The organism is Chrysosporum bergii ANA360D, assembly GCF_029891735.1.
Lineage (GTDB): Bacteria > Cyanobacteriota > Cyanobacteriia > Cyanobacteriales > Nostocaceae > Umezakia > Umezakia bergii.
Map to the genome: position 1 here is coordinate 1 of NZ_JANQDH010000116.1, position 57671 is coordinate 57671.

The window sequence follows — 57671 nt, forward strand, 5'->3', positions numbered from 1 at the left end:
GTAACAGAAACCAAGTGTATTTTCAGGACTGAGATACTATGTCTTTCATGTCTTAACCCACTTGTCATTTTTGCTTAAACAGTGTATAATCTATTGGGAACATACTAGGCTGATTTGCTCTGGCTGTGGGTATCGTTGGGGAAAGATTGACTTGTCTGTTCGCTCAGTGTTGTGTTTAAATTGCAGTACTCTTGCAGACAGAGATGAGAATGCTGCTAAGAATATAGAAATGGTCGGCACGGGGCATCGGCACGACCTAAAATGGACAGGGAGTGACTGTAAGACTGTTTCGACAGCGAGTTACTGTGAACTGTCAAGAATCACCGACCTTCAAGGTCGGTGAGTATGTCAATAACTCAACTCGGTCATCATCTGCAAAAAAGCCGAGTTCTCCCAAACGGCAATATTCATCTATGGTGAAGCGTTTAGCAGTAATTAGGCTCATGATAGCTAAGGCGATAGATATTTATCAAAAAAGCGAGAGACAGGCATAAAATCCCCATCCTCGCCCGTGATCAACTAGGCTACAAGAGAAGCGATCGCTTGTTCAACTGCCGACAATGCCAAATTAGTTTCCTCTTCGCTAACAATCAACGGTGGTACAAACCTTACCACTTTGGGTCCTGCTGGTACGAGTAATAAACCCCTGTCTATGGCAGCTTTAACAATATCAGCAGCCGTTAGCTGAATATTTGCTTGTAACTCCATACCATTGATCAAACCCCAACCCCGGACTTCAGAAATATGATCAGGATATTTAGCGGCGATGGCATTTAATCCATTTCGCAACTGTATACCCCGGTCTTCGACATTCTGTAAAATGTTTTCCTTGGACAAAGTTTGACAAACTGCCAAAGCCACAGCACAGACAAAAGGATTTCCGCCAAAAGTGCTGGCGTGTTCTCCTGGTTGGAAAACATCACAGAATTTTTTACTCATCATTGCTCCAATGGGGATACCACCACCTAAACCTTTGGCACTAGTAAATATATCTGGTTCTACTCCCAGATGTTCATACCCCCATAATTTGCCACTGCGTCCCATACCAACTTGCACTTCATCGAAGATCAACAAAACCCCTGTTTCATTGCAAATTTGCCGCAGCTTTTGGAAGTAAGCCACATCACCGGGACGAACACCCCCTTCTCCTTGTAAAGGTTCAATCAGAATTGCTGCTACCCGATAATCACCCTCATCTAATTCACTAATTGCTGCTTCTATGGCGTTAATATCGTTATAAGGTACGTATTCAAAACCAGGTATTAAAGGGTCAAAGTATTTTTGATACTTGGGTTGTCCTGTAGCGGTGATTGTTGCCAAAGTCCGACCGTGGAAACTAGCTTTAGCGGTTAAGATAATGGGTTTTTCAATGTCTAAAACTGTGTGGGCATATTTCCGGGCTAATTTAATGGCTGCTTCGTTAGCTTCAGCCCCAGAGTTACAGAAAAATACACGATCAGCACAAGAATGAGCAACTATCCATTGGGCTAATTCCCCTTGTTCGGGAATATAGTACAAATTAGAAACATGATGCAGCTTTTGGATTTGCCGTGTCACTGCTTCTACCATTGCTGGGTGGGCGTGTCCTAGGGTGCAGGTGGCTATTCCGGCTACAAAGTCGAGATATTCCCGTCCTTGGGTATCCCAAACCCGACAGCCCGCGCCCCGGTCTAGGGCTAAGGGAAACCGGGCGTAAGTTGACATAACGGCTTGATTGAAGCTTTCAGCCTCAAAAGGGCTGGATGACATAGAATCTGATGTTGGGGTAATGGTAGTTTGCTCAATGAGAGTTTCTATGGTCACGACCGCGCCTCCTGATAGTGTTTGATAAGTGTTTAACTTTAATACTTGCTTACTAGTTTGCTATGGGTTATTAAAAATAACATTTTATTGATAAAGTCTGATACTTTTTTGTAAACAAACCTTAAATATCCCCATCTTAACATGGTAATGGTGAAAAAAATTTGTATTCCCCACTTGAGAAAAAATACCGACGACTGCAACAAGAACTAACCATAGGGATTATTTCCCTGGTGGGGGTTTTCCTGACTGGAACTTTGTGGTACAAGTTCATGGAAGGTTGGTCATGGGAAGAAGCTGCCTACATGACAGTTATTACTTTAACTACTGTAGGCTATGGGGAGACTAATCCTTTGAGTAGCCGGGGGCGATTGTTTACAATTGCTTTAATTATGTTAGGTGTAATCAATATTGGTTACATTGTCAACAGATTTACAGAGGCTTTGATTCAAGGCTACTTTCAAGAAGGAATTAGACTAAGGCAACAGAAAAGGTTAATGGAATCACTAACAAAACATTATATCATCTGTGGATTTAGTCGCACTGGTCGTCAAATTGCCAAGGAATTTGAGGCGGAATGCGTACCCTTTGTGGTGGTTGATTCTGACTTAGAATCTGTGGAACAAGCACAAGCACAGAACTACATAGCATACCAAGGTGATGTTACCTTAGATGACACACTATTACAAGTCGGGGTCAAGCGCGCCATTTGTATTGTTGCCGCATTGCCTTCTGATGCTGAAAATTTATATACAGTATTAACAGCAAAAACACTGAATCCAGAAATTCGCGCCATCGCTAGGGCAAGTACAGAGGAATCTGTGAAAAAATTAAAACGGGGTGGTGCTGATATTGTGGTTTCACCATATATTACCGGTGGTAAGCGCATGGCGGCCGCGGCCCTAAGACCCCAAGTCCTGGATTTTGTGGATGGTTTTATTTCCGGTAGGGACCGCCAATTTTATATGGAAGAGTTTTTACTAGACCCCATGGCCTGTCCTCTGGTTGGTAACAGTTTAAAACAAGCTAGGTTGCGATCGCAATCTGGGGCTTTAGTCATCGCCATTCGCCGCGCCGATGGCCACCTGATCGGCGGTCCCACTGGTGACACCGTGTTATTACCAGGTGATACGTTGATTTGTATGGGTACTTCTGAGCAATTGCGTAGTTTAAACCAGATTCTCATCCCTATCAATACTCCACAAAGCCAGCGACATAGAAACACCTGAACCATTTAGCAAGCTGAATGATTACTCTTGATTCCATCCATGTAGTGGTGCTATATCTTTAATCACAGTTTCCATAATAATTGGTGGGACTACTGATACTAAAACACTGGGATAAACTGCTGTGCCCCAGAGGGGATGAATTAGCACGCAACATTCATTTTTAATGACCTGATATTTGAGCAAGGCTTTGACCACTGCTGTGTCATTGTGGGGAATTGCACCAGGGTGAGAAAGCAAAGGATAGCCAGTGCGAGGATCAATCAGGTCTGTTAAATAACCGCGATCGCGTAGGTTAAAAGCTATGTCACAACCAAAGCGCATAAACTTTTCCCGCAGGCGTTCTTTTTCGATTTCTATTTCTGTGGTGCTTGTAATTAGTTGATAACGTGACTGCTGTAAAACAATCACAACCCATAAATCAGGTTGATGTTGCCAATCTGGTAATATCCGTTCGCGGTTGGCACAGATATACTGACTGGGTGAATGAATGGAAATCTGAACCGCTTGTCCTGTTTTGCCAACCAAATTAATAGGACAACTCTGCTCCGAAGTGTAAACTTGGGGATAGTTCACTGTGTTCATTCGGTGTTTGCAAGTTTTACATTTAATTCTTGCTAAGATGATAACTCTTAAAACTTCCTAAAAATTATAAACTTTTGATCATAGATCAGTTTATCGGCAAGTTTTTTTAGAATTACATTTCTTTAGTACAAAGTTATTAAAAACTATCAACGATTTAGAGATGTTGCATGGAACGTCTCTACAGGGGTACACCGAAGAGGTATATTTGGATTGAGTCCATGTTTAATAATTTGTGTCTGGGAGGAAACGCTATAAATTAATCCAGCTTAAGGGCATTAACTGGCACTTCATCCCAAGAGTTAACTATCCTTAATTTTGCTACCCAACCCGCAGACTTTTGACTATTGGTCAAGTTATTTTGAAAAGACTCATGACAATCTTTAGCTTGCGATTCGTCACAACAGGCGATACAAGCATAAATCATGCCAGAAGGATCAATTTGCTCATTTACCCAAATTGTCATAGTGTATATCCTTAATAAGTCAATGCCAAAGAAATGTTTGATAATTTTAGGATACCAAGACTGACGGACTTTACGCTTGGGTGAATCCTAATCTACGCTATTACTTTTCAACTGCCCATCTTCCATGTAAACAATGCGGTCAGCAATATCAAGAATACGGTTGTCGTGAGTCACCAGCAAGATGGTACAGCCTTGTTCCTTGGCTAACTTCTGCATTAATTCCACCACATCACGCCCAGATTTTTTGTCAAGTGCAGCAGTGGGTTCATCTGCTAAAACAATTTTAGGGTGGCTGACTAAAGCGCGAGCGATGGCCACTCTTTGTTTTTGCCCTCCTGATAGTTTTTCTGGATAGTAATTAACACGGTCTCCTAAACCCACAGCTTCCAACATGGCGGTGGCCTTGGCGTTGATATCCTGCTGAAAAAACTCGTCATGTAACTCTAGGGACATCCTCACATTATCTTTAGCCGTTAAAAAGGTCATTAAGTTATGTGCTTGGAAAATATAGCCAATTTGACGGCGAAGCTTAGTTAACTGTTTTTTGCTGGCTCCACAAATTTCCTGTCCTAAGATTTTTAGACTACCTTCTTGGGCGGAACGTAGTCCACCCATGAGAGTTAACAGAGTAGTTTTTCCTGATCCGGAGGGGCCAGTCATAATCACAATTTCACCAGCTTTAATTTCTAAATTTATATCAAATAAAACTTGTTTACGCAGATTCCCTTCACCAAAATAGTGATTCAGCTTATGGATAGCGATAACCATTTCTTCACTAGAGATATTGACGGAGTAATTACTCAACATGGGATTTTTTTGCATTTGTGTTGAGATGAACTTAGAAAATATCCGCCGGGTCGGCTGCGCGTAATTTGCCCATGGCGATCGCACCCGAAATACTACACATAATCACAGTTAGAATAAATACATTAATTGCCCGTTCTACCTGCATGGCTATGGGTAGCATTGTGGCGGCTAAGGTGATTTGATATAGTCCAACAGAAAGGAAAAAACTGGGTAAATAACCCAAAACAGCCAAAAATAAAGATTCTTGCAGCAACACTAGCAACAAATAGCCGTCGCCATAACCCATTGCTTTCAGTGTCGCGTATTCTGCTAGGTGTTCGGAAACATCAGAGTAAAGAATTTGGTAAACAATCACAATACCGACTATAAACCCCACTGCTGTTCCTAAACCGAAAATAAAACCAATAGCAGTGCTGTTAGCCCAGTATTCTTTTTCTACTTGGGCAAAACCTTCCACCGTCAACACCTTAACATCATTGGGTAAACCTGCGGCTAGTTGCGATCGCACTTTTTCCAGGTCTGCACCGGGTTTGAGTGTAATTAATCCTACGTCTATGTGAGGGCTGCGACGTTCTGGAAACAGTTGTAAAAAAGTAGAATCACTAGTAATCACATTACCATCAGCCGCAAAAGAAGCGCCGTTACTAAATACACCTTTAACCCTCACCACTTGATTATTCAATTCTGTTTCCAAGTTGCCTGTTTTTTCCAGAGTCTCACTTACCGCCCCGTATTCCGGGCGACCAGCTTTGTCATATAGCACATCATACAATTGTTTGAGGTGACGCTGATTTTCTATTACTTCCGGCAATTTAAAAGCCGGTTGTACTGGGTCAATACCCCAAACCAAGATAGAGCGATCAATACGTGTTTCCGGGTTGCGCCATTGTCCCATACCAATGTAAACAGAATTTACTGATTGCACCCCCTCATAACCTAATGTTTGATATAGTCGCTCTCTAGGAAAGCTCTTGGCTGAAAACAAAGCTTGAAACTGGGGATTAATCAACACCAAATCTGCCTGTAAATTGCGGTGAGCTTGAATAGCAGCATCATACAACCCCCCTTGAAAACCAAGCTGAATAAACATCAGCATATCAGCAAAAGTAATTCCCGCCACTGCAATTAATAGGCGAGTTTTTTCTTTCATTAACTGCCGCCATGCTAGGGGAGTTTTATGTAACAATTGAGAAAGCATGATGATAAATTCTAGATTTTTATAATTCAATTGCTGTTTGCACCTGTAAGTTAGTCAAACCTGCCACTTTTTTACTATCTTCAGGATCAAGACGAATCTTAACATCAATTACCCGTCGATCTAGGTTTTCTCCTGGTTGGTTGCTGAAAACATTTTGTCTATTCACCTGCAAACCAATCTGAGCAACTGTTCCTTTTAATTCCCCAGTAAATCCTTGACTGGTAATCACCACCGACTGTTTCAATTTAATTTTACTGATATCGCTTTGATATACTTCTGCCACTGCCATCATTTGCTTGGTTTGGGCTAAATCTGCAATACCATTACTGCCTATTTTTTCCCCCACTCGGTTGTGAATTTTGAGAATTTGACCCGCTATTGGTGCTTTGATGTAAGTTTCGGCCAAGTCAGTTTGCTTTTGTTTGAGTGTAGCCATAGCATTTTCTACCTCAGTCTTGACCGCTTCTATATCCACCGTCCGGACTTCCATAATACTATTGAGTATGGCTTTAGCTTCACGGATTTGTTTATTACTGGTGGACTTGATGCGGTCCAGCGCCACTTGGGCTTGGGCTAGTTCTTTCTTAGCAGTAGAGTTAATGCGTTGTAGAACCGCTTGGGCTTCTTTTACTTGTTGTTTAGCTGTGTCTAAACTCAGTCGCTTACTATCAAATAAAGAGCTAGAAATAGCACCTTGTTTTGATAGTTGCTGATAACGTTCAAATTCTACCTGAGCGTTATTCAGTTCTGCTTCTAGTTTTTTAATTGTCGCCTCTTGTGCGGTTCTATCTCCTAACCACTGGGCTTCTATGCGAGCAATGGCTTGTTGTTGAGCTATTTTATCTGCCTCTGACTCGGCTTCTAGGCGTTCAATAGTCGCTTGTTGGGCTTGAATTTCTCCAGGTTTAGCCCCCGCTTTTACTTGAGCCAGTTTCCCTTGAGCAACTTTTACTTCTTTTTCTGCTTGCAGTACAGCAGTTTCTAGGGAAGTTCGTGAGTTTAAAATTGCCACCACCCGGCCGGGTTTGACTTCATCGCCCTCCTTGACTAAAATTTCGGCAATGCGATCGCCATCTAATGGTAAAGGTGCAGACAAACTAATTACTTCTGTTTCTGGTTCTAGTCTACCTAAAGCCGTAATTCTGGTTGCAACTGGCTCAGTGTTCACCGCCTCTGAAGAAGTATTTTCACTAGCTAAACCAAAGTGAGAAACACCATAAACTGCAATTGCGCTGGTAATAGCGGTAGCAGCTAGGACTAAAACAATTAATTTTTGATTATTGCCGGCTTTTGATGTCAACATATTTTCCTCCCTTAGTAAATATTTACATAAATTTTCATTCATGGCGAGACTTTTGACTAAAAATACGGTAATATAGCCATGTACTAGCTTCTTTCACAGGAAAAAGCAGGTAAGTGAAAGGATTAATAGTGATAACAATGTTGCGGTAGTCTCGTTTTGCCCAGAATAAAATACCACCAGCTACTTGCTCCGCTGACATAACTCCATAGGGGTTAAGTTGACTTTTAAAAGGGCCGAGAATTAACTTGCGAATTACACAATTGCCATCCAACCGTTTTAAAGTGACAATATTTCCCAATGTCCGTTTACTCAATTCATAAAGAGGACTTAAAGCCGGGGAAACCTCAGCCTCAGAGGTATTCACCCAAATTTCTTTGGTGGCCTTGGCTTGGGGGCTAGTAACAGTGGCGGAAAATATATCTATCAACCGCAATGCAGAGAAAGTATTGACCTCATAGGAAGCAGCAATAGCTTGGGGGGTACGGTCATGGTAGACATTCACACCGTGATTGATAATCAAAATATCGACTTTTGCTAAAGCATTCTTTAATTCAGCTTCATTACCTAACTCCCAGGAAACCACTTTCAAATTATCCTGGGCTGGTAATTTATCTGGGTTAGTTGTTAGTGCCACCACTTTGGCATTATGCTTAAGCAGTTCAGCAGTCAGTGCTTGACCGAGAGAACCAGAAGCTCCAGTTATAGCCACAGTTTTACCTTTTAGAGATAAAGCCGTACCCAATATTTTATCCACCAAAGGAAAAACACCACTATAGTAAGCATTGACATTATCAAAATGATGTCGCCAATGATAAGTGCGATTTACCCACCACACAGATGGAATAATTTGTAGAGGTCCGGGCAAATGATTGTAATCTGTATCACTAGTACCGAAAAAATATCGTACACAAGCGCCATACAAGAAACTACAGCCATAAGCCACCCCCAACCATAACCCCATCTGGTGAAAAACCAAGGCAATGATAGTTAAAAGCGTCACCAGTAAACTCGATTCCACAATATCATGATAAAGCTGAGAATCTTGGTAAGCCTGGAGAGAGACTATAGACAAATCCCGACGATAGACCTGATGGTGCTTATTGTGCCATTTAGAGAGCCATTTCACCTCATGACACAAAACATGATAACCATCTCTCAACACCTCAGCCAGCAAGAGCGCCAAAACTCCCCAGCCAGCAAACTGCACACAGTTACTTACCCACACCCAATTAACCGAACTTAACATAGTCCTATTTTTCTACACATTATTTATCTTAATCTTTCTTTACATTTGACACAATAGATTAATTGAGGTAGGACAGCAACCGCCAATGAGCAAAAGTTAGTAGTGATGACTTTTTATCCATGAAAGCAAAACCAGGCGATGATAAGGAAGCCCCTCCTTCACTTGGTTCCCAGTCCGAGGTATCATTTAATATCGAACTTATCCATGATTATGGCGAAGCCATTTATGAATGAGAAAAAGTATTTCCCAAAAATCCATGACTTTCGCCAGATCCGAAAACCGATTTTTTAATTTTGGATACATTGGAGCTAATTCTCCAGAAAAGTCACCTAAAAACCAACTTTTTTAAATTTATTTAATAATTATCTGTTAGCAAAAATGATACAAATAGTACCAGCCTAAATATCCTAGCTATCTGTTGAGGAACCTGTCTATGAGTTTACCTTTTATTTTAGATATAACCATAGGGTTAATTTTTATCTACTTAATCTTGAGCTTGTTAGCTGCTGAGATTCAGGAAATGATTACCACAGTTTTACAATGGCGTGCAGTTCACCTCAAAAAATCCATTGAAATTCTGGTGGCTGGTGATGCGGAAAATTCAGACGAGGATACGGTGATCAGCTTTGTCAATGACTTGTATAACCATCCCCTGATTAAAAGTGTTAACCAAGAAGCAAAAGGTTTTCTAACTAATTTACCCCGCCATTTAGTTTGGTTTTTGTCATCTCTAACTGTGAAACTTTCACTATTTGGAAAAAAAAGAAATCACAGTATTTTTGGATATACACAACAAGATGATCATGCAGACTCACAAATTATCAAACACAGTGGGCCATCTTATATTCCTGCTGAGAGTTTTGCTATAACTGTCATGGAAACATTAGGTATACCAGTACTTGTTAAAAAACTTACTGAATCAAGGTTGATCAACTTTAAAGATCAGCAGTTACATCAAATACAAACTATTTTGTTAAACTTTCATAACCAGGTAAATAATATAGATGATCACATAACTAAATTTTCAGTTACTATCTACCAGGATTTTACGGAAATAATTGAGCAAAACTTTGCCAAAATTCTTGATGATTTCCAAAAAGATAAAGCTGACTTAACTACTAGCATGAATCGTATGGCACAAACTTTAGATAGATACATCGAGATTTTTCAAGAAGATATGCCAGATGATTTTTTTGCTGGTAAGGCTTTACGAAAACTCAGGTTCATGAAAGAAGATGTATTTAATAACATTGAACGAACTATTGACCTCCAGGGTTTAAAACCTAATATTCATGAAGTTGTGCAGTTAATCAATATAGGTAGTGATATTCATCAAGGATTACTCAACGAATTTCAAGACAAAAATAGTGAAGCATACAAAACATTTCAATATTTCAGTGACAAGCTGCAAGTATTCGCAAAAAAATTACCGCCATCCGTAGTAAGTAATATGGCTACATTGGCAAAGCGTGCCCAAGCAAAAGCTAAAAGTACAGAAGAAGGAATTTATATATTACAACAAGAAATAGAGCAAACCTTTGATCAATCAATGGAGAGATCTGCTGGTGTTTACAAACGAAATGCTAAAGGAGTAGCACTTTTAATTGGGTTTACCATTGCTATAATTGCCAATGCTGACGCATTTCATATTGTCAGTAGACTATCAAAAGATTCTGCTATCAGGATTGCCATTGTTAATAATGCTGGGGAGATACTTGATAGTAATAATGTGGATAAATCGCGGAAATTAGAAGTTATTAAGCAAGAAACAGACCGACTTTTAGCAGAAGTTTCCTTACCCATTGGGTGGAATGCTGTTAACTTAGAGCAGCAAATTGATTGGCATCCCAATAAAAAGTATCATTTTTATATCTGGAAATTGTTAACTATGATTTGCGGCTGGTTTGTAAGTGGTGTGGCGATTTCTATGGGTGCGCCGTTTTGGTTTGATTTACTTGGTAAATTTGTCCATGTGCGGAATGCAGGCAAACCACCTAAACCTTCTAAAAAATAAAAATTATCCGTACTTCCCAGTTTTTACCCCCGCCAATAATTTCTATTTGCTTGATAAATTCTCGAAAGTAAAACCTTCTTTCTGCTTCTGATAAGTCAAACCAAAATTGGGGAATTGAAACAGCTTGAGCCACAGAACTTAAATTGACTGGGGGGAGTGTTGCTAATTTGGCTTGGAGTTGAGAAATTTCTGTACGGAGTTTGTAGACTCTTAACTTAGCTGTTTCATCATCCAAAACCCCGCTTTCCACTAATGCCGGTAACTGTTGCAGTATTTCTTGCTGCCGAGCGATCGCTTGCTCTAAACTTTTCTTAATTGCATCCAACTGGGGAAAATCCATTTCTGCTACAGCTAGAGGTAAATCACGGCAAATAGTTTTAATGGTATTTTCTAAAACCTCCTGGTAAGGAATAGCCCGACATTTAGGATTTTTAATGCAGCTGATGGGACGTAAATAAAGATACTCTTGATCTTGGTTCCGCTTTTTGACACGGGTAACTGTTGTGTGTGACTGACACTCACCACAAACAACCAACCCAGCTAAAGAACGGGGTGCGCTAGCAGTTCGAGATGGTAAACGACTATTACGGCGTAAAATTCGGTCAATTTGGGCTGCTTCGTCTCGAGAAATGATGGGCGTATGGGTATCAGAAATAATTTCATCATTCTGATAAGCCGTATCACCCCGGTAAACGGGATTAGTTAGCCAGCGCCTTCCAGTGGTGACAGAAATTTTTTTACCATACTTTCTCGCCAAGTAACGCACCGCACCCCGCAGAGAACCATAAAGTAAGAATTGTTCAAAAAAGTCTTTGACTACAGTGGCAGTACTGCGGTCTATGGTATATTTTTCTTTACTACGACGATAACCATAGGGAGCTTTACCCGGAGGTGGTGCGCCTTGCAGACGATTATGGGCGTGTGCAAGGCGGATACTACGGCTACGGTGTTGACGTTGAATTTCCTGTAATAGTTTTAATAAATCTGAAGTATACCCCTGCTCCGTGGCAATGGTGGTGATCCCTATAGACTCAAGTTGATGCAAGCGATCGCTCACCTCTGCTAAGGAATCCCCCAACTCATCCACACGACGGATCAGCAGGTAATCTGCTGGTTGAGTTTTACAATCAGCGATTAATTTTTGTAATTCTGTTCTTTGACCCAAATCGTGATAGGTACAATCTACCCCCCAACCCCATGATTGACGAGCAAAGGAAGATTCTAATAAAAGATCACTGTAGATATAAGCAATAATTCTCATCTTTTGATGCCTCTTTTTGGGATCAATGCTTGGATCAATACTCTAGCAGCGATTTTTGCAGGTTATTACGGTCGTGTTTCGACCAGGGGAGATGTCAACCCCTAATTAAAAAAGCTGATATCTCGGTCAGGCTGCCTAAAATCAGCAAATAAACAAATTTTTGGCAACACAGGCTATATTGCAAGTAGGACATAATTAGGAAAAACACCTGTGTTTCCCCTCTATGATGAAAACCCTACACGAATTACCCCGTATCTAACTTACGGGTTAATTGGTGTAAATATTTTAGTCTTTCTTCATGAAGTAAGTCTATCCAGTGAACAACTAGAGCAATTCTTCAGTCTGTATGCTGTGATACCGCGAGAGTTAACCACTAACTTAGTCCCAGAGTGGACAACTTTATTTACATCACAGTTCTTACATGGTGGTTGGTGGCATCTGATCTCAAATATGGTATATCTCTGGGTCTTTGGTAACAATATTGAAGACCGTATGGGTCATTTTAAGTATTTGGTTTTTTATCTGGCTTGCGGTGCCTTAGCCGCTTTGTGTCAGTGGTTTATAGGCATGAATTCCGCTATACCTTCTTTAGGGGCTAGTGGTGCCATTGCTGGAGTTCTCGGTGCATATGTTATCCGTTTTCCCCAATCTAGAGTTTTAACTTTAGCCTTTTTCGGTTTTTTCGTCACCACTATCAGAGTTCCGGCAATTATTCTCATCGGCATTTTCGTGATCCAGAATGTAATCTCAGGTCTTGTTAGTCTGCAAGCAGCTGCTAATATGACCGTAGAAACAGGGGGAGTCGCTTACTGGGCGCACATTGGCGGATTTGTGTTTGGTATTATTCTTGCCCCATTATTCGGTTTGTTTCGGCGTGACTAGTAGCAGTCAGTACCCAAGAAACAGGTAGAGGAGGGAGCCAATTTACCGTCCCTTTCCTCTTCTGGTGCCTTCTTTATTTATTGTTGGTATGGACTGAAATTTCTGAAAAAATTCTGGTTTTTTCCTCATCTGTGAATGAATGAGACTGGGAAACGAGAATATCAGCACCGTTGACAATCACCCCCAATAAACCTAGTTCAGATTCAACTAATTGATCAATAGTTTCTACTAACATATTTTCTTGTGTCAGGTTGGGACGTGTCACTAATACTATGCCATCGCTATAGGGTTGAATCAACAAAGGGTCATTGGATAAACTGAGAGAACTAGTATCTAATATGACTAAATCAAAACGTTCTCGTACATCTTCCATCAGTCGGCGCATTTCGTTTGATTCCAGAATAGCCGCAGATTGGCGCAACGGACCAGGGCTAGGAATAATGTATAAATTTTCTACATCAGGAACTAAACGGATACATTCATTCAACTTGGCATAATAGCCCAAGGGTTCAAGTTTGGCATTAAGATCCGGGCTAACATTGAGGGATGAAGCATGAGAGGGCGATCGCAAATCAGTTTCAATAATCAAAGTTCTTTTACCAGCAAGAGCGGAGGCTATGCCCAAGTTATAAGCACTCACTGTTTTACCTTCTTGGCGGCTAGTACTAGTAATCAATAAAACCTTAAAATTGTTACCCCCCATCCGGCGCAAATTGCTGCGGAACTTTTCGTAAAACTCCAAATAGGCAGAATCAGGGGAAAGTATCACAGGTAAGGCCTCTCTATCCAAATCATCAACAGGCATTAAAGGCAATTCTCCCAGCAGTGACACTTCCCGTTGCTTGAGGCTGTCGCGGATATCCTCCTTGGTTTTGAAAGTTCCTTCCAGAGAACCCAACAAAAAGATCACCCCACCGCCCACCAGCAAGCCCAAGAAACCACCAACACCCAAGGTAATAGGCACACTTTGAGGTTTAGTAGCATTCTTGACAACTTGAGGAATTCTGGCAACCGTTAAACTACTAACTGTTTCTGCCTCCGCGGCTTTAGAGTCGGTCAGCTTTGCCTGCATTTGGTCATAAATCGCTTTTTTCAGGGCGACTTCCTGTTCTAAACGCGATCGCTCCAATTGCTTGTTAGGGATTTTAGAATATTCTTGGCGTAATCTTTCTTCCTCTTCAATTTGTTGAGCCAATTGTTGTTTGAGCGTTTCTCGTTGAGTTTCCAAAGCCACCATCTGATTAGCCAGCTGTTGTCGGGCTGGGTCTAAGTTACTTTGGGCCCGGATACCCGAAACATTTCCCGGTAAAGGGGCTGCGGTACCGTTACCTCCTATGACCTCCGCAGCCCGTTGTTGCAGCAATTCTTCAATCGACTGTTTCTGACGCGCCAACTGAATCATAGTTGGGTTTTCAGGTCGTAAATCTTTACTGAGTAAACTGATTTGAGATTCTACTTGATAAATTTGCGATCGCAGGTTAGAAATAATCGGGTCAGCACTCAAAGCAGAAGAAACATAGGCTTGTCCCACATTTAAACCTAACTTTGCTTGTAAACTCTGAATTTGGGCATTAATCCCGGCAATAGTGAGTTTAATTGTTCGTTGCTGATTTTGGCTATTGGTTACCGCACTCAACAAACTACCATTCTCAGCCGCCAATATTGCCGGACGCTCCCGGCGATCGTACTGTTCTAACTTCTGTTCTGCTGCCTCCAACTCCGACTTGGCCTGGGGGATACGCTCATTAATTTTTTCTATAATCGCATTTAATCGCCCAGTATTAATATCACCACTCAGCTTAATCATGGCTTGCATTAATTCTTCCAAAATCTGCTGGGCGCGTTTGGGGTCAGTATCTTGATATTTCAACTCAATAATTGAGGATACGAGTTGCCCTGTTTCATTTCTTGGCGGTAGACGCAGCCCCACATTTGTACCAATAGTTTTTGGTTTCACATTAACTTTCGCCGCCACCGGCTCAATAATTTGGTCTGACAGCAAGATTTCCCGAGTTAGTTCTTGCCCTTGTTGTTGAATTTCGCTACCAGTGGTCGAAAAGGAAACTGGTGGACGAATGTAAGTAAGTGCCGCATCTGCCACATAAGTGGGGGATGGTTCTGGCTGGGTTGCCACTATGGTTGACCCTGCAACTACTAAAGCAAAACTGCTCAATCCAACCCATTTATATTTCTCAAAAGCAATTAAATAGCGCTTAACAATTGGTGGAGCCATAATCAATAATTCAAAATTCCCAATTCAAAATAGAATGCTGTGACATCTGGGCATTTTCAACCCAATCAAAACATCACCCATATCTAAGGATAAACTTTTAATTACCAATTACAAATTACCTCCCACCGCCAAAGTTTTCCAAGAAATTGATGAAACTCTGCACATTGAAAAACGGCTGTGTAATAGTAGTGAGAAGATTAGAAATTCTCCCCACTAAATTCCGTCCCACAACAATTACATCATTATCTTGAAGCGGCACATTTTGAGAAGCATCTCCAGCCAAAGCCTTCCTTGCATTTAATCTTTGGGTAACAGCTCTACCTTGTTCGGCATCAAAGCGAACCAAGGCAATATCCTGGAGATTAGCTCTATCTAAATTGATTCCACCTAAAACATCTATAAAGTTACTTCCATTAGGTAGTGTTTGAGTCACCACCCCTGAATTAGTATAATTTAGGATTCTGACGCGAATTTGTGGTACAGCCAAGGATGAACGAGCCACTAAGTTACGGTCGTAACCGTCATCAGTACCAACCTCTTGACGTGGGACAATGATCGCATCACCATCTTGTAACCGTAAACTGGGTATTGACCCGTTATTTTGCAGTACTGCATACAAGTCAACAGTTTGTGAAATCACCGAACCATCAACCAACCTGCGACGAACTTTGACCTGTCGCAGGTCTGCCCTCTGTGTGGAACCACCAGCAATGAACAAAGCATCAGCAACACGAGGTATTGGCGAACTCAGAGGATAAATTCCTGGTCGAAACACTTCGCCGCTAATGCTGACCTGAACTGGTCGTGGTGTTGCTAATGAAACTTCCAACATCGGCTCAACCAAAACACCACTTAAACTCAAGCGGATTTTTTCTTGTGCTTCATTCAAACTCAAGCCCTGTAAAGAAACTGTTCCCACTTGAGGAACAACTATATTACCTTCTGGATCAATTTGAGCTTGAAAACTGGAGTCTGGACGCAGCCCTATTAAAGATAAAACTATTACAGGATCAATCACAAAACGATCCAATGCAACTCGGATTTTTTCTTGTGCTTCTGCCAAAGTTAAACCTTGTAACGACACCGTACCCAATAATGGCACCGTAATATTACCTTCCGGATTGATGAAGGATTGAAAGTTCAAATCAGGGAAACGCTCAACCGTAACACTAATCGTATCTCCAGTCCCTAAGCGATAGGGACCAGGTGGGCGGGGAATTGTAACGTTAATTACATCTCCTGGACCCAAAAGATAGCGGTTAACTTGGGGAGTAACCTGCTGATCAAACCCTTCCCCCCCTAATGGGGGGGAAGATTGCTGTAACAGTGGTTTTAGTTCCACAGCATCCGATGACAGACTGGGTAATTGCTCTGTCAATTTTTCGCCAGCAGATAAAGGTCTGGCCAAAACCGGCTGCATCGCAGCCATTAATAAGATAGTGATGGGAAAGCTAACAAAATATAGAGTGATAAATGATGCACGCATATTAAAAACCGAATGATATTCAAACTAATATCAAAGTCAAAGTAAATTTCACCGATTGATAATTTTACTAATCTAGATAGTGCCTCTCCAATCAACCAACTTGTGAACTATCTAGAAAAAATTGGTCATTAATGTAGCTTGTACTGTTTCACCTATAGACTGAGCTAAAGGCCAAGCAGTTTCTACTTGCCCTAAAGGTTCCATGGGAATCATTATGCTTACACTAACCCAAGGAACGCGATTTTGATGCCATTGTGCCAATTGATCTGATAAAAACCACCGCCAAGGTGATGGGTGTCCGCCATTTGGCATAGCATACCATTGCAAGACAGCAAAGGTTTCCTGTTGGGTATAGACGCGAAAGAATCTTGCATATACTTTAGTGTCACTGTTTGCTTCCGATTTTGGCTTTCCCTTGACCATAAATTCCGCCCAGCGAAATTGAGCTATATCCCAGCGCGGCCAGCGAGATTTTCCCCAGCTATTAATATCAGTCCACTCAACTTCCGGTTGATCCATCAGACCATTTTGCGGATGCAAAAGTAATATTGCCTGGTTTTGAGTACCTTGTTGCTTGAGAATCTGGAACGACCATCTACTTGTGCTGACCAATTGTTCAGCTTGTTGAACAGTTTGCCAATTAGGAAGGGTAATCCCAGTTTTACGCATCTCCCGCAATGCTGTGAGATTGGCAACATCTGGTGGCTGTTTCCACTGCCAGCTTCCTGTCATGTATCCGGGAATGCCTCGGAGTATCAATAGCATGATGAACAACAAAAGCACTGCCACATGAGCTAGTTGCTTTTGTTGAAAAAACTTAGGTAAGGGTTTCATTATTATTTTCGGCTTCTGTGGCAAAATTGTTATTCATCCAGTTAAGCAAAGGTATTAATAATAACAACATACAGGCAGAGTACAGGTCTCCACCCCAGCTGTCATGTAACCACTTAAAAGCTGCTTCCTGACCAGTACCGTGAAAAAAGCTAAGTAATGTATTACGAATGATATTAGCAATAATACTGATGACAATAGCAGAAGATAAAAACCAAGTTGTAGTGCGGCGCGAAGATAACGCACCAGTCCAATAAAGCAGCATCAAGCTGATATAGAAAGTAGTAAACAATATTTTTAGCCCAGCACAATAAGGGGCAACTTCAACAATTCGTCCATTGACGTATATATTGATTTCATCAACAATTACCTCCATGCCCAATTGATTGAGGATGAAGCCTGCTGTACCGGCAATAAAACTTTGCAGTGGCAATGTGTAGGGAACAACCAGGTAGGGTATTGCTGTTGGGGTTGATAAAAATATCAGCAGCAAAGCAAATGCTTGTAATCGGAAACCTGGGAAGCCTTTGAACCAGAAGCACAATCCTGTCAATATGGTAGGCAGGGAAATATTAACCCACTCTGGAACACCACTCAGATAAAATACCCCTCCTATTGACAGCAAAATAGCTCCTAAAGGATGAATTTTATCTTGCAGCCTATGCCACTTTTTCCGGTTTAACCAAATCAGATAAGCAGCAAATGGAAGTCCAATAATACCGTGGCTAAAATATTCGTGTTCAATACTAATGCTCTTGTTGATCCAACCGTCTAGCCAGTGCAGCAACACAGGGGCATACAGTAGCAGTAAAAAAGCTAAAATTGCCAATTTGAGCAATTTTACAGTGTTTTTTTGTTTTAGCTGTTGATGAAGTGCCATAATTCCCAGGAATTTCCAATTAACAACTGATAGATGAATTAGAGTGTGAAAAACTCCAAATTAAACACATAATAAATTTGGGGCGGCATCACTGAGAGCGGATGTAATAGCTGCTACCACCTCTTGAATTTGCTCACCCTTTAAACCGGGGTACATGGGCAAAGACAATATTTGATTTGCCAGCTTTTCTGTTTGGGGAAAATCTCCTAGTTGATAGCCTAAATTGGTGAATGCTGGTTGCAGATGGCAAGGAATTGGGTAGTGAATACCCGTTTGAATTCCTTTTGCTGTCAGTTTTTCTTGTATTTGCTGACGTTTGAGGATACAATACTCATTAACTTTAATCACATACAGATGATAAACGTGTCCGCTGTTACTTTTATTCTCCATAGAAATAACACCAGCAGATGCTAGGGGTGCAAGTTCAATATCATACTGCTGGGCAATAGTCAGGCGATGCTGATTCCATTGGGGCAAATATGGTAATTTGGCTAATAAAACTGCCGCTTGCAATGTATCCAAACGACTGTTTGTGCCTAATTCCACATGACAATATTTTTGGGATGCACCATAATTTCGTAAGCGCTTCATTTTTTCAGCTACATCCCTATCCCCCGTTAGCAGTATTCCTCCATCCCCAAAAGCCCCTAAATTTTTGCTGGGATAGAAACTAAAAGCCCCTGCTATGCCTACGGAACCAGCGCGACATCCTTCTCTTTCGGCTAAATGAGCTTGGGCTGCATCTTCAAAAATTAGCAGTTTATAAGTATCCGCCAAATCTAAAAGCTGTTGCGGTGAAACCATCTGTCCATACAAATGCACGGGGATAATGGCTTTGGTTTGTGGCGTGATTGCTTTTGCTGCTGCTTCTAAATCAATTAAAGCTGTTTGCGGATCACAGTCCACCAGAACAGGCTTGGCCCCAGCACGTAAAACCCCAATCAACGTTGCCACAAAGGTGTTAGCTGGTAAGATTACTTCATCACCACAGCCTATGTTACAGGCTTGTAAACCAAGAGCGATCGCATCTGTTCCTGATGCCACACCTACACCATATTTTGTGCCAGATGCCTCTGCAAAAGCAGTTTCAAAATCTGACAGTGCCTTCCCTAAAATAAAATCTCCCTGTACCAATACAGCCTCTACTGCCCGTTGCAACTGAGGCTGAATGGGCTGGTGTTGTAAATTCAGGTCTACAAAAGGAATCTTGCAACTCATATTTATCTTAACCATTCTCAAAAATAAATATCAAATTTTACCTATGAATACAACCCTTTATTGAGCAAATAATAGTTAATTATTGGTAAAGTATTTATTTGAACAATTCTTTTATTAACAATTGCCAAAAGTGCCTAGTTTATCAATACATATCTATCTTTAAGTATAAAAAAACATAAATAATTCCCAACATCAACCATAAAGTTTACATCTGTGGTCTGGAGATTAGAAAAAATCAGAGCAGTTTTTTTGTTTAATTTCATCTTCAGTCTTATATTACCCTGATCAAATATAAAACTAACGCCATTGACGTTCACAACTTCCAATCCAGTAGATTAAATGAGGTGTTCACCAATGACTGACACATTTTGGGTCTGAGTTTGTTGATTAGCGCCCAAATTAGGGAATGCTTAAAAATAGAAAATCATAACCCAGGCTCAGGGGTTATGTAACTTACAAAAACGAGATAGGATCAAGGTAGCAGTGGCAATGGTAGACCCTGAAGAAAAATTGTTTAGCTTCCAGGATAGTTGGGTTACTCAGAAAGTAACAGAGAAACAACGCCTAGAAGCATTGTCTGAATTAGGTTTACGACAACCAGAAACCATTCCGGTCTTTGAAGAAGCCACTCAAACTGCTGCCCACTTTTTAGAAGCGCCAATCTCCATATTGGGATTTATAGACCAAGAACGTCATTGGTTCAAATCAGCCGTGGGTTTATCTAGGCTAGGACTAATGAATCATCTGGCACAAAACCGTCAGTTATTACGTGAAGAATCCTTTTGTACCCATGTGGTAGAAAGCTATCAAGTTTATGTTATTAACGATACCCATAAAACCTCAAACTCACTACTGAGGAATAGTAAGTTGGTACAAGATTATGGTATACGTGCTTACTTAGGAGCGCCCCTAATTGATACGGGGGGAAATTGTTTGGGCGCATTGGCAGTAATGGATTTAGTGCCACGTAAATTTACAAATCGTGATATTCAATTTATACAAATAATAGCTCGTTGGTGTATGAGTGAATTTGAGTGTAAACGCATGGTGAGGCAAAAACAGCCACAAGAAAGTAAATCAGAGAAGGCTGCTACTTCATCACTCAATCATCAGGCACTAGACATTAAACTTACCCCAGCTGAGGTAGAAAAAAAATCTAGTTCTACGCAGCAAATGAAACTAGAACTTTTAGGAAAAATCACTCAAGAGTTACGTACACCATTAACTTCTGTACTTGGTATGTCCGGTATGTTGGGACGTGAGATTTATGGACCTTTGACAATGAAACAAAAAGAATATCTGGAAATTATTCAACATAGTGGTCAATACTTACTATCTTTAGTCAACGAAATTACCGAACTGGGGTCCTTGGATAAAAATGCCTCAAGGCTCAATCTATCGCCTGTAGATATTGATATGTTATGTCAAAAGGCTATTAACACTCTGAAAGAGGCAGCTAACCGCCGTGAGCAAAATATCCGCCTATCCATAGAACCAGGGTATAGCCGCATTTGGCTGTTGGATAAAGACAAAGTGCGGCAAATCTTACATAATTTAATTTTTAGTGTGATTCAACTCTCCCCTACAGGTAGTGTTGTCCGTGTTCATGTTTCTTATCAGGAAAACAAGCTGAATATTACTGTTTGGGTTTTCCATCCCTGGTTAGGAGATGGGATAACTGAGGTGGACTCCTATTTTCATCTTAGTTATTTCTCCAGAGTGGAACCCACAGCCGAAGCTTCAACCCACAGCAGTGATGGAGACAATGAGGAGGACTCACAAATGTCCGTGGTTGGGGGGGAAACAGCAGATAAATCTCGTATCAATTCTGATCACGATCTAGCTGAAGATTATAGTAACTTGACCCGTGAAAGCTTGGGTCTGCTACTTAGTTGTCAGCTGGCAGAATTTCACGGGGGACAAATTGCTATTCAAGGTTCACGGGACTCAGGACACCGCTATGTACTGTCTTTGCCATTACAGATGCCGACTTCTTCAAAAGTCATGAGTGAGTGATTAAAGTCCAAAAGCGCGGAACAACACTTGAGCAGGGTTATGATCAATTTAACTTGTGGGCGGGTGTACGAATTGATGAGAAAGTGAGTTTATGAATTTAGTCTGGCAACGATTTACTTTATCTTCTTTACCACTCAAAGAATATTTAGCAACCAGCTACTTACACCGTTTTTTGGTGGGACTATTACACCCTTGGCGGCAAAGTAGCATTTTGATGCAATGGGGAGACCCAATAGCAGTTGCTTTACTCAGCTTGGTCTATGCTCTTGCCCCTTTTGTATCCAGTGGCTTAGTAGGACTATTGTTACTAGCCTGTGTGGGATTTTGGCTGCTGTTGACTTTATCCGATGAGTCAGCACCAGCAAATAAACTGTTATTTACGCCTATTCACTTACTGGTCTTACTCTACTGGGCAATTGCCGTAATCTCCACAGCACTATCACCAGTGAAACCAGCAGCTTTTCAAGATTTGGTGGTATTAACCCTTTATCTATTACTGTTTGCCCTTTGCGCTAGGGTGTTGAGGTGGCCTCGGTTGCGATCCTGGCTGATTACCCTGTATTTACATATATCTTTGATTGTTAGTGTATACGGATTGCGGCAATGGTTTTTTGGCGCTAAAGCACTAGCAACTTGGGTAGACCCACAATCTCCCCTTGCTAGAACTACTAGGGTTTATAGTTATTTGGGTAATCCTAATTTATTGGCTGGATATCTTCTACCAGCGGTAGTTTTAAGCTTAGTAGCGATTTTTGCTTGGCAAGGCTGGATGAAAAAAGCTTTAGCCTTAACTATGTTTATTGCTAATGGTGCTTGTTTAATTCTGACTTTTAGTCGTGGTGGCTGGATTGGTCTGGTAGTCGGTGTATTAACTGCCATGGCGTTGCTCGTTTATTGGTGGAGTGTGCAAATGCCTCCTTTTTGGCGTACTTGGTCACTACCAATTATTTTGGCAACTATGACGGGCTTACTCTTGTTAGCAGTAATATTTGTGGAGCCAGTGCGCCTGAGAGTTTGGAGTATTTTTGCAGATCGCCAAGATAGCAGTAATAATTTTCGCAGAAATGTTTGGGATGCTGTTTTTGCAATGATCCGCGATCGCCCCCTGATTGGTATTGGTCCAGGTCACAATTCTTTTAATAAAATTTACCCACTCTACCAACGTCCTCGTTATACGGCTTTGAGTGCTTATTCGCTGTTTTTAGAGGTGGCTGTGGAAACTGGTTTTATTGGTCTAGCCTGTTTTCTTTGGCTGATCATTGTGACGTTCAATAGCGGATTTTCACAACTGCGACGATGGCGACAATCTAGAAACCTTGAGGGATTTTGGTTAATTGGAGCATTGGCTACTGTGGCGGGGATGCTGGCTCACGGAATTGTAGATACTATTTGGTTTCGCCCTGAAGTCAATAGCCTGTGGTGGTTGATGGTGGCTATCATTGCCAGCTACTGGACACCCATCACTTTAAACCAAACTGATAATGTTATTTGTGGTCACGAATAACCCACAGTAAGCTAAAGATAATTACAGGAAAAAACAGCAGAATTCAGGAGCTATGGCTCCTGAATGCAAAATCGACTTTTGTCATTGACATACTCACCGACCTAGAAGGACGAGCTTCTAATCCCATTCTTTTGGTCATTCTCAATTCTGTTCACTTAACGTGGCGTGGCTGATTGTCGGTTTTGAGGATAACTCAAAATTAATTTTCCATAGCTTAGTCTCTGTAGGTTGTACCTCCAGGAGTGGTTGGCTCCCGATAACGAGTAGGTTCATCGCCGCGCTTTCTACCAGCTAAACCTGCTAGACCAAATAGACCAATTAATCCTAACCAACCCCAGTCAAAATCTCGTTGTTCGTAAACAGTCGTTCTCGGTGTAGTTTCTACTCTGGGATCGGTGACTTGGGCATTGACAGGTAGAGTTAAAGGCAGCATTACCATACTCAAACTGAGAAAGCCCGCACCAACTACTTTGGTGAAATTACGTGTCATGGTGAAAATCTCTCATCCCTTCCAACGTTACCCACCACTGTATCGAGTCCTGCAGTTAAGCAAATCAATCTGGGGCTATAAACTAGGCATGATCTTAAGTCACACTGAAGATATACTTTTCATTTTGATTCCATCCAGTTTGATATAGCATTTCTTAAACACGTGAAATACAAATGTAAATGATTGTCTTGTATTGCGAGCATACTTTGACTAAGCTCAGTACAAGTCTTGACCACTAATGATGTACCTCACTTGGGCAACATTCGCTATATGCTCAGGGTTAATAATTTTTCATCGCCCGTTGCATCTCACGTTGATCTTGCCGTTTTTTCAGCGATTCCCGTTTGTCATGTATTTTTTTACCTTTGCCAAGGGCTATACTCACTTTTACCCATCCTCGTTTGAAGTACATTTTTAAAGGTACTAGTGTTAGCCCCTGCTGTTCTACTTTGCCAATTAATTTGCGAATTTCTTGGCGATGTAGCAGCAATTTTCTTGTGCGCCTTGGTTCATGATTAAAATATTGACCACTAGCGTTGTAAGGAGAGATATGCACGTTGATCAGCCATGCTTCGCCATTGCGAATCAAAGCATAACCATCTTGGAGGTTGACTTTACCCGCGCGAATGGATTTGACTTCTGTTCCTGTTAACTCTACTCCAGCTTCAAAAGTTTCTAGAATTTCATATAAATAACGGGCTTGACGGTTGTCACTAATAACTTTGTAACTTTCGCTCTTTTCACTCATTAAACTTTGCTTGCTTTAAATGTGATGCCAAAATGTTGGGAATAGCTGTGAATGTGATCTCAATATCAGCGTTATCCTATACTCTTTTAATTTAGCTTTTTTTTCAGTTATCAACTTTGAGCTTGCCAGTGGAGAACTGGGAGAAAAATTACGGACGCTCAATATTAATTTACACTATTGTGAGTGTCTTATGTAAATTTTGCGTTACAATTTGTCAATACTTACTCATGATTTTAATATTTTCTTCACAAATTAACCCTGATACAGTCATTTGCTGGTAATCCTGTCATAGTATGAAACAGATGATCTCTCATTAAGTAAGTAAACTTCCGAATCAAAAAATGCTAGGGGTCTATTTTCCATGCCCTTGACTATTCTTGTTGTGGATGACGATCTGGGCACTCGTCTATCTATTAGCGATTATCTGGAATTGTCTGGCTACTCTGTGGTTACAGCCAATGACGGTCAAGAAGCTTTGGCAATGGTAGATCACTACCATCCTGATTTGATCGTTACTGACATTATTATGCCACGAATGAATGGCTATGAACTGGTACGTCGGGTACGTCAACAACCGGGATTCCGGTTATTACCCGTAATTTTATTAACAGCACGCACCAAAACCCAGGAAAGAATTTTAGGCTATCAGTCGGGTTGCGATTTGTACTTGCCTAAGCCTTTTGAATTAGAAGAGTTAGCCGCCGCAATTCGTAATCTTCTGGAGCGATCGCACATTATTCAATCTGAGTACCGTTGTTCTCATCCAGAGAGCTTGGGCGGTTTAGTATCCAGCAAACAGGTGGAACTGCCAAATACTGTATCCCATCTGTTGGCATCCTTGACCACCAGGGAACGAGAAGTTTTAGAACTTTTGACTCATGGTTTTTCTAATGTTGATATAGGACATCAACTGCACTTAAGTCCGAGGACGGTAGAAAAGTATGTGAGCAGTCTGTTAAGAAAAACTGCCACCAGCAACCGAGCGGAGCTGGTGCGTTTTGCCATTAAGCATGGGCTGGTGGAATAGGTGCTACACTTTTAGTTTCTGAGTGGCAATGTATGCTAGTAGACCTTCACAGGCATCAACAAGTAAATCTATCACTTGATTAAAACCCTCTACTTCCCCATAATAGGGGTCTGGAACTTCCTTGAGGGTGTGCCGCGTGCAAAATTTACACATTAAGTAAACCTTGTCATGAAATTCCCCAGTGGGATCAAGAGAAAGTATGTCAACATAATTTTCTTGATCCATTGCCAAAATCATATCAAAGTCTTGAAGGTCTAATTTTTGCAACTGCCGACCCTGACCACGCAGTTTAATTCCCAACTTGGCCAGAGCAGCAGCACTCATACGTCTATCGGGTGGGCTACCAATATGATAATTAGACGTACCAGCAGACTCACAGAAAATGCGATCGCTCAACCCAGCCTGGTCAATGAGATGATTCATAATGTTTTCTGCCGATGGGGAACGGCAAATGTTCCCCAGACAGACAAACAGCAGCTTATAAGGCATAAATATCTTACTTAGTACATTAAAGCTACATCCCAGGTATTTCCAGACCACTGGTTAACTCTTCCATCTTTGCCCGCATTGTTGCTGTGGACTTGATATAGGCATCTTTCATTGCTGCTGTCACCAGGTCAGAGAGTAATTCTGCGCCTTGGTTTAAAGCATCTGGGGCAATTTCCACCCGCTTGGGTTCTTGATTACCACTGACAATTACCTTAACCAGTCCACCACCCGATTCTCCCTCGATCTCCATTTGCTCCAATTCTTCTTGAAGAAGTTTAGCGCCTTCTTGAACTTGCTGGGCCTTTTTGAAGGCATCGGCTAGTTCCTTCATTTTTCCTAGGCCAAAACCGAATCCTTGTCCTTTTCCTGTCATAACTGATGGTTCGCGTGTGCGTTGAATAACAAATCAAATTCAATTATAGATGGGGTTGGTAATTTGCCTCTTGGATGGCCAATAATTAATTCTGGGGATTGCGGATTACTCAGTCCCCATATTTTTTTCACCTTAACCAGCAGCCTGAAATTCACCCATCATTTTTACTTCTGGCTGTAAGTAAATAGACCACCGTTCTTTTACTTGCTGCTGAATATAACGAATCAGACAGAAGATGTCGTTGGCCTTGGCTCCACCTCGATTGACGATAAAATTAGCATGTAATAATGCCACTTGAGCGCCACCAATTTGGTATCCTTTTAAACCTGTTTGTTCAATTAGCCACCCGGCGGCATAAGGGGCAGGATTACGAAACACACTACCACAGCTAGGGAAATTGTAGGGCTGGGTAGCGAGTCGATGCTGTTTATGTTGCTTGGTGACAGCCAAAACTTGTGCAGGATCTATACCTGGTTGGAGTTGAAAAGTGGCTTGGGTAACAATCCGTTGGCAACCCCCATGTGTAGAGGAATCGCCACTTTGCAGTGATGAAGTCCTATAGCCATAACCTATCTGGGTAGGGGTGAGAGTTTCTAAAGTCCCATCAGGGGAAAGTACACGGGCGCTAACTAACATATCTGCAATACAGCTGTTATGCGCTCCAGCATTCATAACTACAGCACCCCCAACAGTTCCCGGTATACCCACAGCCCATTCTAATCCCTGCCAACCTAACTTTGCTGCTTCCCATGCTAATCCAGGAATTGATTCTCCCGCAGCCACAGTTAATTGACCTGTTTGGGGATCAAAGTTGTTATGGCGCAGATGACGAGTGGAAATGACTAAGCCTGGTAAACCGCGATCGCTTACTAACAGGTTAGAACCGGCTCCTAGTATTGTTACAGGTAATCCTTGTTCTTTTGCGTATTCCACACTAGCTTGTAATGCTTCCAAATTCCGAGGCGCAACGTACCATTCCGCAGATCCCCCAACCCTATAAGAGGTAAATGCAGATAGGGAAGCTTGTGACTTAATAGTACAATCAGTGTCTTTTAAGTAAATTATTTTACTAACACTTGATTTTTCTGGGTTCTGCTTCTGTGTTGTTGAAGCAAAAATTGTGCAGACATTTTCCACTGCCTGGGATATTTTCATCTTGACGTAAGCTTGTGAAATTTTGACTTTTAAATGCCGTAAAAACACGGCAAGAGAAACAGGTAAACTCCTGCTTTTTCTAGGATGTAGCTATGGCAGGTTGGCAAAGTGTAGCAATTACTTCAGGAATCACCTGATTTAAATTCCCAGCACCTAGAAATAGAGCTAAATCTCCAGGAAGCAGCTTTTGCCGTAATAAATCACTCATTAAGAGCAGATTTGGTTGATAAATCACTTGTGCTTGCAGTTTAGCTATTTCTCCTGCCAGGTCTTCACCGCTAATTTGCCCCAAATTAGCCTCTCCGGCGCTGTAAATATCCGTTATTACAACTAAATCAGCATGAGTAAATGACTGGGCAAATTCTTTTAAAAAGGTGAGTGTGCGACTGTAGCGATGGGGTTGGAAAATCGCCACCACTCTTTGCCCTGGTTTGGCTTGGAGGCGTGCAGCAGCAAGAGTAGCGCGAATTTCACTAGGGTGGTGGGCGTAATCATCAATGAAGGTAATACCACCAACTTCTCCGCGAAACTCAAAGCGTCGTCTCGCCCCTTCAAAAGTGGCAATACTCTTGGCAATTATGCCAAATTCCAAGCCCAAAGCTCGACCCACAGCCACAGCAGCTAGAGCATTGCTGAGATTATGGCGACTGAGCAACCGCAAATTTAACACTCCCAAGGCCTTACCTTTTTCCCAAACTAAGGCTGTGCTACCATCAGCACGATAGTCAATATTAGTAACAGTGTAATCTGCACCGGTCTCTGGGTGGAGACTGTAACTAATTGTTGGTTTAAATCGCTGGCGTACTGTGTCACAATCAATGCAAGCTACCAGAGTTTTACAACCATCTGCAAATTTTTGAAAGATGTTCACTACCTCTTCCAATGTTTCGTAGTGATCAGGATGGTCAAGTTCTATATTAGTAATAATGCCAATATCGGGAGCGTGTTTCACCAGAGAACCATCTGATTCATCTGCTTCAGCTACCAAATACTTGCTTTGCCCTAATCGAGCATTTCCTTGCCAAGCATCTACTTCACCACCTACCAGAATTGTGGGGTCTAAACCAGCTTCTAACAGCATATAGCCAATCATGCTACTGGTTGTAGTTTTGCCATGGGTTCCGGCCACTGCAATACTATAGTAATCTGAAATTAAGGCAGCTAGTACATCAGAACGATGTAAAATTGGACATCCTAATTCCAGAGCTGCTTTGTATTCCAAATTGTTGGCATTAATTGCTGTTGAGCAAACCACTTGAGGCAGTGTTGACCGGACAGGATTGGCTAGTATTTCTGGTGAGGTGAACAATTCACGAGAGCGAAAGAATTGTAAATTACTTGCTTCTTGTTTACCAAAAATATGTGTACCGATGGACTCCAACTTTCGCGTAATATGACTTGGGCGAAGATCAGAACCTGATACTGGCATTTGACGCTTGGCTAGAACGTATGCTAGGGCAGACATACCTATGCCACCAATTCCAATAAAATGAAATGGTCTGCCATTAAAATCTACATAATTACTCATTGATTAGTCCTCTTACACCACACCATAATCAGAAATGACACGCGTATCATAACAGGAATTTGTTTTTACCGTAACTGCGCTTGCATCTTGTTTATACTCAATGTTTGGATTATTTTCCTCTGTTGTCTTGCTGATTGAGAATGATTTTACCCTGGTTAGAGTTTTTTGCTATTTCTAAACTGTTATAAAGACTATTCTGGAAGTTTGTGCCCCATCGGGATAGAAAATGTTGTATTTGCCAATACATCTTTTCCAATTCCTAAATGCTGTTGGTAACAGTTATACATAGGTAGTGTAACTACCTGGAAACTAAATTAAGCTCAGGCAAAAATTCAGCATCATAGTATTTTTGTTTTATCCAAGCCCAATGGAAACTAAATCCAGTTTAGGCATGACTAAACGCAGCACATAGGAATCTTTGGTGACACATTTTATTCCGTTCATTGGGGACACTTACTACTAGCCCAAACAGCGTTGTCTCAAGTAGCGGGGGCAAAAATCATTTAGCTACCATCACTAAACCCTCCTCATACATAAAAAAGCGGCCTTGTTTAAGCATCGCTGGGAGATGCTGCAATTAGCTACAGTAGAAAACCCCCTTGTTTCATATAACTGGTTTCCTTAGTAAAAGCAAAACGATCTGAGACCTCCTATGCTGTCAATACATGGATATACTTGTCTAGTTGTTATGGAAATAATAACTGGTACTGAATTGTGAGTTTGGATACATCTAAAACCCTACCCCGTTAGTAGCCTGGACTGGAACTAGCACAAATGTGTGCTTGGTTAATTGCACCAGGACTGTTAGGTGATGAAACCATAACTCAAAGCGAGGTCATCTGCCAACAAGTAGACCAACTCCTAAAACAGGAGTCATTCACTTTTCACTGGCAATTATTGAATATACCCTTAGTAGGAATTTCGTCAAGTCTGATTCCTAAACTTTGCCGCGAAGCCCAGTCAATTGGCCATCTAGTTACACCATCGGTAAGATCCTACATCACCACTCACAACCTTTACTCAGGTAAACCTGAATAGTATTGATTATGTTTTTTTGCTCGATATTAGCAATCATGTTTATTAATACTCCCCCCTTTGCGATATGATTGGGGTCAAAGATATCAATTTATAGGCATAAATACAGAGGGGAAGACACTGTGATTAGAGTCGCAATCAATGGTTTTGGGCGTATTGGACGTAATTTTGCACGCTGCTGGGTAGGCAGAGAAAATAGCAAAATTGAGCTTGTGGCTGTCAATGACACATCAGATCCTAGAACTAATGCTCATCTCCTCAAGTATGACTCAATGCTGGGGAAGTTAAAGGATGTCCACATTACAGCCGATGATAACTCTATCAGCGTGAATGGTAAGACCATTAAATGTGTATCAGATCGCAACCCGGAAAACTTGCCCTGGAAAGAGTGGGGAATTGACCTCATTATCGAGGCAACAGGCGTATTCACCAGCAGAGAAGGGTCACAGAAGCATTTGAATGCTGGAGCTAAAAAAGTTCTGATCACAGCTCCTGGTAAAAACGAAGATGGTACTTTTGTCATGGGTGTGAATCATCATGACTATGATCACAACCAGCACCACATCATCAGTAACGCCAGCTGTACTACCAACTGCTTGGCTCCCATAGCCAAAGTGTTGAACGATAAATTCAAAATCATCAAAGGCACGATGACCACCACCCACAGCTACACTGGTGACCAGCGCTTGCTAGATGCTTCTCACCGAGATTTGCGCCGGGCGCGGGCAGCTGCTATTAACATTGTTCCTACTTCCACCGGTGCAGCAAAAGCAGTGGCTCTGGTGATTCCAGAACTCAAAGGTAAGTTGAATGGTGTGGCTTTGCGTGTACCTACGCCCAACGTTTCCATGGTGGATTTCGTAGTTCAGGTTGAGAACCCCACTATTACTGAAGAAGTGAATCAAGCTCTTAAAGATGCCTCTCAAACTTCATTAAAGGGCATTTTGGACTACAGCGAACTACAGTTAGTGTCTTCTGATTATCAAGGTACTGATGCTTCTTCAATTGTTGATGCCAGCTTAACTATGGTTATGGGTAATGACTTGGTGAAAGTTATGGCTTGGTATGACAATGAGTGGGGTTATAGCCAAAGAGTTCTAGATTTGGCAGAACTAGTAGCCGAAAAGTGGGTTTAGTGATTAGTAATCAATCATTTGTAAGCTATTGAGTAAAATGTTGAAATCCCCGGCTGAGACTTAAAACTTGGTCGGGGAGTTTTTTATCTTGATGGCATAGTATTACTTGGGAACCTGTGGTAATAGTTCCGACTATAGCGGCACTGTGTCCTAGTTTTGACACTTTTGACACTAAAGTATTAGCTAAAATTTCTGGTAGGCACAGTACTAATTCAAAGTCTTCACCACCGTAAAGACCATATTCCAGGGCTTGTTCTGGTGTTAGCCAGTGGTGAAATGTTGCTGGTAAGGGAATTTGCTCTGTTTCTAGGACAGCGCCAACACCACTGGCGCGGCAAATTTGCAAAATAGCATCCGCTAAACCGTCACTGCTGTCCATGCCGGCTATAAACCGATGAGGAGATAAAGGGTAAGATTGGACAATTTGCCAGAGTATGGGTAAAACATCTAATCTGGGTAGGGGGCGCTGGTGTGCTTTGATCAGGGTTTTTTGTTCTGGGTCGCTGAGGTTTTGCCTTAATTCTGGATGCAGGAGTAATTGTAAGCCGGCGTGGGATGCTCCGTGAACACCTGTAACTACGATGGCATCACCTACTTGAGCCACAGAGCGACGGATAATTCTCTGGGGCTGGACTTGACCAAAGGCAGTAATGGCCACAGTGGTGACGGGCGATCGCACGATGTCACCGCCCACAATTGAGGTATTGTATTTCTGGAGGCATTCTGTTATTCCCTGATATAAACGCTCAACCCAACTGACCATAAGTTCCCCTGGTAGTCCCAACCCGACGGTAATTCCTATGGGAACAGCCCCCATGGCCGCCAAATCGGATAAATTGGCAGATACAGCCCGCCAGCCAGCATCTTCTGGAGATGTAGTGACATCACTAAAATGCACGCCATCAACCAGTACATCTGTTGTCACTACTAAAGAATGATCAGGTGTGGTTGATAGTACTGCTGCATCATCGCCAATTATTTCCGGGGGACAGAAACGCTGTAATGTTGCTAAAATGCCTTGTTCGCCAATATCTTTAACTTTGGTCATTAGTCATTAGTCATTGGTGATTAGTCATTGGTCATTGGTCAAGAAAAGAGGAGCAGTAATTAACAACTCCTCGAATTTTCCTATTTACACTCGGTAGTTTTCTATGTTTCTTGGGGCTGAACTAAGTTTTCTATGCCCTCGATGACGGCTGCTGTTTTAATTGTGTCACCTTGTTTGAGCTGATCCAAAACTTCTCTACCATCAATGAGATAGCCAAAAACAGCATAGCGACCATCTAGCAAGTTTCGTCCCGCAGGAGTGAGTTCTGGTTCAAACAAGAAAAAGAAAAATTGAGAGGAACCTCCATTAACTTCGCTTTCAGGGCGAGCCATTGCCAAGGCACCAAAGGAAGAAAAAGGCAGAACGGGCATATCCAGATACCGCCCGGCTTGTTCCAGAGTGATGCCATAGGTGGGTTCCCTGTCCCCTTCCACTAAGATTTCTAAAGGAATGGCACGGTATTGGTTAGTGTTTGGATCAATAAAACCTACTTCCTTTCCTTGTGGGTCTCCGGTTTGCAGCACGTAAGATTCTTCAGCACGGGTAAACTCTAGTCCGTTATAAAAACCTCGTTGCACTAAATCCACAAAGTTACCTGCTGTGACAGGGGCGCTATAACCATCTACCACCACAGTCAGATTGCCTTTATTAGTTGCAAAAGCTATTGTAGCTCGACCTTTGAGTTGAGGTAGGTTACTATACTCAGCAGGTACTTCAAAGGGGTATTCTGTCACCATTGACTCTTCTAATTCGGTGACCAGATCCAGCAGTTGGTTTCTGCCTTGTAGAATTTGTTCTTTGTCTTTGAGTTTTACGATTTCTTGGAGTGAATCCACACCGGATTGCAATTCATTGATCCAGGCTTGGGCTTGAGGTTGGCGTTCTGGGGGAACGCTTGCTAGGATTTTGCTAGATTGACTGAGAATGCGTGATGCCTTTTTCAAATCGCTAGAGATAGCACGCCAGCGCCGATTAGCCCGCAGTTGGGTGGATATATCTTCTAAGCTGGCTTGCAGTTCTCTAACTGGTTTATTGTCTATGGGGAGTGCATACCTTAATAAGGCTTTGCCTTCAGTAATAGGATTTCTAGATGGCAAGGCAGCTTGACTACTAGGACTCCAAGCGGCTGTACTTATGCCTAAAAATATTGTTACTAACAATATTGTCATTAGGCTGTTCTTCAGCCAAGATTTTAATATCTTAAACATGGTGGAATAATTCAAATGCAACATCGAATTGTTGGCTAGGCTTAACCCATCAATCATCTTCCCACAGTACGAGTACTCAGTAATGGGGGATTTTACATCGGGGATGAAAAAACTAGTTCCAGTACCCTTCTAGTCCCCACTTCCCCATGACTTGACTAATTACTTGATGATTAATGACTAATTACCACTTTTGAAGGGTACAATATATGCCGATTGTCTTCCAAAACTTGAAAGCTTCATGATCTCTAGTAACGACTTTCGACCCGGCGTATCAATTGTATTAGATGGGTCAGTATGGCGAGTGATAGAATTTCTCCACGTTAAGCCAGGTAAAGGCTCTGCCTTTGTGCGGACAAAACTAAAAAACGTCCAAGGTGGCAACGTTGTAGAAAGAACCTTCCGCGCTGGGGAAACAGTACCTCAAGCAACTCTGGAAAAATTGACGATGCAGCATACCTACAAAGAGGGCGATGAGTTTGTCTTTATGGATATGGAAACTTACGACGAGGGCAGACTCTCTGCCGCCCAAATTGGCGAGCGCGTCAAATACCTAAAGGAAGGTATGGAAGTTAACGTGGTTCGTTGGGGTGAACAAGTGCTAGAAGTGGAACTACCCAACTCTGTGGTTTTGGAAGTTATCCAAACAGATCCAGGAGTCAAAGGTGATACTGCTACAGGGGGAACTAAACCGGCTGTTCTGGAAACAGGAGCAACTGTCATGGTTCCTTTGTTTGTTGCTCAAGGTGAACGTATCAAAATTGATACTCGTGAAGATAAATATTTAGGCAGGGAATAAGTTTGCTTTGTTTCCACAAAGCCAAGCGGATTTCAGTCCCTATTATGTTAGGGATTACATCCCTACCACATTTCAAATTTGATTTACGGTTAGGTCGAGGTAATAAAAACTGTGCCATTGGAATTTAACGAAATCCGCCAACTACTGGCAACTATCGCCCAAACAGACATTACAGAAGTAACTCTCAAAAGCGACGAATTTGAACTAACGGTACGTAAATCGGCTCAGGAAAAACTTACCGCACATCCTAATCAGATTATAGAGGTGGGTAAAAGTCCCGTTTTGGAAACTCCTGTCACTAAATCTGGTGTGGAGGTACCAGCACCCCCATCAGCCATTGATAAGAGATTAGTAGAAGTGGCTTCGCCCATGGTAGGGACGTTTTATAGCGCTCCTGCACCCGGTGAAGCGCCTTTTGTTAAAGTGGGCGATCGCGTCCGTGTTGGTCAAACAGTTTGTATCATTGAAGCTATGAAGCTGATGAATGAAATTGAGGCTGAAGTATCCGGACAAATCATGGAAATTCTCTTACAAAATGGTGAACCAGTGGAATATGGGCAGCCTTTGATGCGAATTAACCCGGATTAGGTATTGCTGAAGATGGCTGATTTGGTAGACAGATATTTCCCAACTTTGACTTAATAAGCTGCTACGCAGCTTATTAAGTTAGATGAAGTGAAAACAAAAACAACCGTAGTTTTAACACCTAGGGCATGGTATTAGAGGTATTAGCGCAAGGGAATTAGTTGAAGAATGGGGAAGGCGATTAAAATCGCCAACGGCTAACCCCCATGTCTGAAGGTATTAGCTCTGCTCGCCGTTGATATTTCGGTCAGTTATCAGTTATCGGTGTTGATAACTGATAACTATAACTGAATTAGAGGGGATATTTTTGCTCAAAGCTTTCACGAGTTAATGGCTGTTGCAATTCCACACCCTCACCGCCTAAAACATCCAACTGTTCTCCTTGTACCTCAATGTACACTTTAGCCTTGGGATTTATGGTTGTCGCAGTGTAAACAACTTGTCCGATGCGAGCCATCATGGAGGTAGTACCGCCGCCTGTGGTAAAGTCCTCAGATAAATTAACGTGAACCTCATCATTTTCTGTCTTCACCCCCAGTAACTTGGTTCCTGGGGGGATAGTTGTTGAGTCTGTACCTTCTGTTGGTCCGGCTAACAAAGCTTGGAAAGCTTTTTCTAAAACTTGGTTCGGTTGTGTAGCAGCTATTTTGACTGGTTGGGGAACTAAATCCACACCTTGACCCCTTGGTTTGAGCCAGTAAACATTAGGTGTTTGCTCTTGGACTGGCTGGGTAGTTGATGACTGATTGGGCTGTGTAATGGTTGGAGATGGTTTGGTGGGTGTAGGAGACTGGTTAGAAGCAAACCAAGCTACACCACCACCCACCGCTACAACTGCTGCTGACACTGCTGCAATTACACCTGAAGAAATACGCTGAGATCCTTGTTGGTCCTTCATATTTAAAACCTGATTGACTAGGAAGTGAGTTAGTGTGGCTGGTGAACAGCAGACTGGTTAAAGACGATATCGACACATGGTAAGTTGCTGAAAAACTCAAGATACTTTTATTGACGAAAAATACCAATTGCGAATATGGGCTGGGCTATTTCAGCAATTCCTCATCTTGCACCCATAGTAACTTTATTTTATCTTTATTTTAGGTGGAGTCTTATCCCCCGTCACCTCAACCTTAATCTCAATATAATTGTTTTGTAGCAACATGGATACTAACATGGACTACGGAAAGATGTTTAAGAGGGGAACACCCTCGATTAGAAAATATAATCTAAATTTCTCAAATCATATTATATTAATAATTAGTCCCTGACTTATGGTCAGGAAAACGAGAAAATCCTCAAGGTTACTGGTTGATGTGGTGGAATAAACCGGGAAATTTGTTATTGTGGGGGTTTGAGTTGGTTTAACAAGAACGACACCAGAAAGAAGCTGCTTTACAACGGTTACAAGAATTAAAAAGAAAGCTGCGGGATGCAGGATTTCAAGGTTAAAGATGTCTCATCTGCCAGATCCTCTGGCTAAGAGTTGAGTGGTGATTGAGCAGTCAACGGAATAATGAGTCAGCATAATTGATACAAGTTCTAAAAGGATAATCAGCCATAACTTCCAGCCTAGATCACCCTTCAACAACTCGATTCATCCCTAGGTGTGAATTTGTTGGACAAATTTTGACACTCCGCCAGGCTTTAGCCGTTGGTATTTCGGTCAATTAATTTAATTTAAATTCCTTTGAATCCAACTTTTGTTTCTATATTTTGTTGTATTGGTGCAGATTCTACTCCATTGGGGGTAACTTTGGGATGATGTTGTTGCCAAATACCAAATTGGCTAATAAATATACCCAATAAAATCACAATACCGCCTATATATTGAGCTTGAGTGGGAGTTTCACCCAAAATGAAATAAGCTGCTAAAATGCCGGCAATGGGGGTAAATGAACCAACTAAGGAAGCGACAGAAACACTTGCATTTCTCAAACCCTTAACCCAAAAAGATTGACCCAAAACTATAATCACCACCCCATAAAATAACATCCACTGCCACAACAGAGGAGAGAATGGGTCTGTAAAGTGTTCCTTACCATAAAGCACGATGGCACTCAAGAAAAAAATCACCGTTCCCAAAGCAGTACGAAAAATATTATAAATTCCTATGGGGATACGAGAGAGATGCTGTTTACTCATGATGGTGGAAAAAGCTACAGCTACTGAGGCTATGGCTGTGAAAAACTCTCCTAATCCTAAATTGAAACTACCCACTTTCATTATCTCTTGTTCTGGTGTCTGAAGAAAAATAGCGAGAATCACACCTAGGAAAGCGGCTAGGGCTCCGACAACTTCCCAAATACTTACTCTTTCTTTCAAGACCCAAAAAGATAAAGCCAAAATTAGGGGGGGTTCTAATCTACCAACTAAAATAATATTGTTCACTTCAGTTAACTCTAAGGCTTGGAAAATTAAGCTGGGAGCAACAGCACCTGAGAGAATGGCTACCAAAGTCAAAATAAACCAATTTTTACGGGATATTTGCCGCAAATGTGCTTTTTTCCACTGTTGCCTATAAATTAAGGTCATAACAATTAAGGCGCAGATGTTTCCCACAAATAAAACGTTACACAGGGAAATGGGATTGCGTCCATTGATTAAGTTTTGGGAACCGATTTCAGTCACCTTCCGAGTAACTGCACCAGATGAGCCAAAAATTAAAACTGCTAGCCAGAGATAGGCTTGTCCGGGAATACTCTGAATTAAACGATGCCATTTTTTTGGACTAGCTACCATCACACCACGATAATAAAAACATTGTTAATTATAGTAGGCTTGACTATTGCTTAAACGACAACTGCTTCCACAACTGCACTTTGCATTTTATTCATTGCATCTAATAAATTTTGCAATTGCTGGTCAGGTTTTAATACAGCTAAACCCCGGACTGTAACTTTACCAGGAGAATAAACAAAACGGGTTTTTAAATGATCTGGCAAGTTGGCTGCTAGTAAGTTCCAGGCTGGTTCTTCCATAGGGGTTTCTAAAACAATGTGTTGCTTGTTCTCTGGTTTAATGCGGCTAAATCCTAATTTCTTGGACAGCTGCTTTAGTTCCATGACTCGTAATAGTTGATTGGCTGGAACTGGTAAAGCACCATAGCGATCGCTCCACTCAGCCGCGATATACTGTAATTCTTCTAAAGACTTTGCCGCGGCCACGGCACGGTAAGCACTCATTTTTTGGTCTAAATCAGGAATATAATCAGATGGGATAAATGCTGTCAAGTTGAGGTCTATTTGAGTATCATCAACTTTGGGTATTTCTTGTCCTCTAATTTCCCGAATCGCTTCTTCTAACATTTCCATATATAAATCAAAACCGATGGCTTCCATTTGACCGGACTGTTCAGCACCCAGTAAGTTACCGACTCCCCTAATTTCCATATCCCGCATTGCTAATTGATATCCAGAGCCTAGTTGAGTAAATTCTTGAATCGCCCGTAGCCTTTGTCGGGCTGCATCTGATAGGGCTTGTTGCTGGGGATAAAATAACCAAGCGTGTGCTTGTATTCCTGCACGTCCCACACGCCCGCGTAATTGGTATAACTGAGATAAACCAAAACGGTGGGCATCTTCAATTAAAATGGTGTTAACTCGGGGAATATCTAAACCCGATTCAATAATTGTTGTACAAACGAGAATGTCGGCATCACCATTACTAAAGGTGAGCATGGTTGATTCTAACTCGCTTTCATTCATTTGACCATGAGCAATGGCAAATCTGGCGCTGGGTATCATTTCCCGTAATTTAGCTGTTAGTTCCTCAATGCCTTCTACTCGTGGAACTACATAAAATACTTGTCCACCCCTGTCTATTTCTTGACGAATGGCACTGCGGATAATTTCTGCTTGCAATGGTGCAAGGTGAGTTTTAATTGGTCTTCTGGTGGGGGGTGGCGTGGTAATCAAACTCATTTCCCGAATTCCCGACAAGGACATATATAAAGTCCGGGGGATGGGGGTAGCCGAAAGGGTCAGGACATCAACCTGGGTTTTCAAACTTTTAATTTTTTCCTTTTGGTTCACGCCAAATCGTTGTTCTTCATCCACCACCAATAAACCTAAATCCCGAAAGGTGACACTTTTACCCAAAAGCTGATGTGTACCCACTACTATATCTAATTCTCCGGTGGCTAATCGCTTTTGAATGGTGCGACGTTCTTCTGCGGTGCGAAAACGATTTAATAAGCCAATGTTAATTGGGTAAGGAGCAAAGCGTTCTTTGAGGGTGTGGTAATGTTGTTGTGTGAGAATGGTGGTGGGTGCTAATAGTGCTACTTGTTTACCTGCTGTGACGGCTTTAAAAATTGCCCGAATGGCTACTTCTGTTTTACCAAAGCCCACATCACCACAAATCAAGCGGTCCATGGGGCGACTGCTTTCCATGTCTCGTTTTACGTCTTGTACGGCTTTGAGTTGGTCGGTGGTGGGTTGGTAGGGGAAGGAATCTTCCATTTCTACTTGCCAAGGCATATCTTGAGGATAGTTATAGCCTTCTTGTTTGGATCTGGCTGCATAAAGTTTCAGCAAATCCACGGCTAGTTTTTTGATGGCCTTGCGGACTCGGTTTTTGGTGTTGTCCCAAACTTTACCGGTCATTTTGTGCAGTTCTGGCGGTTTCTCTCCCATGCGGCGAAACCGGGATAAAGAACCTACTTGATCCGCAGCGACTCTGAGAGTCCCGTCAGCATACTTGAGTACTAAATAATCACGGGTTTCCTGATTAATGGTTAGACTCTCTAGCTTAACAAATTGACCAACGCCGTGGCTTTTGTGAACTACATAGTCACCCTGACGCAGCTTGTGGGGGTCTACTTGTTTGGAACTGGCTTGGCGACGTTTGCGGATATATCCTGGTGTGGCTAGGGAATGCTGTCCGTAAAATTCCCGGTCTGTGACTACTACTAAACGATAGGTGGGTAAAATAAAACCTTCTAGTTCTGCTAAACCAGAATATTTTAGGGCTACGGGTATATGATTGATTTGGAGTTTGTCTATGGCTTGGTAATCCCGGGGATTGGGGATAAACTGAGCGGGACAGTCGTGTTCTTGCAGTAGGGCTACAGAGCGGGATGGTTGGGCAGAAATGAGCCAAATGGAAAAGTTGCGATCGCGCTCTTGTCTCAATGTTTCCGCTAGTTTACCAAATTGATGGGGTGTCACAGTTAACCCACGGCTGGCTAAGTTTATGCCACTGTTTTCTGTGGCTAATTCTGATAAGTATAAAGTTTTAAATTGACTTATGTCAGCCAGACATTCAGCAAAACACCGATGAATTTTGGGCAATTCCCTAGTGATGGTTGTAGATGCTTCCTCAATGGACATCCTCCATTGTTCTTCTGCATTTTCTACCCAGCGATGGCTATGAGCATGACACTGTTCTGGTTCATCTATGACAATTAAGGTATTTTCACTTAGATAATCTAAGATAGAAGCCGGTGGTGCAAAAGCCAACCCCAAAAAACGCTGCACTTCTAGTAGTTCTGAGTCTGTTAATTCAGCTTTGTGTTCTAGTGCTGCTAAGACAATGGGAGCAAAGCTGGTGGGGGTCAAGGTAATTTGCTCAATTTTGTCGAGGGCGGAACGTTGACTGGCTGGGTCAAATTCGCGGATTTTTTCAATTTCGTCGCCAAACCACTCTAGTCTAACTGGCATTTCCGACGAAACGGGAAAGATATCAACAATATCACCACGGCGACTCCATTGTCCTTCTGTTTCTACCAGTGGGACTCGTTCATACCCCAATTTAGCGATTTTTTCGCCGAAACTATCTAGGTCAAATTCCATCCCCCGCTTCACTGTTAGACAACAAGGTGTAAAGGCTGCTGGGGGTGGTAAATGGGGTTGTAGTGCGCTAACGGTGGCTACAATAGCCAAAGAATTTTGGGGTGTGGAATTAAAGTCTTTATTGACCAAATCTGCCAAAACCTGCATCTGACCCCAGGTCATTTCTGTTTCTGGGTCAAAAGGTTCGTAAGGAGAAGCTTCAGAAGTGGGATAAAAATGTACTGTGTGCCATCCCATCGCTTCTAACTGTGCATAAGCGCGTCCCGCTTCTTCTAGGGTTGGTACTACTAGCAACAAATTTCTGCCTGCATTTTGTGCTAAGGCCGAAACTACTAGACCTTTGGGTAGACGAGAAAGACCGTTTAAGCGTAATTCTTGTTGGTGATTTAATTTTGAGAGTAACTCGGTGCTGAGGGGCGATCGCCCCAAAGCCCGCACAATAGAAGAAAATGCCATAAGTTTGACTACAGGAGGAAGTGGTTAAAGATAAGAAAAATTAGAGTTAGTCTATATTCACCATTTTAAAAGTGTTACGTGTCCGGTTTTTATGGCTGTGCAAGAATCATCAAAAACTTAAACCATGACTTTATGATCTGCATCTTCAATACTAGATACTAAAAGGTAAGCTACATTTGCTTTCCTCAGTGGCAATTCTCAAAAATGTCCTCCATTAGTTTTCAAATTTCCGTCCTTTTAGTGCTAATTATTGCCAATGGACTGTTTTCTCTGTCAAAAATGGCAATTGTTTCTGCCCGTAAAGTTAGGCTACAACAGCTTGCCAATCAAGGGGACGTCCAAGCCAGGGTAGCATTAGAACTTGCTGAGTCGCCAAATCATTTTTTGTCCACAATTCAAATAGCTATTACCCTTTTAGCTACCCTCACAGGTGCTTTTGCAGCAGTAACAATTACCAACCCCATATCAATATATATTCGGTTAATTCCTTTTCTTGCTCCTTATAGTCAGATCATCGCCTTTTGCTTAGTAGTTATAATCATCACCTGTTTATCCCTGATTGTTGGTGAATTAATGCCAAAACGTCTAGCACTGAACAACCCAGAAGGCATTGCCGCGTTTATGGCTATTCCCATGAAAGGGGTGACCACCCTTGCTTTACCATTGGTATCTTTTCTCAATGCTTGTACAGATGTGATAGTGCAAGGATTAGGCATGACACCCTATATTGAGCCACCAGTCACAGAGGAAGAAATTAAAATCTTAATTGAACAAGGCACAGAAGCGGGAACCTTTGAAGAAGCAGAACAGGATATGGTTGAGCGGGTGTTTCGTTTAGGCGATCGCCCTGCCAGTTCTTTTATGACCCCCCGCCCTGATATTGTCTGGTTAGACTTAGAGGATTCTCCCGCAGAAAACCGCCACAAGATCATTGAAAGTGGTTATTCTCGCTATCCTGTTTGTCAGGGAGGATTAGATAATGTCCTGGGTATAATTGCTGTCACTGATTTGTTAGCTGGCTGTTTCCGCAATGAACCTATGGACTTAACAACAGGATTGCGCCAGCCCGTATTTGTGCCAGAAATTACTCATGGTTTAAAGGTGTTGGAGTTATTCAAACAAACCATTACATACATAGCTTTAGTAGTGGATGAATATGGTGTGATTCAAGGATTAGTCACTCTCAACGACATCATGAGCGAAATAGTGGGTGATGTTCCCGAAGAACCAGGAGAGGAACAGCCACAAGCAGTACAACGAGAAGACGGTTCTTGGTTATTGGATGGAATGTTACACATAGACGAGTTTTATGAACTGTTTAATTTAGAAGAATGGGAAATTGGCAAAAGAGGTAGTTATCAGACACTAGGTGGTTTTGTCATCAATCATCTTGGGCGTATCCCCGTAGCCGCAGATTATTTTATCTGGCGTGGTATGCGTATTGAAGTCATGGATATGGATACTAACCGTGTTGATAAGGTGTTAGTCATACCCATGGTAGATGAAGAAGTAGCCAATCAGTCTAAGGGCGAATATTAATCAATTTTGGATTTTGGATTTTGGATTACACCCTAACTTTGGGATAACCGCTTAATTTCATCACCTGCTAACATTTCATGGGCTTTGGCTAACAGGTGAGGAATTTTCTCGGCGTGGGGGCTATGGGTAAGAATTGGTTGTAGGTCTAATTCATCTAAACGGTCTGCTTTGTTACCAGGAAACCAGTGACCACCATTACCGAGTAAGTTGTAACGAGCTTTGGCGTAGTCTACTAAATCGTAGGCCATGGCTAAATTTAATAACCACAAAATCACACGAATATTCACTTGTCCCGGCGTTTCCTCAAGAGTGGGTAAGTTAGTATCCCAAGTTTTTACCCAGTCTTCTCCTAAAATAGCTATAGCCTCCTGTTCTAAGTTCTGTAAAATTGGCGGTAAAATTTCTTGAGCTTGATCTAGATATTCTAAGCTTTTGAGATGTTCATCAAAGTCTCCGGGTTTAGCCGCACCCACACTCAAGGTATGTACCTGTTCATGGCTGAGACAAAATAAATCATTAAAGACCATGGGACTTAATGGGGCGCAAAGATTAACTAACTTTTGTGGTGGGTTATATAACCTTCCCCCTTTATCCGAGGGACTAATAATAAACACCCCCATGTCATGACGGTTAGCTGCTTTAATTGCTTCCCAGTTCCATTGATTAATGTAGTACCAATGCAAATTAACATAGTCAAACTGATTAGTATTAATTGCTTGGATAATCACATCTTGAGAACCATGAGTAGAAAAGCCAATAAATCTCACTTTTCCTTCTGCTTGTAACTGCTGGGCTATTTCTAGGCAGCCGCCAGGACGCATACTATAGTCTAAAGATTCCCCATGGTTGATGCCGTGTAAACCGAGTAAATCAACATAATCTAACTGAAGATTTGCTAGTGACTGTTCAAATTTTTGGCGAAATTCTTGCGCATCTGCAACTGGGCAGACTTTTGTTTGTACAATTAACTTTTCCCTGGGGAACTGGGGCAATATTCTCCCCAATTGCATTTCTGATGTACCATAACCACGGGCAGTTTCAATGTGATTAATTCCCACAGACAAAGCTTGGCTGATAGTCGCTTCTAAATTTGCCTGACTATCCGCAGGAATTTCGGAATTAGCAACATCTTGCCATTTAAATTGATATCTCATGCCACCACAAGAAAAAACAGGCATTTGTAATTCTGTGCGGCCAAACCTTCTATATAGCATTAGTTGATTTTTTCGGTTATTTCCACGGTTTGACATTCCCCAGCCTAAAGTAGTGCGGGCATCTTGGCGGCTACTTACAGAATTTAATGTTAAATTCTAAACAGGCTCTTGCAATTCAGCAGTGCGGATTGAAAGCAGCTTTGTTTGATTACCGCGTTGTACTTTCACCTGTAATAACTGACCCAGACGGCTGTTTTCCACTAAGTTCTGTAATTGGTCGGCACTGGTGACAGGTTCGCCATCAATTTGGAAAATCACGTCACCGCGTCGTATACCTGCGGAGGCAGCAGGGGAATTAGGTATAACTCGCATTACCAAAATACCGTTAATTTCTGGTATTTGAATGGGAGAATTAGGGTCAGTGTTATTTTGTCTGGCTAGCTCAGGGGTTAAAGTTATCATTTGCACGCCTAAATAGGGGTGAATAACTTTACCGTCTCGTTGCAATTTTAAAGCAATTTCTTTGGCTTTATCAATGGGAATGGCAAAGCCAATACCCATAGCATCGGGACGAATGGCGGTGTTAATACCGATAACTTCCCCGCGTTCGTTTAATAGGGGACCGCCGGAGTTACCAGGATTAATAGCAGCATCGGTTTGAATAAAATCTAAGCGTTTGTCAGCGATGCCAACTTGGGCGCTAGAACGTTTGAGAGTGCTGACAATTCCCAAGGTGACTGTATTATCAAATCCTAAAGGATTACCCACAGCGATCGCCCAGTCTCCCACTTGTACTGTATCGGAAGAACCCAAAGCAGCAACGGGCAAATCTTGATCGGGATTAATCTTGACGACTGCTAAATCTGTGATTTCATCAATTCCTTGAACTTTGCCTTCATAACTGCGACCATCTTTCAACCGCACTGTGACTTTATCAGCATTATCAACTACATGGGCGTTGGTCAAAACCAAACCACGTTTATCAATAATGAACCCAGAACCCAAACCGCGTAATTGTTCAGGTGGTAACTGTTGCGGGAAACCATCGCCAAAAAATCGCCGAAAGAATGGGTCTTCCATAAATGGGTCTATGCGTCGGGTAATGGTGCGTTCTGTGTCAATACGTACTACTGCTTTACCCACACGATTTACAGCTGCTGTAACAAAGCTAGTGCTACCAAAAGTCGCATTTACTGGTGATTGCTTTTGAGTAATTATATCTGAACCATCGGTAACATTGATCAAATCAGGTGCGGGTTCTGCGTGAGAAGGCAATACCTGAAAACTGGCCACAGTTAGGGCTGCACCCAAAATTACGGCTAACAGATATGAACTCAATTGACGTATAGAACTTGATATTTGCGGGAATTTCATGATCACAAGCTCATGTAATAGGTTAACTTTTCTTGGGAGTTCGCAACCACAATTACATTTATGGGTACGAGTTGAAAGAGATTTTTTCACAATTGCACCACAATTACTGCATTTTTGTGATGTGTAATGTGGAGCAACAGCAACAACCACACTGTTAAATTTCACAGCAAAATATTTTAACCATTTCCACCTATTCATCCCTTACCTAAAGGACGGTTAAGTTTTTCCGCCAAGCTCCAAAACTTAACCTCATGGGTTTTTAGCCTTTTTCCTGATAAAGTACCTGTAATTAAAGTTAATAGAATATTCAATATCATAGCTATTATGGAGATTCGCCCTTGTTAAGTTCGGGTTTCACACTACCATCATATTCTGGGAATAATCAATCAACAACCTTGATCACTCAGCCAATTTTCTAGGCTAGGATCTGAGTATTACCAGTGCTTCAATAACCATGAACGGATCAAACCAATTAGCTCAAGAATCTTTGTCAGCATCCCAGCCGGTGCAAAATGCTCACAGTCATGATGGCAAGTCAGCCCATTCTCACGTTCATAGTCAAGACTCACTACGGAAAATCGTTAATCGTTTGTCACGAATAGAAGGCCACATTCGCGGCATCAAGACCATGGTACAGCAAGATAGCCCTTGTCCTGATGTGTTACTACAAATTGCGGCTGTGCGGGGGGCTTTGGACAAGGTGGCCAGAATTGTTTTAGATGAACATTTAACAGAGTGTATTGCTAGAGCGGCTGAAGAAGGTAATATGGAGGTGGAAATTGAACAGTTAAAGGCTGCTTTGGATCGGTTTTTGCCTTAATAAGAACAAGCCAAGGCCAGTTGGGCGTGTTGTTGTAGCATATCTTGATCTAGGGGCTGGATATGATATTGGGGAGTGACTGCGAGTAGTTTCTTAATTCTGTCTTTAGCCGCGGCTACAACTGATTCATCTAGGCTACCTTTAGCTAAAGAACTAACAAAATCTTCAGCTATTTTATAAGTACGTTCAATGGATGATGAGTCAATATTCCGGGAAATAATCAACAGGTCACAGCCAGCATCAAAGGCTTTTGCTACTGTTCCAGTTTGGGTAAACATATGTGATACAGCTTTCATATCCAGGTCATCGGAGACGACCACTCCTGTAAAGCCCAATTCTTGCCGCAGTATGTCGTTGAGAATAACAGGGGAGAGGGTAGCTGGCCAATGTGGATCTATTTGGGGAAAGAGAATGTGAGCCGTCATAATCAAGGGAATTTGCTCTGCAATTAAGGCTTTAAATGGGATCAATTCCCGCTTGCTTAGGTCTTCTAATGTCAGGTTAAGTATTGGTAGTTCAATATGAGAATCTTTGCTGGTGTCTCCATGTCCAGGAAAATGTTTAGCACATCCTAAAATTCCCTCTTGCTGAAGTCCTTTGTAGTATTCACAGACATTTTTAGCTGTTGCTTCTGGGGTGCGCCCAAAGGCACGAGGCCCGATAATTGGATTTTCAGGATAGGAAAAAATATCGGCTACAGGAGACCAAGAAAGATTTATTCCTAAAGACTTTAATTCTAGTGCTGTGGCTTCGGCTACTCTACGTACTCGGTGGGGGTGTTTCTCTTCTTGGGGAGATGGTAATAACAAGGGGTAAGGAAATCGAGTAATTGGTGGTGGTGTCCGCACTACTCTCCCCCCTTCGTGATCCAAGGTCATCAACATTGCATCACGTCCTGTATATTTTCTGATTTGCTCATTGAGCTTGTGGAAGCTTTCTAGCCAAACTTGATAACGGTTACCATGTAGAAAGTTTTTGGCAAAGAATATTACCCCAACTGGTTGTAATTCACTGAGGAGGCGTTTGTCATCATCATTTAAGCAAGTACCAGACACCCCAACTATTAAGTGATGCCCAAAAGATTCTAATTCTTGAGTTTTTACCATAATATTTTACCTTACCTTGGTATTTTCACAATCCAAAAAGATTTTACTAACTTTTTAATTTCTCTGCTTCAATGAGGCGAATAGAAAGAATGGTTTCCGCTATAACCCGATGAAATACGTAATACCAACCACGCCAACCATTAAAAATCCAACCTTCAATAATTAAGCAATAGAAAAACACCATCCCAGGGGCTAAGATTTTTTTTCTGCGAATACGATCAACCCAATCAAGTTGATTAACGGGAGTTTCTAGTATTTTCTTGGCTTCTAGGAGTGTATAGCGTTCTTGTGACCATAACCAACGACTGAAGGGTTTACGATCATCGTGGTATAAATAACTGGAAAGCAGGGCGGATTTACCAGTGAGTTGTAAAACTTGTGTGTGTCCGTCATCAATATAGGTGGCTTTACTTTTTTGAAACAAAACTTGACGGGGAGGAAGTATTCTAGTATTGCGAACAGGCTTGCCTAATACACAGTACTTGAACCGGACAAAGTAGCCATCAATTTCTCCGTCTACAGGTAAGGTGGCCATTTCAGAGATTAAATCATCTGTAACTAGATAATCCGCATCCAGAGACAAGACCCAGGGGGATTGGACTTGCTCTAAGCCGTAGTTCCATTGTTGAGCGTGGGTGTCGAATTGGCGCTTAAATAGCTCAACTTGGGAATAAGAGTTGAGAATTTCTAGGGTTGTGTCGGTGCTATAGCTATCAACAACTATGATTTTTTCCGCCCACGTGAGTTGCTGGAGTGTGCGCTCAATATTGGCTGCTTCATTATAGGTCAGAATCACAGGGGTAATCTTTTCTAACATTGATACAATGCCATGAGAATTATTGACATAGGAGTTTGTAATTGACTCTTGTTATTGGATAGCATAAATAATCCGAAATTTATCAATTTATTTGATTAGGTTATATTAGTATATAAATAAACAATATTGACTCTTTACTAAAGAATAACACTTAGAGGATATGACAGTCAAATTACTGAGAAGAGAAGTTTTTCTAGAGGCAATGACAGAATACCTGCCAAATGTAACGGATTGCAACGTATAATGAGAACGATAAAACGATCAAAAAATATTGAAAGGCAGTAAGTTTAAATGCGAGTAGCGATCGCGGGTGCTGGTCTAGCAGGGTTATCCTGCGCGAAATATCTCACAGACGCAGGTCACACTCCCATTGTCTTGGAGCGCCGGGATGTATTGGGTGGTAAAGTGGCTGCGTGGAAAGACGCTGATGGAGACTGGTACGAAACGGGTCTACACATCTTTTTTGGCGCATATCCGAATATGTTGCAGCTATTTAAAGAATTGGATATTGAAGATCGATTGCAGTGGAAAGAACACACAATGATCTTCAACCAGCCCGAAGCGCCAGGAACTTACAGTCGTTTTGATTTTCCGGATTTACCAGCTCCCTTAAATGGTGTAGTGGCAATTCTGAGAAATAACGATATGCTGACATGGCCGGAAAAAATTAAATTTGGATTAGGTCTAATCCCGGCTATGGTTCAAGGGCAGAAGTACGTTGAGGAAATGGACGAATACTCTTGGACAGAGTGGCTGCGTAAGCAGAACATTCCCGAACGGGTCAACAAAGAAGTTTTTATTGCCATGTGCAAGTCTCTCAACTTTATCGGACCCGATGAAATTTCTGCTACCATCTTATTAACGGCTCTCAATCGCTTTCTCCAAGAAAAAAAAGGGTCAAAAATGGCGTTTTTAGATGGTTCACCCACAGAACGCTTATGTCAGCCCATAGTGGATTACATCACGGAGGCCGGTGGTGAGGTACGCCTGAACGCACCATTAAAAGAAATTTTGCTTAACCCTGATGGTACAGTAAAAGGATTTTTGCTCAGAGGGTTAAACGGAGCCGAAGATCAAGTGTTGACGGCAGATGTCTATGTATCCGCTATGCCAGTTGACCCTCTGAAGGTGATGTTACCAGAACCTTGGAAAAAATTTGAGTGCTTCCAAAAGCTAGAAGGGCTAGAAGGCGTACCTGTAATTAATGTACATTTATGGTTTGATCGTAAACTAACAGAAATTGATCACCTGCTGTTTTCGCGATCGCCCCTCCTCAGCGTTTATGCTGATATGAGCAATACTTGTCGTGAATATGCTAATCCAGATCGCTCGATGCTGGAATTAGTCTTAGCTCCGGCAAAAGATTGGATCACCAAATCAGATGAGGAAATTGTTACCGCAACCATTGCTGAGTTAGAAAAACTCTTCCCCGACCATTTTGGAGGAGAAAATCCAGCAAAACTGCTGAAATACCATGTGGTGAAAACACCGCGTTCAGTTTACAAAGCGACTCCCGGTCGTCAACAGTACCGCCCCTCTCAAAAAACCCCCATAGCCAACTTTTATTTGACTGGGGATTACACCATGCAACGCTACTTAGCCAGTATGGAAGGGGCTGTACTTTCTGGTAAGCTAACAGCGCAGGCGATCTCTGAAGCACTGCCGGTAGCAAATTCCTCAGACCTGCAAACGCCAACCCGACCGCCCGCAACGAATGCTGCAACTGCCTGATTCCCCTCCGCGCATGAAAACGCTGGTTTCTGTAGACGAGTCTTACAAACTTTGTCGGCAACTTATAGCTAAGTATTCCGCGACTTTTTACCTAAGCACTTTGCTCCTGAGTGAAGAAAAACGCCCTGCTATTTGGGCGATTTACGCTTGGTGTCGCCGCACCGATGAACTGGTGGATGGTCCCGCATCTGCCATGACTACCCCCAAAACCCTAGAGTTATGGGAACAGCAGCTGGAGTCAATTTTTGCTGGACAACCAGTGGAAAATTATGATGTAGCTTTGGCGGACACTGTTCGACGCTTTCCCATCGACATTCAGCCCTTCCGGGACATGATTGCTGGGCAGCAAATGGATTTATATCGCAGTCGCTACGAAACCTTTGAGGATTTATACTTATACTGTTACCGCGTCGCCGGAACTGTGGGCTTAATGTCAACCTCAGTGATGGGATTGGATCAAACCAGAAATACAGCCCCGTGGAACTGTGAACAAGAGCTTTATAGGCCCATTGCTGAAGAAATTGCTTTGGGTATTGCCAAGCAACTCACCAACATCCTCAGAGATGTGGGAGAAGATGCACGACGGGGAAGAATTTATATTCCTTTAGAGGATTTGGCGCGATTCAATTACACTGAGGAAGACTTGTTTAAAGGTGTAGTAGATGATCGCTGGCGTTGTTTGATGCAGTTTCAAATTAAAAGAGCCAGAGAATTTTATACTAAAGCCCAAAGAGGTATTACTTACCTATCACCTGATGCCCGGTGGCCTGTATGGGCGGCTCTCATGCATTACAGTCGAATTTTAACCATAATTGAAGGCAACGACTACAACGTATTTACTCGCCGTGCCTACGTACCCCAATGGCAAAAATTATCTTCTTTGCCGGTGGCGTGGATGCGATCGCAAGTACTTTAAACAACCTCCCTTAATTCCCCATCCGCCCAGGGGTGGGGATACATCAGGACGGGGCGACAGCCCCAACTTAATTTTTTAGAAGCAATTTTTTTTTAATGGTTGACTAAATCAAAAAACTTTGCTAATATTAATATCTGTAACCCACCTGGAGAGGTGGCTGAGTGGTCGAAAGCGACAGATTGCTAATCTGTTGTACGGCAGGTAACTCCGTACCGAGGGTTCGAATCCCTCCCTCTCCGTTTTGAGAATAAAATAGGCTGAAAACCCTTGAGGTTTAGTTTTGGAGTCTGGCGGTAAAACTTAGCCTTCTTTTGGGCAAGGTATGAAAGCTAGTAGAATCCCCCCGGGTTTACTCCGGGGATTGTCAATAACAATTCATAACTAAAAAAATGTTTACTACTGTAGGTAGATGCTATGATTTATGGCTTAGTTTCGGAGATTGTCAATCCAAGGAGTAAATTAAATGCCAAGAATTAACACTGCCCTAGCCTTGAGTATACTTACTCTAGCTACGGGTTTCTTTTTAGGTGCTTGCGAAAATGCTAGTAACACCAACAGCACAACTAATAGTCAAGGGCTAAAAGTTGGTACTTTACTACCAACAACCGGTGATTTAGCCTCCATCGGACAGCAAATGGTAGGCTCTGTTCCTTTATTACTGGACACTGTTAACGCTTGCGAGGGGGTTAATGGACAACCAGTAACTATAGTGGAAGTAGACGACCAAACCGATCCTAGAGCGGGTGCTGCTGGTATGACTAAATTGGCAACTCTGGATAAAGTGGCGGGTGTGGTAGGTTCCTTTGCTAGTAGTGTTTCCACTGCTGCTGTCTCAGTTGCTGTACCTAATCAAGTTATGATGGTTTCCCCTGGTAGTACCAGTCCAGTTTTTACCGAAAAAGCACAAAAAGGAGACTTTAAGGGTTTTTGGGCGCGCACTGCTCCCCCTGATACCTACCAAGCACTAGCATTAGCTCAACTAGCCAATCAAAAAGGATTTAAGCGAGTTTCTACAGTTGTAATTAATAATGATTATGGGGTTGGATTTGAAAAAGCATTTGTACAAGCTTTTGAAAAATTGGGTGGAACTGTAGTTAATAAAAATAAACCTGTCCGCTATGACCCCAAAGCTCAAACATTTGATACTGAAGCTGCGGCTGCCTTTGCGGATAAGCCAGATGCAGTGGTAGCTGTTCTCTACGCTGAAACTGGTAGTCTCCTCCTCAAAACTGCTTACCAGCAAGGTTTGACTGAAGGTGTACAAATTCTGCTTACAGATGGGGTGAAATCACCCGATTTCCCCGACCAGGTAGGCAAAGGCAGTAATGGCCAATATCTCTTAACTGGGTCTTTGGGTACAGTACCAGGTTCCGATGGTAAGGCCTTGGCAGATTTTAACCGCCTGTGGCAAGAAAAAAAAGGCAGTTCTCCAGGGGAATACGCTCCCCAAACTTGGGATGCTGCTGCTTTGTTGGTGTTGGCAGCACAAGCCGCACAGGAAAACACAGGGGTTGGTATTGCTAATAAAATACGTGAAGTGGCTAATGCACCTGGTACAGAAGTTACTGATGTTTGCCAGGGGCTGAAGTTGCTACGAGAGGGGCAAGACATCAACTACCAAGGGGCAAGTGGTAATGTTGATGTAGATGCTAATGGTGATGTTGTCGGTGTCTATGACGTTTGGACTGTCACAGCCGATGGCAAAATTGAGGTGATTGATAAAGTTAGTCCTACTCCTCAATAATCAATACCACATCTGGGAAGTTGGCAATTCTATCTCACATAGCCCACTTTTGTGGGCTAAAATAGTTATTTATTCAGGTTCGTTCACCCTAGCTTCTAGGGTTTTCACCTGGGTTTGTAATTCCACAATTCTTTGCATATGCGATCGCTCTAGGGAATAACCTAACCACACAAAGCTACCACCGAACATAGTCACAACTCCAGCCAAAATACCAGTTAGCAATGTTACCTGAGAACGAAGATGTTTTACTTCCTGAAGCTGATACTGAGAATTAGTGACAGAATCTAGGTTGCTCTGGGGATTTTCTCTGACTAACTGTGTTTTCGGTTCCTCTGAAGTTTTGAAAGTTACTTTGCTTTGCAGCCAATTAGTAATTAATTGAGAACCGTTATTTTTAAACCACCGCCAAGCAAAAATTCTAAATATTGGCTTGGATGTATGGGAAATAAATTTCAGAAGTACATTGAGAGTACGACCGGGAAATTTGTGGTTAATCAGATTATGAGACCCGACATCATATAAACAATCTAATAGTATCTTTACTGTTGTTTCCTCTCTAGAAATCAAATTTTGCAATAATAGAAAAACATCATGTATACGTTCTTCTTGTATTTGCTTTTCTACTACGAACTTTTTGTTATTATTGGCTAGTTTATCTGGTTTATTCATATGTATAAACTCTAATTGTTTTGCAAGAATTATTTTTTATAATACCAATATCAACAAATACTCTAAAAATCTATCCTAGGTATTAAAAAGGCAAAAGTTACATTTACCTTTGCCTTTCATATTCTAAATTATCTGATTAGAAGCCGGAGAAATTGTAACCAACTCCTAACAACAAACCAACATCAGTGTCGTCAAAAAATCCAGCATTGAGGGAAGCTGTAGCGGTGAATTGGGCATTTAGGGGAAAATCAACACCACCAGATACTAACAAAGCAGTTTTTGAATCATCACCAGTTTTAATAGCTGCACCTACTCCAACATAAGGCGCAAAGGCCAAAGGTTCATCAAATGGATCAGGCTGTTGCAATTTAAAGTCGTAGGTAACAGGAATCAAGATAGTAGTGTTGTTACCAAACACTGCTGACGGTCTGAGGGATATGGTATTTGTCACTCCCACTTTACTTATAACTGCAAAATTACCGTCACCTAAAGATGAGTCACCACCACCTAAACCAATGTTACCAGCCACGCCAATATAGCTTCCCCCTCCACGAGTAGCTCCACCAAAAACAATATCTGCTTGTGCTACCTGAGTAGGAAAAAATTGAGCAGTTGGTTTTGATTCAGAAGTAAGAGCAGCTGATGAAGTTATCGCCGTCCCTGGTATAGGTGTGAGTGCTGCATCAGCAACTTGCTGATTATGAGCTTGGGGAAACTGCTGTAACAGTATGGTATCCACAGATGTTGCATTTACAGAAGAACCAGCCAGCAGGTGAGTATGTGCTGTTTCAGCAACAGCAGGTAAACCACCACTCAACACTGTCAGGGCGGCTAAAGCGGGTAAGTAAAACCAACTGTTGCGTTGACGTAGGGTATCGAAGACGGGAAAAATATTCACATTCACTCCTAACGAAATATTGTGGCTACGGACATTTTGTGATGATGATTCCAACAAATCTGCCGATATTCAAACTTTAACATTAGAAAATCAGTTATTATATCTTTAAGTGGATATAAATTGTGATAAAAATACTGTCTTTTATGTATATAAAACTACCATAAAGAAAGCGATCGCACTGGATTATTGACGGAAATATCAACGGCGAGCAGAGCTAATGGCTTCAGATATAAAGTGACGCTGGAATCCCACGCCTTGATAGCGTGGGAAGTGTCAATAACTTTTTTATAGAGGTACAACCGAGGGTGCAACGGTAGCACTCACTATTTCTTCGGCTGTATAGGCATTAGGAGATACCTTATAGACATGAGGGCTGGTTTGCGAAATAGTCATCAGAGATTGGCGGACCTGAGCATTTACCGCCACAGTCTTGACATCATACATTTGCATAGTGAACTTAGGGTACAACCCGATACCCACAATTAGCACTAAAAAACAGGCAGCAATAAACAATTCACGGGGTTTAACATCACTATAGATGGTTTGATTAGGTAGCAAGCAGTCAGTACCAAAACAAGCTGTTCCTTCGCTCTCCTGATTTTCAAAAGCTGCATTATTAATGTTACACATTAGTCCAGCACTAGTGCCATAAAATACCTTGCGCAGCAAATTGAGCAGATAAATCGGCGTGAGAATAACTCCCACTGCGGCCAGGAAAACTGTGACAATGCAGAAAGTTGAACTGTAGACATCACTGGTAATTATGCCCACAAACACCGATAGTTCCCCCGCAAAGCCACTCATCCCAGGGAGGGCTAGGGAAGCCATGGCGCTGATTGTAAATAATGCGAATGCTGTGGGCATCAGCTGACCAATACCGCCCATATCATCCATTGACATGGTGCGGGTGCGATCATAAGTGACACCTGCCAAGAAAAACAGCACCGAAGCAATCAAACCATGAGAAATCATCTGTAACATTGCGCCGTTCATGCCCACATCAGTAAAAGAGGCAATACCCAGCAGTACAAATCCCATATGAGAAATCGACGAATAAGCCAACCGACGCTTCATATTCGATTGAGCCAAGGAGTTCAACGCACCATAGATAATGTTGACAACCCCCAAAATAGCTAGAACTGGTGCAAAGTATATGTGTGCATGGCTAAAAATTTCCAAATTCAAGCGAAGCAGTCCGTATCCCCCCATTTTCAGGAGTACACCAGCCAAAATCATAGATACTGGTGACGAAGCCTCTCCGTGGGCATCAGGCAACCAAGTGTGCATGGGGAACACAGCCAACTTCACCCCAAAGGCAATCAGCAATCCTGCATACAATAGGAGTTCCAAACTCAAGGGGTAATCCTTCAGTTTTAGGGCAGAGAGATCAAAAGTGACATTACCACCACCGTAGAGAGCCATGGCTAATGCTGCCACGAGAATGAATATGGAAGCCGCAGCCGTATACAGCAAGAATTTTGTAGCTGCGTAACGTCGCTTTTGCCCGCCCCAAATGGAAATCAGTAGGTATACGGGAATTAGCTCCACTTCCCACATGATGAAAAACAGCAGTAGGTCTTTGGCTACAAATACCCCCACCTGCGCAGAGTACAACACAAGCATGAGGAAATAGAAAAGCCGGGGTCTGCGATCAACTTGCCAAGCTGAAAAAATTGCCAGTGTTGTCACCAGTCCGGCTAAAAGTACAAAGGGCATTGATAACCCATCCACAGCCACTGCCCAACTCAAACCCAACTCAGGTATCCAGGTATAATTCTCTTCCATTTGCCAAGCAGCATTGCTAGGATCGTAATGCTGCCAAAAGGTATAGGACATTGCGATTAAATCAGTAATTCCTACACCCAAAGCATACCATCGTACCCACTTGCCATCTTTATCCGGTAGTATAGGAATTGCCAAAGCAGCAATGAATGGTAGTAGGACAATCGCGGTTAGCCAGGGAAATTGATCCGCCATTATATCAATAAGAAAAAATATCTATCTATAGATCATCTCACAACATAGCGTATTTTTTAATAATTTCTTAATAATTATTGTTTGGTGGTGGAGGATTATAGAAATTTATTCATCAGCCAATTTCCCCCATTTATCCGCTTGGGGAAGTGAAACCTGATGTTGTGACTCTAGCCAACGTTCAGCGTCAATAGCGGCCATACAGCCGGTTCCTACAGCGGTGGCGGCTTGGCGATATACATAGTCTTGAGCATCACCACTAGCAAACACGCCTGTAATATTTGTATAGGTTGAATTGGAGACAGTACGGATATATCCTTTACTGTCCATATCTAGCCATCCCTGGAAAATTTTTGTATTTGGCTGATAACCAATAGCCACGAATAAACCTGCTACGGGTAGGGTATATGTCTGTTCAGTTGGAATATTTTTCAGCAGTAGTCCTTGTACTTCCTCGGTTCCTAAAACATCTTCAACTAATGTATTCCAAATAAAGTCAATCTTTTCTTTGGCAAAAGCACGCGCTTGTAAGATTTTAGCAGCACGCAATTTTTCCCGGCGGTGAATAACATAAACCCGGGCACAAAAGCGCGTTAAGAAGATGGCATCTTCTATGGCCGTGTCCCCCCCTCCCACAATTGCGACTTCCTGTTCTCGGAAAAAAGCTCCGTCACAGGTGGCGCAGGATGACACACCACGACCTAAAAGCCTTTTTTCGTTTTTTAACCCCAGGTACTTCGGACTAGCACCAGTAGCAATAATTACGGCATCAGCCAACAAAGTTTTTTCCTCGTTCAAAATCAGGTGAAATGGTGGCTGTGAAAAATCTACAGATGTAATCATGCCATAACGCAATTCTGCACCAAAGCGAACCGCTTGGGCTTCAAAGTGCTGCATTAATTCAGGACCAAGAATACCATTGACAAAACCTGGATAGTTTTCTACTTCTGTAGTGGTGGCCAGTTGACCCCCCGGTTCTGGTCCCCTAATTACTAGTGGCTTGAGGTTAGCCCGTGCTGCATAAATAGCAGCAGTTAGTCCTGCTGAACCAGCGCCGATGATAATCACTTGACGATGCTCGGAATTGACAACATTCATTTTTCCGGTTTTTCTCTCAACAGCTTTGAGAGTAAGTAAATTTGATGTCTCTTGTGTTTTTTTTGGGTGACAGTTCCAAATTATCAATACTCAAGCGGCTTGACATCCTTCCTTTGCAAGACTATCTGGCATCGGTGGGGACTTTATACTATGACTTAAGATGCACCATTAGATTGATGCTGATTTGTAAATGTTGTCATCACGATTAAGATAATGAAGTATCATGAGGTAAGATATTATGTTTATACCCCTTGGTTTTGGTGAAAAATATGTCATGACCACACTGGGCAGAATGGCTTATTATGCCCCGGTGGGGAAACCTTGGTCTAATTTGACTATTGAACCGTCAAGCAATCGTACTTTAGTATTTTTACACGCCTTTGGCGGTGGGTCTTCTGCTTACGAGTGGTCTAAAGTTTATCCAGCTTTTACTGTAGATTATCACATTGTTGCACCAGATTTAATTGGCTGGGGGAGGTCTGACCATCCAGCCCGTAAGTATGGAATTGATGACTATATTCGCAACATCATTGAATTTGTAGAAAAAACCTGTAATCTGCCCGTAACTGCCATTGCTTCCGGTTTAACGGCTGCTTTTACCATTCGCGCCGCCATTGAGCGTCCAGATTTATTCAAATCCTTAATTTTAACCACCCCAGCAGGTTTAGCAGAATTTGGACAGGACTACAGTCGTAGTATTGCGGCTCAAGTAGTGAAAGTCCCTGTTTTTGATCGTTTATTATATCTGTCTGGGGTGGCGAGCAGTTTGGGAATTCGCAACTTTTTAGAACAACGGCAATTTGCTCGTGCCTCACGGGTTTATCCTGAGATTGTCGAAGCTTATCAACAATCTGCTCAACAATTCAATGCAGAATACGCAGCTCTGGCTTTTGTCCGTGGAGATTTAGTTTTTGATTTATCCCAATATATCACGCGCTTAACCGTGCCCACTGCCATCATTTGGGGGCAAAAAACGGAATACACGGGGCCAGAAGTTGGTCGCCGTTTAGCG

49 protein-coding genes, 1 tRNA gene and 2 pseudogenes (1 of these 52 running past the window's edge) are annotated in these 57671 nt (G+C 42.1%); 18 read left to right on the forward strand and 34 right to left on the reverse strand.

All coding sequences use genetic code 11. From position 1 onward, the window contains the following. The first annotated feature begins 70 nt into the window (after positions 1-70). Complete coding sequence (locus NWP17_RS16575) at positions 71-343, forward strand: zinc ribbon domain-containing protein (protein ID WP_280656040.1); 273 nt, start codon at positions 71-73, stop codon at positions 341-343. Here NWP17_RS16575 and NWP17_RS16580 read toward each other — a convergent pair. Continuing rightward, the gene (locus NWP17_RS16580; protein ID WP_425332678.1) at positions 314-445 is read right to left on the reverse strand and encodes a hypothetical protein; all 132 of its coding nucleotides are present in this window, start codon (positions 443-445) and stop codon (positions 314-316) included. The two genes, NWP17_RS16575 and NWP17_RS16580, sit on opposite strands and share 30 nt — an antisense overlap. A gap of 74 nt (positions 446-519) precedes the next feature. Further along, positions 520-1803, reverse strand: a complete 1284-nt coding sequence (locus NWP17_RS16585) for an aspartate aminotransferase family protein (protein WP_280655979.1) — start codon at positions 1801-1803, stop codon at positions 520-522. 161 nt (positions 1804-1964) lie between these two features. On the opposite strand from NWP17_RS16585, the gene NWP17_RS16590 reads away from it, so the two are divergent. Further along, complete coding sequence (locus tag NWP17_RS16590; protein ID WP_280655980.1) at positions 1965-3029, forward strand: potassium channel family protein; 1065 nt, start codon at positions 1965-1967, stop codon at positions 3027-3029. A 21-nt stretch (positions 3030-3050) separates the two neighbouring features. On the opposite strand, the gene NWP17_RS16595 is transcribed toward NWP17_RS16590, so the two are convergent. From NWP17_RS16595 to NWP17_RS16620, 6 genes are all read right to left on the reverse strand, one after another. Then, positions 3051-3611 (reverse strand): methylmalonic aciduria and homocystinuria type D protein, encoded by a 561-nt coding sequence (locus NWP17_RS16595; RefSeq protein ID WP_280655981.1) that lies wholly within the window; start codon positions 3609-3611, stop codon positions 3051-3053. A 256-nt stretch (positions 3612-3867) separates the two neighbouring features. Continuing rightward, positions 3868-4074, reverse strand: a complete 207-nt coding sequence (locus tag NWP17_RS16600; protein ID WP_280655982.1) for a glycogen debranching protein — start codon at positions 4072-4074, stop codon at positions 3868-3870. Between the two features lie 87 nt (positions 4075-4161). Then, positions 4162-4881, reverse strand: a complete 720-nt coding sequence (locus tag NWP17_RS16605) for a DevA family ABC transporter ATP-binding protein (RefSeq protein WP_425332677.1) — start codon at positions 4879-4881, stop codon at positions 4162-4164. A 31-nt stretch (positions 4882-4912) separates the two neighbouring features. After that, positions 4913-6079 carry an ABC transporter permease DevC gene (gene devC / locus NWP17_RS16610; protein ID WP_280655984.1) on the reverse strand — a complete coding sequence of 389 codons (1167 nt, stop codon included), beginning with the start codon at positions 6077-6079 and terminating at the stop codon, positions 4913-4915. A 19-nt stretch (positions 6080-6098) separates the two neighbouring features. Next, positions 6099-7382, reverse strand: coding sequence for an ABC exporter membrane fusion protein (locus NWP17_RS16615; protein WP_280655985.1), 1284 nt, complete (start codon positions 7380-7382; stop codon positions 6099-6101). A gap of 34 nt (positions 7383-7416) precedes the next feature. Continuing rightward, on the reverse strand, positions 7417-8628 hold the full coding sequence (locus NWP17_RS16620; RefSeq protein ID WP_280655986.1) for a bifunctional sterol desaturase/short chain dehydrogenase: 1212 nt from the start codon (positions 8626-8628) through the stop codon (positions 7417-7419). A gap of 433 nt (positions 8629-9061) precedes the next feature. On the opposite strand from NWP17_RS16620, the gene NWP17_RS16625 reads away from it, so the two are divergent. After that, positions 9062-10642, forward strand: a complete 1581-nt coding sequence (locus NWP17_RS16625) for a hypothetical protein (RefSeq protein ID WP_280655987.1) — start codon at positions 9062-9064, stop codon at positions 10640-10642. Here NWP17_RS16625 and NWP17_RS16630 read toward each other — a convergent pair. Beyond that, entirely contained in the window at positions 10632-11903 is a 1272-nt protein-coding gene (locus NWP17_RS16630) for a recombinase family protein (RefSeq protein ID WP_280655988.1), read from the reverse strand. The genes NWP17_RS16625 and NWP17_RS16630 overlap by 11 nt on opposite strands. A gap of 210 nt (positions 11904-12113) precedes the next feature. Here NWP17_RS16630 and NWP17_RS16635 point away from each other — a divergent pair, with 210 nt between their 5' ends. After that, positions 12114-12785: a rhomboid family intramembrane serine protease gene (locus NWP17_RS16635; protein WP_280655989.1), complete on the forward strand. Its 672-nt coding sequence runs from the start codon at positions 12114-12116 to the stop codon at positions 12783-12785. Between the two features lie 73 nt (positions 12786-12858). On the opposite strand, the gene NWP17_RS16640 is transcribed toward NWP17_RS16635, so the two are convergent. From NWP17_RS16640 to NWP17_RS16660, 5 genes are all read right to left on the reverse strand, one after another. Further along, on the reverse strand, positions 12859-15018 hold the full coding sequence (locus NWP17_RS16640; RefSeq protein ID WP_280655990.1) for a GumC family protein: 2160 nt from the start codon (positions 15016-15018) through the stop codon (positions 12859-12861). Positions 15019-15133: 115 nt separating this feature from the next. Continuing rightward, complete coding sequence (locus NWP17_RS16645; protein WP_280655991.1) at positions 15134-16504, reverse strand: polysaccharide biosynthesis/export family protein; 1371 nt, start codon at positions 16502-16504, stop codon at positions 15134-15136. A 111-nt stretch (positions 16505-16615) separates the two neighbouring features. Continuing rightward, positions 16616-17338 (reverse strand): cyanoexosortase B system-associated protein, encoded by a 723-nt coding sequence (locus NWP17_RS16650; RefSeq protein ID WP_280655992.1) that lies wholly within the window; start codon positions 17336-17338, stop codon positions 16616-16618. Next, entirely contained in the window at positions 17322-18215 is an 894-nt protein-coding gene (crtB, locus tag NWP17_RS16655) for a cyanoexosortase B (protein ID WP_280655993.1), read from the reverse strand. The genes NWP17_RS16650 and crtB (NWP17_RS16655) overlap by 17 nt, the downstream gene beginning before the upstream one ends. Before the next feature lie 60 nt (positions 18216-18275). Further along, positions 18276-19433, reverse strand: coding sequence for a DegT/DnrJ/EryC1/StrS family aminotransferase (locus NWP17_RS16660; protein ID WP_280655994.1), 1158 nt, complete (start codon positions 19431-19433; stop codon positions 18276-18278). Positions 19434-19922: 489 nt separating this feature from the next. Here NWP17_RS16660 and NWP17_RS16665 point away from each other — a divergent pair, with 489 nt between their 5' ends. Both NWP17_RS16665 and NWP17_RS16670 read left to right on the forward strand, forming a co-directional pair. Next, complete coding sequence (locus NWP17_RS16665; RefSeq protein WP_280655995.1) at positions 19923-21449, forward strand: GAF domain-containing sensor histidine kinase; 1527 nt, start codon at positions 19923-19925, stop codon at positions 21447-21449. A gap of 91 nt (positions 21450-21540) precedes the next feature. Further along, positions 21541-22953: an IctB family putative bicarbonate transporter gene (locus tag NWP17_RS16670; protein WP_280655996.1), complete on the forward strand. Its 1413-nt coding sequence runs from the start codon at positions 21541-21543 to the stop codon at positions 22951-22953. Positions 22954-23167: 214 nt separating this feature from the next. On the opposite strand, the gene NWP17_RS16675 is transcribed toward NWP17_RS16670, so the two are convergent. Further along, positions 23168-23443 (reverse strand): WGxxGxxG family protein, encoded by a 276-nt coding sequence (locus tag NWP17_RS16675; protein ID WP_280655997.1) that lies wholly within the window; start codon positions 23441-23443, stop codon positions 23168-23170. 280 nt (positions 23444-23723) lie between these two features. After that, positions 23724-24191 carry an SsrA-binding protein SmpB gene (gene smpB, locus NWP17_RS16680; protein WP_280655998.1) on the reverse strand — a complete coding sequence of 156 codons (468 nt, stop codon included), beginning with the start codon at positions 24189-24191 and terminating at the stop codon, positions 23724-23726. A gap of 361 nt (positions 24192-24552) precedes the next feature. Here smpB and NWP17_RS16685 point away from each other — a divergent pair, with 361 nt between their 5' ends. Beyond that, complete coding sequence (locus NWP17_RS16685) at positions 24553-25218, forward strand: response regulator transcription factor (protein WP_280655999.1); 666 nt, start codon at positions 24553-24555, stop codon at positions 25216-25218. A gap of 3 nt (positions 25219-25221) precedes the next feature. Here the strand turns inward: NWP17_RS16685 and NWP17_RS16690 are convergent, their stop codons facing one another. The 4 genes from NWP17_RS16690 to murC all read right to left on the reverse strand — a co-directional run bounded on the left by NWP17_RS16690 (position 25222) and on the right by murC (position 28763). Beyond that, positions 25222-25707, reverse strand: a complete 486-nt coding sequence (locus NWP17_RS16690) for a low molecular weight protein-tyrosine-phosphatase (RefSeq protein WP_280656000.1) — start codon at positions 25705-25707, stop codon at positions 25222-25224. A 25-nt stretch (positions 25708-25732) separates the two neighbouring features. Then, entirely contained in the window at positions 25733-26080 is a 348-nt protein-coding gene (locus NWP17_RS16695; protein ID WP_280656001.1) for a YbaB/EbfC family nucleoid-associated protein, read from the reverse strand. A gap of 132 nt (positions 26081-26212) precedes the next feature. Continuing rightward, positions 26213-27235 carry a UDP-N-acetylmuramate dehydrogenase gene (gene murB, locus NWP17_RS16700; protein WP_280656002.1) on the reverse strand — a complete coding sequence of 341 codons (1023 nt, stop codon included), beginning with the start codon at positions 27233-27235 and terminating at the stop codon, positions 26213-26215. A gap of 79 nt (positions 27236-27314) precedes the next feature. Continuing rightward, the gene (gene murC / locus NWP17_RS16705; RefSeq protein WP_280656003.1) at positions 27315-28763 is read right to left on the reverse strand and encodes a UDP-N-acetylmuramate--L-alanine ligase; all 1449 of its coding nucleotides are present in this window, start codon (positions 28761-28763) and stop codon (positions 27315-27317) included. 408 nt (positions 28764-29171) lie between these two features. Here murC and NWP17_RS16710 point away from each other — a divergent pair. Both NWP17_RS16710 and NWP17_RS16715 read left to right on the forward strand, forming a co-directional pair. Beyond that, positions 29172-29801 (forward strand): annotated as a pseudogene (locus NWP17_RS16710) (nucleotidyl transferase family protein). Between the two features lie 119 nt (positions 29802-29920). After that, positions 29921-30934, forward strand: coding sequence for a type I glyceraldehyde-3-phosphate dehydrogenase (locus NWP17_RS16715; protein ID WP_280656004.1), 1014 nt, complete (start codon positions 29921-29923; stop codon positions 30932-30934). A 25-nt stretch (positions 30935-30959) separates the two neighbouring features. Here the strand turns inward: NWP17_RS16715 and thiL are convergent, their stop codons facing one another. Next, positions 30960-31982 carry a thiamine-phosphate kinase gene (gene thiL / locus NWP17_RS16720; protein WP_280656005.1) on the reverse strand — a complete coding sequence of 341 codons (1023 nt, stop codon included), beginning with the start codon at positions 31980-31982 and terminating at the stop codon, positions 30960-30962. A gap of 101 nt (positions 31983-32083) precedes the next feature. After that, the gene (locus NWP17_RS16725) at positions 32084-33190 is read right to left on the reverse strand and encodes a peptidylprolyl isomerase (RefSeq protein ID WP_280656006.1); all 1107 of its coding nucleotides are present in this window, start codon (positions 33188-33190) and stop codon (positions 32084-32086) included. A gap of 238 nt (positions 33191-33428) precedes the next feature. Between NWP17_RS16725 and efp the strand changes: the two genes are divergently transcribed. Together efp and accB are read left to right on the forward strand one after the other, a co-directional pair. Further along, positions 33429-33986, forward strand: coding sequence for an elongation factor P (gene efp, locus NWP17_RS16730; protein WP_280656007.1), 558 nt, complete (start codon positions 33429-33431; stop codon positions 33984-33986). 111 nt (positions 33987-34097) lie between these two features. Further along, a complete protein-coding gene (gene accB / locus NWP17_RS16735) occupies positions 34098-34574 on the forward strand; it encodes an acetyl-CoA carboxylase biotin carboxyl carrier protein (RefSeq protein ID WP_280656008.1) in 477 nt (158 codons plus the stop codon). Positions 34575-34863: 289 nt separating this feature from the next. On the opposite strand, the gene NWP17_RS16740 is transcribed toward accB, so the two are convergent. The 3 genes from NWP17_RS16740 to mfd all read right to left on the reverse strand — a co-directional run bounded on the left by NWP17_RS16740 (position 34864) and on the right by mfd (position 40819). Further along, positions 34864-35469, reverse strand: a complete 606-nt coding sequence (locus NWP17_RS16740; protein WP_280656009.1) for a GerMN domain-containing protein — start codon at positions 35467-35469, stop codon at positions 34864-34866. Positions 35470-36248: 779 nt separating this feature from the next. Beyond that, positions 36249-37310, reverse strand: a complete 1062-nt coding sequence (locus NWP17_RS16745) for a DMT family transporter (RefSeq protein WP_280656010.1) — start codon at positions 37308-37310, stop codon at positions 36249-36251. Between the two features lie 50 nt (positions 37311-37360). Further along, the gene (gene mfd, locus NWP17_RS16750; RefSeq protein ID WP_280656011.1) at positions 37361-40819 is read right to left on the reverse strand and encodes a transcription-repair coupling factor; all 3459 of its coding nucleotides are present in this window, start codon (positions 40817-40819) and stop codon (positions 37361-37363) included. A gap of 204 nt (positions 40820-41023) precedes the next feature. On the opposite strand from mfd, the gene NWP17_RS16755 reads away from it, so the two are divergent. After that, on the forward strand, positions 41024-42358 hold the full coding sequence (locus tag NWP17_RS16755; protein ID WP_280656012.1) for a hemolysin family protein: 1335 nt from the start codon (positions 41024-41026) through the stop codon (positions 42356-42358). A gap of 32 nt (positions 42359-42390) precedes the next feature. Here the strand turns inward: NWP17_RS16755 and NWP17_RS16760 are convergent, their stop codons facing one another. The 3 genes and pseudogenes from NWP17_RS16760 to NWP17_RS17685 all read right to left on the reverse strand — a co-directional run. Beyond that, a complete protein-coding gene (locus NWP17_RS16760) occupies positions 42391-43572 on the reverse strand; it encodes an aldo/keto reductase (protein WP_280656041.1) in 1182 nt (393 codons plus the stop codon). Positions 43573-43668: 96 nt separating this feature from the next. Next, the gene (locus NWP17_RS16765) at positions 43669-44886 is read right to left on the reverse strand and encodes an HhoA/HhoB/HtrA family serine endopeptidase (protein WP_280656013.1); all 1218 of its coding nucleotides are present in this window, start codon (positions 44884-44886) and stop codon (positions 43669-43671) included. Between the two features lie 33 nt (positions 44887-44919). Next, positions 44920-45084, reverse strand: a pseudogene (locus NWP17_RS17685) (zinc ribbon domain-containing protein); the annotation flags it as partial. A 256-nt stretch (positions 45085-45340) separates the two neighbouring features. Here NWP17_RS17685 and NWP17_RS16770 point away from each other — a divergent pair. Then, positions 45341-45706 (forward strand): metal-sensing transcriptional repressor, encoded by a 366-nt coding sequence (locus tag NWP17_RS16770; RefSeq protein WP_280656014.1) that lies wholly within the window; start codon positions 45341-45343, stop codon positions 45704-45706. Here NWP17_RS16770 and nagZ read toward each other — a convergent pair. Both nagZ and NWP17_RS16780 read right to left on the reverse strand, forming a co-directional pair. Continuing rightward, positions 45703-46812 (reverse strand): beta-N-acetylhexosaminidase, encoded by a 1110-nt coding sequence (gene nagZ / locus NWP17_RS16775; protein ID WP_280656015.1) that lies wholly within the window; start codon positions 46810-46812, stop codon positions 45703-45705. The two genes, NWP17_RS16770 and nagZ, sit on opposite strands and share 4 nt — an antisense overlap. A gap of 46 nt (positions 46813-46858) precedes the next feature. After that, complete coding sequence (locus NWP17_RS16780; RefSeq protein ID WP_280656016.1) at positions 46859-47629, reverse strand: glycosyltransferase family 2 protein; 771 nt, start codon at positions 47627-47629, stop codon at positions 46859-46861. Positions 47630-47920: 291 nt separating this feature from the next. Between NWP17_RS16780 and pds the strand changes: the two genes are divergently transcribed. The 4 genes from pds to NWP17_RS16800 all read left to right on the forward strand — a co-directional run bounded on the left by pds (position 47921) and on the right by NWP17_RS16800 (position 52020). Then, on the forward strand, positions 47921-49360 hold the full coding sequence (gene pds, locus NWP17_RS16785) for a 15-cis-phytoene desaturase (protein WP_280656017.1): 1440 nt from the start codon (positions 47921-47923) through the stop codon (positions 49358-49360). Continuing rightward, entirely contained in the window at positions 49344-50276 is a 933-nt protein-coding gene (gene crtB / locus NWP17_RS16790) for a 15-cis-phytoene synthase CrtB (RefSeq protein WP_280656018.1), read from the forward strand. The genes pds and crtB (NWP17_RS16790) overlap by 17 nt, the downstream gene beginning before the upstream one ends. Positions 50277-50423: 147 nt before the next feature. Beyond that, positions 50424-50515 (forward strand) — tRNA-Ser (locus NWP17_RS16795). 224 nt (positions 50516-50739) lie between these two features. Further along, positions 50740-52020: an ABC transporter substrate-binding protein gene (locus NWP17_RS16800; protein ID WP_280656019.1), complete on the forward strand. Its 1281-nt coding sequence runs from the start codon at positions 50740-50742 to the stop codon at positions 52018-52020. Positions 52021-52089: 69 nt separating this feature from the next. Here NWP17_RS16800 and NWP17_RS16805 read toward each other — a convergent pair whose 3' ends face one another. The 4 genes from NWP17_RS16805 to trxB all read right to left on the reverse strand — a co-directional run bounded on the left by NWP17_RS16805 (position 52090) and on the right by trxB (position 56659). Beyond that, positions 52090-52689 carry a hypothetical protein gene (locus NWP17_RS16805; RefSeq protein ID WP_280656020.1) on the reverse strand — a complete coding sequence of 200 codons (600 nt, stop codon included), beginning with the start codon at positions 52687-52689 and terminating at the stop codon, positions 52090-52092. Positions 52690-52825: 136 nt separating this feature from the next. Continuing rightward, on the reverse strand, positions 52826-53593 hold the full coding sequence (locus NWP17_RS16810; RefSeq protein ID WP_280656021.1) for a hypothetical protein: 768 nt from the start codon (positions 53591-53593) through the stop codon (positions 52826-52828). A gap of 279 nt (positions 53594-53872) precedes the next feature. Then, positions 53873-55567 carry an NAD(P)H-quinone oxidoreductase subunit 4 gene (locus NWP17_RS16815; protein WP_280656042.1) on the reverse strand — a complete coding sequence of 565 codons (1695 nt, stop codon included), beginning with the start codon at positions 55565-55567 and terminating at the stop codon, positions 53873-53875. Between the two features lie 102 nt (positions 55568-55669). Next, complete coding sequence (gene trxB / locus NWP17_RS16820) at positions 55670-56659, reverse strand: thioredoxin-disulfide reductase (RefSeq protein ID WP_280656022.1); 990 nt, start codon at positions 56657-56659, stop codon at positions 55670-55672. Between the two features lie 238 nt (positions 56660-56897). On the opposite strand from trxB, the gene NWP17_RS16825 reads away from it, so the two are divergent. Continuing rightward, positions 56898-57671, forward strand: partial view of an alpha/beta fold hydrolase gene (locus NWP17_RS16825; RefSeq protein ID WP_280656023.1) — the 5' portion only. 180 nt of this gene lie beyond the right edge of the window; only the first 774 of its 954 coding nucleotides appear in the window; it begins with the start codon at positions 56898-56900; its stop codon lies off the right edge, out of view.

Coding starts and splice junctions, on each gene's coding strand:
- NWP17_RS16770 (WP_280656014.1), top strand. CDS start 45,341: ATGAACGGATCAAACCAATTAGCTCAAGAATCTTTGTCAGCATCCCAG.
- NWP17_RS16780 (WP_280656016.1), bottom strand. CDS start 47,629: ATGTTAGAAAAGATTACCCCTGTGATTCTGACCTATAATGAAGCAGCC.
- murC (WP_280656003.1), bottom strand. CDS start 28,763: ATGAGTAATTATGTAGATTTTAATGGCAGACCATTTCATTTTATTGGA.
- trxB (WP_280656022.1), bottom strand. CDS start 56,659: ATGAATGTTGTCAATTCCGAGCATCGTCAAGTGATTATCATCGGCGCT.
- crtB (WP_280655993.1), bottom strand. CDS start 18,215: ATGGCACTTCATCAACAGCTAAAACAAAAAAACACTGTAAAATTGCTC.
- NWP17_RS16805 (WP_280656020.1), bottom strand. CDS start 52,689: ATGAATAAACCAGATAAACTAGCCAATAATAACAAAAAGTTCGTAGTA.
- NWP17_RS16745 (WP_280656010.1), bottom strand. CDS start 37,310: ATGGTAGCTAGTCCAAAAAAATGGCATCGTTTAATTCAGAGTATTCCC.
- smpB (WP_280655998.1), bottom strand. CDS start 24,191: ATGAGTGAAAAGAGCGAAAGTTACAAAGTTATTAGTGACAACCGTCAA.
- NWP17_RS16760 (WP_280656041.1), bottom strand. CDS start 43,572: ATGCTATATAGAAGGTTTGGCCGCACAGAATTACAAATGCCTGTTTTT.
- NWP17_RS16725 (WP_280656006.1), bottom strand. CDS start 33,190: ATGTTTAAGATATTAAAATCTTGGCTGAAGAACAGCCTAATGACAATA.
- NWP17_RS16695 (WP_280656001.1), bottom strand. CDS start 26,080: ATGACAGGAAAAGGACAAGGATTCGGTTTTGGCCTAGGAAAAATGAAG.
- NWP17_RS16675 (WP_280655997.1), bottom strand. CDS start 23,443: ATGACACGTAATTTCACCAAAGTAGTTGGTGCGGGCTTTCTCAGTTTG.
- crtB (WP_280656018.1), top strand. CDS start 49,344: ATGCTGCAACTGCCTGATTCCCCTCCGCGCATGAAAACGCTGGTTTCT.
- nagZ (WP_280656015.1), bottom strand. CDS start 46,812: ATGGTAAAAACTCAAGAATTAGAATCTTTTGGGCATCACTTAATAGTT.
- NWP17_RS16620 (WP_280655986.1), bottom strand. CDS start 8,628: ATGTTAAGTTCGGTTAATTGGGTGTGGGTAAGTAACTGTGTGCAGTTT.
- NWP17_RS16645 (WP_280655991.1), bottom strand. CDS start 16,504: ATGCGTGCATCATTTATCACTCTATATTTTGTTAGCTTTCCCATCACT.
- NWP17_RS16660 (WP_280655994.1), bottom strand. CDS start 19,433: ATGAGTTGCAAGATTCCTTTTGTAGACCTGAATTTACAACACCAGCCC.
- NWP17_RS16580 (WP_425332678.1), bottom strand. CDS start 445: ATGAGCCTAATTACTGCTAAACGCTTCACCATAGATGAATATTGCCGT.
- mfd (WP_280656011.1), bottom strand. CDS start 40,819: ATGGCATTTTCTTCTATTGTGCGGGCTTTGGGGCGATCGCCCCTCAGC.
- NWP17_RS16765 (WP_280656013.1), bottom strand. CDS start 44,886: ATGAAATTCCCGCAAATATCAAGTTCTATACGTCAATTGAGTTCATAT.
- NWP17_RS16640 (WP_280655990.1), bottom strand. CDS start 15,018: ATGGCTCCACCAATTGTTAAGCGCTATTTAATTGCTTTTGAGAAATAT.
- pds (WP_280656017.1), top strand. CDS start 47,921: ATGCGAGTAGCGATCGCGGGTGCTGGTCTAGCAGGGTTATCCTGCGCG.
- NWP17_RS16755 (WP_280656012.1), top strand. CDS start 41,024: ATGTCCTCCATTAGTTTTCAAATTTCCGTCCTTTTAGTGCTAATTATT.
- NWP17_RS16665 (WP_280655995.1), top strand. CDS start 19,923: ATGGTAGACCCTGAAGAAAAATTGTTTAGCTTCCAGGATAGTTGGGTT.
- NWP17_RS16690 (WP_280656000.1), bottom strand. CDS start 25,707: ATGCCTTATAAGCTGCTGTTTGTCTGTCTGGGGAACATTTGCCGTTCC.
- NWP17_RS16740 (WP_280656009.1), bottom strand. CDS start 35,469: ATGAAGGACCAACAAGGATCTCAGCGTATTTCTTCAGGTGTAATTGCA.
- murB (WP_280656002.1), bottom strand. CDS start 27,235: ATGAAAATATCCCAGGCAGTGGAAAATGTCTGCACAATTTTTGCTTCA.
- NWP17_RS16630 (WP_280655988.1), bottom strand. CDS start 11,903: ATGAGAATTATTGCTTATATCTACAGTGATCTTTTATTAGAATCTTCC.
- NWP17_RS16625 (WP_280655987.1), top strand. CDS start 9,062: ATGAGTTTACCTTTTATTTTAGATATAACCATAGGGTTAATTTTTATC.
- NWP17_RS16605 (WP_425332677.1), bottom strand. CDS start 4,881: ATGTTGAGTAATTACTCCGTCAATATCTCTAGTGAAGAAATGGTTATC.
- NWP17_RS16670 (WP_280655996.1), top strand. CDS start 21,541: ATGAATTTAGTCTGGCAACGATTTACTTTATCTTCTTTACCACTCAAA.
- devC (WP_280655984.1), bottom strand. CDS start 6,079: ATGCTTTCTCAATTGTTACATAAAACTCCCCTAGCATGGCGGCAGTTA.
- NWP17_RS16685 (WP_280655999.1), top strand. CDS start 24,553: ATGCCCTTGACTATTCTTGTTGTGGATGACGATCTGGGCACTCGTCTA.
- NWP17_RS16800 (WP_280656019.1), top strand. CDS start 50,740: ATGCCAAGAATTAACACTGCCCTAGCCTTGAGTATACTTACTCTAGCT.
- efp (WP_280656007.1), top strand. CDS start 33,429: ATGATCTCTAGTAACGACTTTCGACCCGGCGTATCAATTGTATTAGAT.
- NWP17_RS16600 (WP_280655982.1), bottom strand. CDS start 4,074: ATGACAATTTGGGTAAATGAGCAAATTGATCCTTCTGGCATGATTTAT.
- NWP17_RS16595 (WP_280655981.1), bottom strand. CDS start 3,611: ATGAACACAGTGAACTATCCCCAAGTTTACACTTCGGAGCAGAGTTGT.
- NWP17_RS16650 (WP_280655992.1), bottom strand. CDS start 17,338: ATGAAACCCTTACCTAAGTTTTTTCAACAAAAGCAACTAGCTCATGTG.
- NWP17_RS16615 (WP_280655985.1), bottom strand. CDS start 7,382: ATGTTGACATCAAAAGCCGGCAATAATCAAAAATTAATTGTTTTAGTC.
- thiL (WP_280656005.1), bottom strand. CDS start 31,982: ATGACCAAAGTTAAAGATATTGGCGAACAAGGCATTTTAGCAACATTA.